The sequence below is a fragment of the Sphingobium sp. genome (assembly GCF_048594625.1).
Classification (GTDB): Bacteria; Pseudomonadota; Alphaproteobacteria; order Sphingomonadales; family Sphingomonadaceae; genus Sphingobium.
This window is the reverse complement of sequence record NZ_JBMDWL010000120.1, coordinates 1-56,133: the sequence shown is the minus strand read 5'-3', so window position 1 is coordinate 56,133 and position 56,133 is coordinate 1. Positions and strand designations below refer to the sequence as shown.

Annotated in this window: 50 protein-coding genes, 1 tRNA gene, 1 pseudogene and 2 riboswitches (1 of these 54 only partly in view); of the genes and pseudogenes, 21 read left to right on the top strand and 31 right to left on the bottom strand. The window is 63.8% G+C overall.

What is annotated here, in order from left to right; genetic code table 11:
- The 5 genes from ACOJSJ_RS15355 to ACOJSJ_RS15335 all read right to left on the bottom strand — a co-directional run.
- Positions 1-313: the start of a DUF1852 domain-containing protein gene (locus ACOJSJ_RS15355; protein ID WP_420145846.1), read on the bottom strand. Its footprint begins 671 nt before the window's first position; only the first 313 of its 984 coding nucleotides appear in the window; it begins with the start codon at positions 311-313; its stop codon lies off the left edge, out of view.
- Positions 314-662: 349 nt separating this feature from the next.
- Positions 663-888: riboswitch (cobalamin riboswitch) on the bottom strand.
- 278 nt (positions 889-1,166) lie between these two features.
- Positions 1,167-1,826 (bottom strand): epoxyqueuosine reductase QueH, encoded by a 660-nt coding sequence (locus ACOJSJ_RS15350; protein WP_420145845.1) that lies wholly within the window; start codon positions 1,824-1,826, stop codon positions 1,167-1,169.
- A 23-nt stretch (positions 1,827-1,849) separates the two neighbouring features.
- The gene (locus ACOJSJ_RS15345) at positions 1,850-2,758 is read right to left on the bottom strand and encodes an acyl-CoA thioesterase (RefSeq protein WP_420145844.1); all 909 of its coding nucleotides are present in this window, start codon (positions 2,756-2,758) and stop codon (positions 1,850-1,852) included.
- Positions 2,747-2,955: riboswitch (cobalamin riboswitch) on the bottom strand. Its footprint overlaps the gene before it by 12 nt.
- Before the next feature lie 168 nt (positions 2,956-3,123).
- Complete coding sequence (locus ACOJSJ_RS15340; protein WP_420145843.1) at positions 3,124-4,935, bottom strand: M14 family metallopeptidase; 1,812 nt, start codon at positions 4,933-4,935, stop codon at positions 3,124-3,126.
- 16 nt (positions 4,936-4,951) lie between these two features.
- Entirely contained in the window at positions 4,952-7,147 is a 2,196-nt protein-coding gene (locus ACOJSJ_RS15335) for a TonB-dependent siderophore receptor (RefSeq protein WP_420145842.1), read from the bottom strand.
- Between the two features lie 150 nt (positions 7,148-7,297).
- Here ACOJSJ_RS15335 and ACOJSJ_RS15330 point away from each other — a divergent pair, with 150 nt between their 5' ends.
- From ACOJSJ_RS15330 to ACOJSJ_RS15320, 3 genes are read left to right on the top strand one after another with little or no spacing between them, the layout of a single operon-like run.
- Positions 7,298-8,035 carry an ABC transporter ATP-binding protein gene (locus tag ACOJSJ_RS15330; protein WP_420145841.1) on the top strand — a complete coding sequence of 246 codons (738 nt, stop codon included), beginning with the start codon at positions 7,298-7,300 and terminating at the stop codon, positions 8,033-8,035.
- Positions 8,032-9,474: an ABC transporter permease gene (locus ACOJSJ_RS15325; RefSeq protein WP_420145840.1), complete on the top strand. Its 1,443-nt coding sequence runs from the start codon at positions 8,032-8,034 to the stop codon at positions 9,472-9,474. Before ACOJSJ_RS15330 ends, ACOJSJ_RS15325 begins: the two co-directional genes overlap by 4 nt.
- Positions 9,471-10,733 carry an ABC transporter permease gene (locus tag ACOJSJ_RS15320; protein WP_420145839.1) on the top strand — a complete coding sequence of 421 codons (1,263 nt, stop codon included), beginning with the start codon at positions 9,471-9,473 and terminating at the stop codon, positions 10,731-10,733. The genes ACOJSJ_RS15325 and ACOJSJ_RS15320 overlap by 4 nt, the downstream gene beginning before the upstream one ends.
- 82 nt (positions 10,734-10,815) lie before the next feature.
- Here ACOJSJ_RS15320 and ACOJSJ_RS15315 read toward each other — a convergent pair whose 3' ends face one another.
- The 3 genes from ACOJSJ_RS15315 to recJ all read right to left on the bottom strand — a co-directional run bounded on the left by ACOJSJ_RS15315 (position 10,816) and on the right by recJ (position 13,276).
- A complete protein-coding gene (locus ACOJSJ_RS15315) occupies positions 10,816-11,046 on the bottom strand; it encodes a hypothetical protein (RefSeq protein WP_420145838.1) in 231 nt (76 codons plus the stop codon).
- 287 nt (positions 11,047-11,333) lie between these two features.
- Positions 11,334-11,408: transfer RNA gene (locus ACOJSJ_RS15310), tRNA-Glu, on the bottom strand.
- A gap of 101 nt (positions 11,409-11,509) precedes the next feature.
- A complete protein-coding gene (gene recJ / locus ACOJSJ_RS15305; protein ID WP_420145837.1) occupies positions 11,510-13,276 on the bottom strand; it encodes a single-stranded-DNA-specific exonuclease RecJ in 1,767 nt (588 codons plus the stop codon).
- Between the two features lie 139 nt (positions 13,277-13,415).
- Here recJ and ACOJSJ_RS15300 point away from each other — a divergent pair, with 139 nt between their 5' ends.
- The 3 genes from ACOJSJ_RS15300 to ACOJSJ_RS15290 all read left to right on the top strand — a co-directional run bounded on the left by ACOJSJ_RS15300 (position 13,416) and on the right by ACOJSJ_RS15290 (position 20,492).
- Positions 13,416-15,542, top strand: a complete 2,127-nt coding sequence (locus tag ACOJSJ_RS15300; protein WP_420145836.1) for a BamA/TamA family outer membrane protein — start codon at positions 13,416-13,418, stop codon at positions 15,540-15,542.
- Positions 15,542-19,753 carry a translocation/assembly module TamB domain-containing protein gene (locus ACOJSJ_RS15295; RefSeq protein WP_420145835.1) on the top strand — a complete coding sequence of 1,404 codons (4,212 nt, stop codon included), beginning with the start codon at positions 15,542-15,544 and terminating at the stop codon, positions 19,751-19,753. The genes ACOJSJ_RS15300 and ACOJSJ_RS15295 overlap by 1 nt, the downstream gene beginning before the upstream one ends.
- Before the next feature lie 70 nt (positions 19,754-19,823).
- Complete coding sequence (locus ACOJSJ_RS15290) at positions 19,824-20,492, top strand: peptidylprolyl isomerase (protein WP_420145834.1); 669 nt, start codon at positions 19,824-19,826, stop codon at positions 20,490-20,492.
- A gap of 175 nt (positions 20,493-20,667) precedes the next feature.
- On the opposite strand, the gene ACOJSJ_RS15285 is transcribed toward ACOJSJ_RS15290, so the two are convergent.
- The gene (locus ACOJSJ_RS15285) at positions 20,668-20,910 is read right to left on the bottom strand and encodes a DUF2061 domain-containing protein (protein ID WP_420145833.1); all 243 of its coding nucleotides are present in this window, start codon (positions 20,908-20,910) and stop codon (positions 20,668-20,670) included.
- A 113-nt stretch (positions 20,911-21,023) separates the two neighbouring features.
- On the opposite strand from ACOJSJ_RS15285, the gene ACOJSJ_RS15280 reads away from it, so the two are divergent.
- Complete coding sequence (locus ACOJSJ_RS15280) at positions 21,024-21,764, top strand: DUF72 domain-containing protein (protein WP_420145832.1); 741 nt, start codon at positions 21,024-21,026, stop codon at positions 21,762-21,764.
- Between the two features lie 333 nt (positions 21,765-22,097).
- Here the strand turns inward: ACOJSJ_RS15280 and ACOJSJ_RS15275 are convergent, their stop codons facing one another.
- Positions 22,098-22,283: a PspC domain-containing protein gene (locus ACOJSJ_RS15275; RefSeq protein ID WP_420145831.1), complete on the bottom strand. Its 186-nt coding sequence runs from the start codon at positions 22,281-22,283 to the stop codon at positions 22,098-22,100.
- A 351-nt stretch (positions 22,284-22,634) separates the two neighbouring features.
- Between ACOJSJ_RS15275 and ACOJSJ_RS15270 the strand changes: the two genes are divergently transcribed.
- Together ACOJSJ_RS15270 and ACOJSJ_RS15265 are read left to right on the top strand one after the other, a co-directional pair.
- Positions 22,635-23,048 carry a gamma-glutamylcyclotransferase family protein gene (locus tag ACOJSJ_RS15270; RefSeq protein ID WP_420145830.1) on the top strand — a complete coding sequence of 138 codons (414 nt, stop codon included), beginning with the start codon at positions 22,635-22,637 and terminating at the stop codon, positions 23,046-23,048.
- Positions 23,049-23,080: 32 nt separating this feature from the next.
- Positions 23,081-23,995: a dienelactone hydrolase family protein gene (locus ACOJSJ_RS15265; RefSeq protein WP_420145829.1), complete on the top strand. Its 915-nt coding sequence runs from the start codon at positions 23,081-23,083 to the stop codon at positions 23,993-23,995.
- Between the two features lie 6 nt (positions 23,996-24,001).
- Here ACOJSJ_RS15265 and ACOJSJ_RS15260 read toward each other — a convergent pair whose 3' ends face one another.
- Both ACOJSJ_RS15260 and ACOJSJ_RS15255 read right to left on the bottom strand, forming a co-directional pair.
- Positions 24,002-24,535: a peroxiredoxin gene (locus ACOJSJ_RS15260; RefSeq protein ID WP_420145828.1), complete on the bottom strand. Its 534-nt coding sequence runs from the start codon at positions 24,533-24,535 to the stop codon at positions 24,002-24,004.
- Complete coding sequence (locus tag ACOJSJ_RS15255) at positions 24,532-24,942, bottom strand: VOC family protein (protein ID WP_420145827.1); 411 nt, start codon at positions 24,940-24,942, stop codon at positions 24,532-24,534. The genes ACOJSJ_RS15260 and ACOJSJ_RS15255 overlap by 4 nt, the downstream gene beginning before the upstream one ends.
- An 83-nt stretch (positions 24,943-25,025) precedes the next feature.
- Here ACOJSJ_RS15255 and ACOJSJ_RS15250 point away from each other — a divergent pair, with 83 nt between their 5' ends.
- Complete coding sequence (locus ACOJSJ_RS15250) at positions 25,026-25,550, top strand: hypothetical protein (RefSeq protein WP_420145826.1); 525 nt, start codon at positions 25,026-25,028, stop codon at positions 25,548-25,550.
- Positions 25,551-25,665: 115 nt separating this feature from the next.
- On the opposite strand, the gene ACOJSJ_RS15245 is transcribed toward ACOJSJ_RS15250, so the two are convergent.
- Positions 25,666-26,061, bottom strand: a complete 396-nt coding sequence (locus tag ACOJSJ_RS15245) for a hypothetical protein (protein ID WP_420145825.1) — start codon at positions 26,059-26,061, stop codon at positions 25,666-25,668.
- 168 nt (positions 26,062-26,229) lie between these two features.
- Here ACOJSJ_RS15245 and recF point away from each other — a divergent pair, with 168 nt between their 5' ends.
- The 3 genes from recF (at position 26,230) to ACOJSJ_RS15230 (ending at position 28,777) form a co-directional block, all read left to right on the top strand.
- Positions 26,230-27,330 (top strand): DNA replication/repair protein RecF, encoded by a 1,101-nt coding sequence (gene recF / locus ACOJSJ_RS15240; RefSeq protein ID WP_420145824.1) that lies wholly within the window; start codon positions 26,230-26,232, stop codon positions 27,328-27,330.
- Between the two features lie 107 nt (positions 27,331-27,437).
- Complete coding sequence (locus tag ACOJSJ_RS15235) at positions 27,438-27,965, top strand: CHAP domain-containing protein (RefSeq protein ID WP_420145823.1); 528 nt, start codon at positions 27,438-27,440, stop codon at positions 27,963-27,965.
- Positions 27,966-28,042: 77 nt separating this feature from the next.
- On the top strand, positions 28,043-28,777 hold the full coding sequence (locus ACOJSJ_RS15230) for a CHAP domain-containing protein (RefSeq protein ID WP_420145822.1): 735 nt from the start codon (positions 28,043-28,045) through the stop codon (positions 28,775-28,777).
- A gap of 38 nt (positions 28,778-28,815) precedes the next feature.
- Here ACOJSJ_RS15230 and ACOJSJ_RS15225 read toward each other — a convergent pair whose 3' ends face one another.
- The 7 genes from ACOJSJ_RS15225 to ACOJSJ_RS15195 form a co-directional block, all read right to left on the bottom strand.
- Entirely contained in the window at positions 28,816-29,088 is a 273-nt protein-coding gene (locus ACOJSJ_RS15225) for a DUF3297 family protein (protein ID WP_420145821.1), read from the bottom strand.
- Between the two features lie 113 nt (positions 29,089-29,201).
- Complete coding sequence (locus ACOJSJ_RS15220; RefSeq protein ID WP_420145820.1) at positions 29,202-30,035, bottom strand: S1 family peptidase; 834 nt, start codon at positions 30,033-30,035, stop codon at positions 29,202-29,204.
- Between the two features lie 5 nt (positions 30,036-30,040).
- Positions 30,041-30,463, bottom strand: a complete 423-nt coding sequence (locus ACOJSJ_RS15215) for a DUF350 domain-containing protein (protein WP_420145819.1) — start codon at positions 30,461-30,463, stop codon at positions 30,041-30,043.
- A 109-nt stretch (positions 30,464-30,572) separates the two neighbouring features.
- Entirely contained in the window at positions 30,573-30,875 is a 303-nt protein-coding gene (locus tag ACOJSJ_RS15210) for a hypothetical protein (protein WP_420145818.1), read from the bottom strand.
- Between the two features lie 148 nt (positions 30,876-31,023).
- A complete protein-coding gene (locus tag ACOJSJ_RS15205) occupies positions 31,024-32,265 on the bottom strand; it encodes a class I SAM-dependent methyltransferase (RefSeq protein ID WP_420145817.1) in 1,242 nt (413 codons plus the stop codon).
- 31 nt (positions 32,266-32,296) lie between these two features.
- Positions 32,297-33,043 (bottom strand): molybdopterin-binding protein, encoded by a 747-nt coding sequence (locus ACOJSJ_RS15200; RefSeq protein ID WP_420145816.1) that lies wholly within the window; start codon positions 33,041-33,043, stop codon positions 32,297-32,299.
- Positions 33,040-33,759 carry a cytochrome b/b6 domain-containing protein gene (locus ACOJSJ_RS15195; protein WP_420145815.1) on the bottom strand — a complete coding sequence of 240 codons (720 nt, stop codon included), beginning with the start codon at positions 33,757-33,759 and terminating at the stop codon, positions 33,040-33,042. Before ACOJSJ_RS15195 ends, ACOJSJ_RS15200 begins: the two co-directional genes overlap by 4 nt.
- A 302-nt stretch (positions 33,760-34,061) precedes the next feature.
- Between ACOJSJ_RS15195 and ACOJSJ_RS15190 the strand changes: the two genes are divergently transcribed.
- Positions 34,062-34,574 (top strand): porin family protein, encoded by a 513-nt coding sequence (locus ACOJSJ_RS15190; protein ID WP_420145814.1) that lies wholly within the window; start codon positions 34,062-34,064, stop codon positions 34,572-34,574.
- 123 nt (positions 34,575-34,697) lie between these two features.
- Here the strand turns inward: ACOJSJ_RS15190 and ACOJSJ_RS15185 are convergent, their stop codons facing one another.
- From ACOJSJ_RS15185 to ACOJSJ_RS15170, 4 genes are all read right to left on the bottom strand, one after another.
- Positions 34,698-35,120 carry a hypothetical protein gene (locus ACOJSJ_RS15185; protein ID WP_420145813.1) on the bottom strand — a complete coding sequence of 141 codons (423 nt, stop codon included), beginning with the start codon at positions 35,118-35,120 and terminating at the stop codon, positions 34,698-34,700.
- A gap of 24 nt (positions 35,121-35,144) precedes the next feature.
- The gene (locus tag ACOJSJ_RS15180; protein ID WP_420145812.1) at positions 35,145-35,936 is read right to left on the bottom strand and encodes a YkgJ family cysteine cluster protein; all 792 of its coding nucleotides are present in this window, start codon (positions 35,934-35,936) and stop codon (positions 35,145-35,147) included.
- Positions 35,937-36,044: 108 nt separating this feature from the next.
- Positions 36,045-37,304, bottom strand: a complete 1,260-nt coding sequence (rlmN, locus tag ACOJSJ_RS15175) for a 23S rRNA (adenine(2503)-C(2))-methyltransferase RlmN (protein ID WP_420145811.1) — start codon at positions 37,302-37,304, stop codon at positions 36,045-36,047.
- Positions 37,305-37,453: 149 nt separating this feature from the next.
- Complete coding sequence (locus ACOJSJ_RS15170) at positions 37,454-37,966, bottom strand: hypothetical protein (protein ID WP_420145810.1); 513 nt, start codon at positions 37,964-37,966, stop codon at positions 37,454-37,456.
- A 170-nt stretch (positions 37,967-38,136) separates the two neighbouring features.
- On the opposite strand from ACOJSJ_RS15170, the gene dnaN reads away from it, so the two are divergent.
- From dnaN to pip, 3 genes are all read left to right on the top strand, one after another.
- Entirely contained in the window at positions 38,137-39,249 is a 1,113-nt protein-coding gene (dnaN, locus tag ACOJSJ_RS15165; RefSeq protein WP_420145809.1) for a DNA polymerase III subunit beta, read from the top strand.
- 85 nt (positions 39,250-39,334) lie between these two features.
- Positions 39,335-41,947 carry an EAL domain-containing protein gene (locus ACOJSJ_RS15160; RefSeq protein ID WP_420145808.1) on the top strand — a complete coding sequence of 871 codons (2,613 nt, stop codon included), beginning with the start codon at positions 39,335-39,337 and terminating at the stop codon, positions 41,945-41,947.
- A 226-nt stretch (positions 41,948-42,173) separates the two neighbouring features.
- Entirely contained in the window at positions 42,174-43,115 is a 942-nt protein-coding gene (pip, locus tag ACOJSJ_RS15155; protein WP_420145807.1) for a prolyl aminopeptidase, read from the top strand.
- Positions 43,116-43,318: 203 nt separating this feature from the next.
- Here pip and ACOJSJ_RS15150 read toward each other — a convergent pair whose 3' ends face one another.
- The 3 genes from ACOJSJ_RS15150 to ACOJSJ_RS15140 form a co-directional block, all read right to left on the bottom strand.
- Positions 43,319-43,861, bottom strand: coding sequence for a SixA phosphatase family protein (locus tag ACOJSJ_RS15150; protein WP_420145806.1), 543 nt, complete (start codon positions 43,859-43,861; stop codon positions 43,319-43,321).
- A complete protein-coding gene (locus tag ACOJSJ_RS15145; RefSeq protein ID WP_420145805.1) occupies positions 43,858-46,626 on the bottom strand; it encodes an ATP-dependent DNA helicase in 2,769 nt (922 codons plus the stop codon). Before ACOJSJ_RS15145 ends, ACOJSJ_RS15150 begins: the two co-directional genes overlap by 4 nt.
- Before the next feature lie 71 nt (positions 46,627-46,697).
- Positions 46,698-47,090: a PilZ domain-containing protein gene (locus tag ACOJSJ_RS15140; RefSeq protein ID WP_420145804.1), complete on the bottom strand. Its 393-nt coding sequence runs from the start codon at positions 47,088-47,090 to the stop codon at positions 46,698-46,700.
- A 129-nt stretch (positions 47,091-47,219) separates the two neighbouring features.
- Between ACOJSJ_RS15140 and ACOJSJ_RS15135 the strand changes: the two genes are divergently transcribed.
- Positions 47,220-48,812 (top strand): lysine--tRNA ligase, encoded by a 1,593-nt coding sequence (locus tag ACOJSJ_RS15135; protein WP_420145803.1) that lies wholly within the window; start codon positions 47,220-47,222, stop codon positions 48,810-48,812.
- Positions 48,813-49,124: 312 nt separating this feature from the next.
- On the opposite strand, the gene ACOJSJ_RS15130 is transcribed toward ACOJSJ_RS15135, so the two are convergent.
- From ACOJSJ_RS15130 to ACOJSJ_RS15120, 3 genes are all read right to left on the bottom strand, one after another.
- Positions 49,125-49,595, bottom strand: a complete 471-nt coding sequence (locus ACOJSJ_RS15130) for an RcnB family protein (protein ID WP_420145802.1) — start codon at positions 49,593-49,595, stop codon at positions 49,125-49,127.
- Between the two features lie 167 nt (positions 49,596-49,762).
- Positions 49,763-50,437, bottom strand: coding sequence for a prolyl hydroxylase family protein (locus tag ACOJSJ_RS15125; RefSeq protein ID WP_420145801.1), 675 nt, complete (start codon positions 50,435-50,437; stop codon positions 49,763-49,765).
- 99 nt (positions 50,438-50,536) lie between these two features.
- Positions 50,537-51,466, bottom strand: a complete 930-nt coding sequence (locus tag ACOJSJ_RS15120; protein ID WP_420145800.1) for an RcnB family protein — start codon at positions 51,464-51,466, stop codon at positions 50,537-50,539.
- 262 nt (positions 51,467-51,728) lie between these two features.
- Here ACOJSJ_RS15120 and ACOJSJ_RS15115 point away from each other — a divergent pair, with 262 nt between their 5' ends.
- The 3 genes from ACOJSJ_RS15115 (at position 51,729) to ACOJSJ_RS15105 (ending at position 55,858) form a co-directional block, all read left to right on the top strand.
- Entirely contained in the window at positions 51,729-52,268 is a 540-nt protein-coding gene (locus ACOJSJ_RS15115) for a biliverdin-producing heme oxygenase (RefSeq protein WP_420145799.1), read from the top strand.
- Complete coding sequence (locus ACOJSJ_RS15110) at positions 52,261-54,825, top strand: HWE histidine kinase domain-containing protein (RefSeq protein ID WP_420145798.1); 2,565 nt, start codon at positions 52,261-52,263, stop codon at positions 54,823-54,825. The genes ACOJSJ_RS15115 and ACOJSJ_RS15110 overlap by 8 nt, the downstream gene beginning before the upstream one ends.
- A gap of 223 nt (positions 54,826-55,048) precedes the next feature.
- Positions 55,049-55,858, top strand: coding sequence for a DODA-type extradiol aromatic ring-opening family dioxygenase (locus ACOJSJ_RS15105; protein WP_420145797.1), 810 nt, complete (start codon positions 55,049-55,051; stop codon positions 55,856-55,858).
- 113 nt (positions 55,859-55,971) lie between these two features.
- Here ACOJSJ_RS15105 and ACOJSJ_RS15100 read toward each other — a convergent pair.
- Positions 55,972-56,133, bottom strand: a pseudogene (locus tag ACOJSJ_RS15100) ((2Fe-2S)-binding protein); the annotation flags it as partial.

The window sequence follows — 56,133 nt, the reverse complement described above, 5'->3', positions numbered from 1 at the left end:
TCTTGTCAACGATGGTCGTCTGCAGAATTTCGATCAGCGGGAAGGCGTCGTTGTTGCTGCCTGATGTGATATTCATCTCGGCAGAGATAATCTTGAGTTCCAGCGCATAGCGATCGCCATTGGGATTGTCCCAGCATGCCAGCGCATTGAAGCGGTTGTCGATCATCCGCAGCGTGTTGCGCAGATTTTCCTGACGGCTCGCACCTCGCGCCAGATTGGCGAAGTTTGTGGTGATGCGCGTATTGTCGGCGGGATGATAATCCTCGTCGAAGGCGATGCTCTTTATCGAGAATGTGAATGCGCTGTCGGTCATGATCGAATGTCCTAATATATGGCGTTAAACCTGATCTTTTCCTGTTTTTTTTTCAGGCTTCTATTTGCGATTTCTTGCCGGTGGCCGCTCCATGGCGGCGCGCCGTCGTACAGGTTCGGGATGATATGTCGGCGGTGGCGCGCCCCGCGTCAGCGGCAGATCATGCCCGCTGGCACGGCGCGCGGGCGCATTCGCCGGTGCGGGCTGGAACGGGACAGGATTGCATTCATCGACCGATCACCTGCTTTTGCCGGACGGCGGGACCGAAGAACGCGCAGACGGACCCTAAGGGCGTTCAAGCCACGGGCCTTGCTTCTGACGCGATCCACCGGAGGTACCCCTGTCCGAGGAAAGTTATGGCGTCGAAGGCAGGTTTCCTGGCTTGCGGTGCGTCGCGGTGGTTCCGGCCGGTCCGAACCCTTTTGCAAAGGCCCGGTGGCACGAAATGCAACCGCCATTCACCGCTCACAGTTGCGGGGGCAGCGCCGGACTTTGCCTGTTAAAAGACATCACCGACTTCCCGTCTTAGCCCCGCCACATGCCTGCGCCGGGGAACCTTGACAGGCTGCTTCAACACCATCGGCGGTCGACTGTCAAGTTCTACATAAAGAAATCTTTATATGGCATATGCCGGGCGAGGTTGCGGGCCGTCGCATCGGCAGGAAAATGGCGAAATTCGACCGATGGATGTTGCGCATTCGGACAGGCGGCCGGGTCATCCGCCCCATGCGGGCGGACGATCCGGTCGGTGCTGACGCTGTGCTGACATTCGATCTGCGCCCTGCGGATTCCTCTACGCGGGCAGAAAGTCGGGCGCGCATCGACCGTCCTGACAGTCGATGCGCTTCCTTGCCTAGTCTGGTTCGTCCACGCCGTAATAGAGCTTGCCGATCTCGATTTCGGACCGGCCCTGCGACACGCGATGGGCGTTGGTGTCGCGCAGGGAATAGACGCAGCCGCAATATTCCTGCTGATAGAAGCGTTCGCGCTTGGAGATGTCGATCATCCGTGCCGCCCCGCCGCCCTTGCGCCAGTTGAAGGTCCAGTATTTGATGTCGGGATAATGGGCGGCGGCACGTTCGCCGCAGCCATTGATCTGGTTCATGTCCTTCCAGCGCGAAATGCCCAGCGAACTGGTGATGACGGGAAAGCCGTTTTCATGCGCGTACAGCGCCGTCCGTTCGAACCGCATGTCGAAACACATGGTGCAGCGTTCGCCGCGTTCGGGCGCCCATTCCATGCCCTTGGCGCGCTTGAACCAGTTGACGGTGTCATAATCGGCATCGACGAAGGGCACGCCATGTTCTTGGGCAAAGCGGATATTCTCATCCTTGCGCAGGAGATATTCCTCCTTGGGATGGATATTCGGGTTGTAGAAGAAGATCGTATAGTCGATCCCGCTGGCGGTCATCGCCTCCATCACCTCGCCGGAGCAGGGCGCGCAACAGCTGTGCAGCAGCACCTTCTTCTGCCCGTCGGGCGGGGTCAGCACGGGCCGTTCAATCGCAGTCATTCGTCTGTCCTCTGCAGAAAAATTCATTCCCGGCCCGCAAATCGCAACGGGCGGCCATTATCATCGACCGATACCATGGTGAAGGTCGCGGTGGCAGCATGATGTCGCCTGCCCGTCAACAATTCCTCCGCCCACAATTCGACCCCCACCATGACCGATGCGCGCCCGGTCATCCGCACTTCGCACACCAGTTCGACCATCTCGCCCTCTTTGATCGCGGTCTGGAAATCGACGCGGTCGGACGATGCCATGACCATCGTCGCGCGGGCATGGCGCGTGGCGGTGATGAAAGCGGCTTTGCCCATCATCTTGAGGGCGTCGCCACCGAAAAGATTGCCGAAATGATTGGTCGATTGGGGAAACACCATTTCCACCATCCGCAAACGACCGTCGCCATCATCTGAGGTTTCTGCGGTCATGGGCGGCAAAGGCAGTCTGGTTTCCGGCCCCTTGACCGCGACCAGCGTGAAGCGGCCGCGGGTGCAGAGCCGGCGCTCGCCGCTGACCAGCGCTTCGGCGATCAGTTCGACTTCTACGTCCAGCGAGCTGTTGCCTACCCGCACGATGCGGCCCGTCGCTTCTATGATCTCACCGATGCGGCCGGGGGCTTCGAAATCGATCTTCTGGGATGACGCGGTGACGAAGGGCGCCCGCCCATGCCGGGTCGCCGCCAGAAAGGCGATCTTGTCCATATGGGCGAGCGCGACGCCACCGAACAGCGTCCCGTGATGATTGGCATCGCCCGGAAAGATCATGTCGATCAACTGCGCGCTGTTGCCAGCGGGCGCATAGTCGAAAGGGAAATAATCAGAAACCACGCGCCGATCCAGTTGTACGGCAGGCGTTGTCGGGCGCAGACATCGGGCAAGGGCGCGTTGCACCTGTCCATTGTCATGGCCCGGCCGTGCGACCTGCCGGAAAGTCATTCTCATGTCGCTGGCAGGTGTCCTGGCTTGCGGGGCGTCATATCGATCGGCCTTGCCGCGTCAGGCGCGGTGGCATGCCCATCGAAAGAGAGTTTGCCGCTTACAGTTGCTGGGGCAGCGCCGGTCTTCCACCGGCTTCCCATCTTAGCCTCATTCCCGCTTGATTGCGCCGAAAATGAGGAACCTCGACGCTGATGCTAGAAGCGATTTCATCGGCGGAGTCAAGTAAGCCGGGCTGTAATGGGGCCGTGGCGGCTTCGATGCAAAGGCTGAAGCGTAACGGATCGCGGGACCATGGCAGGGAATGAAATCCCATGGTCCCCGGAAATTCGGCGACCATGCTATTATGTTTTGCACCGTCGTCGGAAATATTACGGCTTTTCCCGCCTTACCGGGTAGAGGTGATGATAAGGGCTGCCCCCCGGCAGCCGCTTCCACAACCAATCGAGCCGCGCGTCGCCATCCGCCGCGAATGCGGGGTCAGCTGCAATTTCCGCCTCAAATTCGGCCTTTATCTGTGGATCGGCAGTCAGCAGAGCATCGGCGATCGGCGCGCGCACGAAATCCTCTGCGCCCGATGGCGCGGCCAGGATTTCGGGGAAAAAGCCCCATGTAAGGAAACTGTCCTGACTTTCGGGTTCCAGCAACGCTGCGGCCAGCAGGCCCAGAGGCTGGTCGGCGGGGATATGGACCGTGCCAGCGGGCAGCGTTTCGCTGACGCTCTCATGCACCAATTGCGTGTCCAGCGGGATGCGGGCATCGCGCACCGGCAAAGATTGGGGGTCGACCAGCCGCACCCGATCGAGCGTCAGGGTGCGGGGTGTATCCAGCACATCATGGCGGATGCCATGCAGGGTCAGCCGGTCGATCACATCGGTCTGCGCGGCGGGCACCCACCATGCCTTTGGCAGGCGGACCGTCTCCACCGGAACCTGACCGATGATCGGCATCCGCCAATTTTCAGGGCGTCCCAGCCATTTCTGTTCCTTGCGCCCGCTTGCGGGGGAGACATAGGAAGCGAAGGCGATGCCCTTGAACTGTTCCACCCAGCCGACCGGCTGTTCGGCTGGTTTCCAGCGGGTCAGCATCTGGGCCGGGCGTGACTCGCGATCCTTCACCTTCGCGCTGGCGATTGCCCCGGCATCCTGACCCGCCAGTTTCAGCGCCGCTTCCAGCAGGACATAGGTGCCCAGCACACGCTGACGATAGGGTTTCATCATGTGATTTTCGACCAGCACGGTCGGCACGCCGACGAAATCGCCATAGCCGGTCGAATAACGCGGCCCTTCGGGTGCCTGCCGGATACCCCTGGTCGGTTCGCGCGTGTCGATCGGGCTGGGATAGATGGTGGGGACATGCCCTGCCTTTTCCAGCGCCGTCATCACGGTCGGCCCGAACCGTTTCATCAGCCAGTCGGCGGTCGCACGATGATAGGCATATCGGCCCCACCCCGCATAGGTGAAAGTGATGTCATATTGCATGTCGAAGCCGTCGCTGACATGGCAATCGATATAGAGAATGGGATCCAGCCGACGCAGCAGGCCGATCATCGCCCGGCTTTCGGGCGCATCCGCCTTCGCATAATCACGGTTGAGGTTGATGTTGCGGCCGTTGCCGACATAGCCCTTTTCCGCCGGACCGCGCAGCGCCGGGAAGTTCCAGCGGCTCATCTTTTCATGCCCGTCAATATTATATACCGGCACGAACACCAGATCGACCTTGTCGAGCAGTCCGTCCTTGCCGCGCAGGGCGATGTCGCGCAGCAGCATCAGACCGGCATCCTTGCCGTCTATCTCACCGGCGTGAATGCCCGCCTGTATCAGCACGACCGGCTTTCCAGCCCCGCCCTTGCTTGTGCGAACCAGCAGCATGTCGCGCCCTTCGCCAGTACGACCGAATGTTTCCAGACGGATGAGGGGAGAGGCCGCGTCCAGCCGCTTCAGCCATGCCTCTACCTCCGCATAGCGGGGCGTGGTGGCAAACCCTGCCTGTTCGGCCGGGGTGATCCACGGATCGTCCTCGCCAACGATCAGCGTCTCGCTCGCTCCAGACCAGGGCAAGGCCGGTGGAAGCACCGACGCCGGCAGGCCCGGCAGAGGCGCATGGGTCGGCTGCTGCGCTATGGCGGTGCCAGCGATACACAGGGCGGCGGCGACCAGCAGGCGCGACATTATCTTGCTCATATCTCTTTCCTCCCGATCAGAAGCGGGCGCGCAGGCCGACGGTCCCGGTACGTGGCGTACCGGGCTGGACCCAGACGGAGCTATAGCTGCTGGCGTACCATTGCGTGTCGAACAGGTTGCTGATGGTGCCGAACAGTTCGACGCCGTCGATCATGTCGATGCTGCCGAACAGGCGGAACAGGCTGTGCGATGGCAAAGTGAAATCCGTTCCCGTTTCACCCAATCGTTCGCCGACATATTGCATCCCGCCGCCCAGCTGCGCGGCGCGCCCGGCGACCTTGAAATGCTTCGCCAGCTGAATGTTGAGAACATGGTCGGGAATGTTGATCAGCCTGTCGCCCGGCAGAATCCGGGTGGAAAAATTGGGATCGTTCACCGCTTCCCGCGCCTCCGCATCGGTGTAGGCGTAGCTGAGCAGCAGGTCTATGTCGCCGGGCAGGTGACCGTTCACGTCCAGCTCCACGCCGCGGCTGCGCGCTTTACCGATGGCGACCGAAAATCCGGGATTATTGTTATCGCTGGCCAGAACATTGTCCTTGGTCAGTTGATAGACGGACAGGGTGCCCGTCAGCGCGCCGCCCAGTGCGGTCAGCTTCGCACCGGCCTCGATGGATTCGCTCGTTTCCGGGTCGAAGATATTGTTGAAGAAATCGGCGCCGACATTGGCGCGATAGCCCTGGCCATAAGCGGCATAGAGGGTGATCGGATCGCTGATTTCATAGACGATGCCAGCCTGAGGGCTGAATCGTTCATATTTGCGCCGGTTATGGCGATTGGGCACGGCAAGGACACGATTGTCGACCTTCAACGTCAGATTGTCGTAGCGGCCGCCGATCCGAATCTGGAGCCGATCGGTCAGTTCGATCTGGTCCTGCACATAAAATCCAAAGCTGCGCTGCGTGTCGATGCGATTGGTCAGCACCGACGTCGCGGGCAGCGGGTATCGGCCATAGACCGGATTGTCGATGTCGATGACATAGCCAGCCTGATCGCCGGGGTTCGTGCTCAGCGCTGGCGGACGATAGCGGGTGAAATAATTATCATATTCGAACTGGTCGAAATCACCGCCGATCAGCATGCGATGGCGCAAGGATCCGGTTTCGAAGTTCCCGGCGATTTCGGCGCGTACCACGCTATGTTCCGCATCATAGCGACGCGATCGGCGCTGGCGCGACAGGGATCGACCGTCGACATGGATTTTCTGGCGCGATGCGGTCTGCTCCGCGTCGGATGAAAATCCGGTCAGCAGCGTGTCGCGATGGCTGGCGCCGATCAACAGGCTCCAGTCGTCATTGAATTGATGGTCGATCCGCAACTGGTGACCGGTGGCGCGGGCGACCGTGTCGCCATCGCCCGGTTCGCCCAGAAAGCGGGAACGCGGCACGGTGTTGAAATCATTGTTCAGGACGATGATGCCGCGATCGAAGGGCACCTCCACGCGGGTCCATTCGAAATCATAGGTGATGCGCGTGCGATCGCCCAGCGCCATACCGATCGATGGCAGGAACCCCCAGCGTTTCTGCGACACATGGTCGCGGAACATATCCCCCTTTTCATAATAGCCGATCAGCCGCGCGGTGATGCCGCCGGTCAGCGCCAGATTGGCGTCGGCATCGGCCCGGACACGGTCATAGCTGCCATATTGCAACGTGCCCGTGCCAAAGGTCCGGCCGATTTCCGCCTGTTTGGTGACCAGATTGATCGTACCGCCCGGCTCGCCCCGGCCGATCAGCGCGGCCGCCGGACCCTTCAGCACCTCCACCCGTTCGATGCCCGCTACATCGCGCTGGCCGCCAAAGCCGCGCCCGGCGTTGAAGCCGTTCACCAAATAGCCGCTCGGCAGATTTTCATCGCCCGCAAAGCCGCGAATGGCAAAACTGTCCCACAGGCCACCCAGCGTATTCTGGCGCACGACCGATGCATTCATGTCCAGCGCATCGGTCAGACGCAGAATGTTGTTCTGCTGCAAGGTTTCGGCATCGATTTCTGCAATCGCCTGAGGAATTTCGCGCATCGCAAAATCGCCGCGATAGGCCTGGCGGACACCGGTTACGGTGATCGCATCTTCTGCCGCTTGGGCATGATGGATCGCATCGTCGGTCTGGGCGGCGGCCGGGGCCCAGGCCATCACGCCCATGGCAGACAGCGTCAGCGCCGTGCGGCGGAGGCGGTCGGATTGGGCAGCACTGGCCTGCCTGAACTGGATCGACATATATTCCCCCAATAGAGATGAGACATAATCTCATCCGTGGACGCCCTATGAGAGCCGTCCGACAGGGTCAATAGAAATGTTATATTATTTCATTGACAAATGGCGGTGCCACCGAAATGCTTTGTGCCAATAGCCAAGGAGCCAACATTCATGTCACTGACCGCGACCGGCCAGCGCATCGTCCTTTCCGACGTCAACCTGTCCTATGGCAGCCACCATGTGCTGCGCGGCCTGACTCTGCACGTCGATGCGGGGGAGATTTACGCGCTGCTGGGCGGGAATGGCGCAGGCAAATCGACCACCATGTCGACGCTGCTGGGCTTTGCCCGGCCCGATAGCGGCATCGTGCAGATTGCGGGGCATGATCCGGCGGCAGACCCGGACAAGGCACGCGAACAGATTGCCTATGTGCCGGAAAATGTCGCGCTGTACGAACATCTGACGGCGCGTGAAAACGCCGCCTATCTGCTGGCGCTGGCGGGGCGCCACCCGGCGGCGGACGCGATCGACGGTGCGTTCGAGGCGACGGGATTGCAGGCCATGGCATGGGACAAGAGGCTGGGCGGCTTTTCCAAGGGGATGCGGCAGAAAGTGGCGATCGCCATTGCCCTGTTGCGCGAAGTGCCGGTGCTGTTGCTGGACGAACCGTCTTCGGGGCTCGACCCGCGCGCAACGGCCGATTTCAACCGGCTGGTCCATGATGTCGCGCGCAAGGGCGCGGCGGTGCTGATGGTGACGCACGACCTGCTGTCGGCGGCCGACATCGCCGATCGCATCGGTTTTCTGGAATCCGGCCGCATTGTTGACGAGGCATCGGCGCAAGGGGAAGAACGGTTCGACGTGCGCGAACTCCACCGCAAATTCGCACACGACGTTGCCGCTATATGAGCGCCGTTACGCTGATCGCGCGCGACGAGCTGCGCCTGATGCGGCGCAACCGCGTTGCCGTCGTCGCCTTTGCGCTGCTGGTGTTGCTGACATTGGCTGCCGCGATCATCAGCTGGTCGCACCAGCGCAATATTGCCGAAACCCGCGCCCGTTTTCAGGCGCAGGCGGCGAAAGAATTTGAGGCGCAGCCCGACCGGCATCCGCACCGCATGGTGCATTTCGGCAATTTCATCTTTCGCCCGCTGGGTCCGCTGGCTGCTTTCGATCCGGGCGTCGACGCCTTTACCGGCAACAGCATGTTTCTGGAGGGGCACCGACAGAATAGCGCGAATTTCGGTGATGTGCGCCAATCGTCGCTGCTGGTCCGTTTCGGCCAGCTGACGCCCGCCTTCGTGTTGCAGGTGATCGCGCCGCTGCTGCTGATCTTCCTTGGCTATGGCGCGGTTGCGCGGGAACGGGAAAGGGGGACGCTGCGCCAGATGCTGGTCCAGGGCGTGCCAGCCCGTGCGCTCGTCATGGGCAAATTGCTGGCGCTGGGCCTGGTCGCTGCGCTGGTCGGACTGCCCGCCATGATCGCCTTTCTGGCTGTTGCCGGACAACCCGGTGCGCTGGCCGGGCCGATGCTGGTGATCGCGCTGGGATATGCCGCCTATCTGACGCTGTGGGCGATCATCGTGATCCTTATGTCTGCGCTGGTGCGGCGCGGGCGTGACGCATTGCTGGCCCTGCTGGCGCTCTGGGCCGTGCTGGTCATTCTGCTGCCGCGTGTCGCGCCGGATTTCGCGGTGCAGGCCCATGCGCTGCCCACCCGTCTGGAAACCGACATCGCCATCGCGCACGACCTGCACAGGCTGGGCGACAGCCACAATCCCGACGATCCTTTCTTCAGGGCGTTCAGGGAAAAGACGCTGCGCCACTATGGCGCCACGCGTGTCGAGGATTTGCCGGTCAATTATAACGGCCTGCTCGCGGTCGAGGGCGAAAAGCTGACATCCGGACTATTCGACGATTATGCCGACCGCAGCTTTGCCATTCAGGAAAGGCAAAGCCGCCTGACCGACGGCTTCGGCATCGTCAGCCCGGCCATTTCGCTGCGGCAATTGTCGATGGCGGCGGCCGGGACCGATCTGGCCGGGCATCGCCGTTTCATGACACAGGCTGAGGCCTATCGGTACGATATGGTGCAGCGGCTGAACCGGCTTCAGGCAGACGCGGTCAGTTACGCCAATGACAAGGCGAAGGATGCCGGGGCGGATCAGCGCAAGCGTATTTCCGCCGACCATTGGCATGCCATCCCGCAATTCCGCTATCAACCACCCAGCGCCGCCGATCTGGTAAGGGCCAGCCTGCCGGGCCTTGGGCTGCTGCTGAGCTGGCTCGTCCTTGCGGCGCTGGCGCTGTTTCCCGTTGTCCGCCATCTTCAGAAAGCCCGTTCATGACCCTGATCGCCCACGAACTGCGCCTCCTGCTGCGCTCGCGCATGGTGGTGCTGACTCTGCTGCTGGTCGCGTCGCTCTCCGTCGCGGCGGTGATGGCGGGCATGGCCGAAGTCGCCCGCCAACGCGATGTGATCGCCCGCATCCAGCCGAAACAGGCGCAGGACATCGCCAGCATCGCCCAATGGGTGGACAAGACGAAGGATGCGGGAAGTGCAGCCTATTACAGCTTCCACGCGACATGGGATGCGCCCGCGCCGCTGGCCTTCGCCGCACTCGGCCTGCGTGATGTCGCGCCCTATATATTGCGGGTCCGGGCGCTGGGGCTGGAAGCGCAGCTTTATGATGGGGAGGCGTTCAATCCCGAACTGGCCTTGCCCGGTCGTTTCGATTTCTCCTTCGTGCTGGTCTATCTGATACCCTTGTTCGTCATCGCCCTGTTCCACGATCTGGTGTCGGGTGAGCGGGAGGCCGGGCGTCTGCGTATGCTGGATGCGATCGCCGGATCTGCGCGGCATCTGTGGTCGCGCCGGGTGCTGTTGCGCGGCGGGCTGCTGTTCGTGATGCTGGCCGTGCCGCTGACGATCGGCGCCATTCTATCGCATGTGCCGGGCGTCACGCTGGTAACGGTGCTGGGCCTCATGGCCCTGTATCTTGCGTTCTGGATCGGCGTGACGCTGCTGATCGGGCGGTTGCGCTGGTCTTCGGTCGCCAATGCGGCGACGCTGGCTGGCCTTTGGCTGGTGCTGACGCTGATCCTGCCGACGATTGCTCACATCGCCATCAATCAGGCCATTCCGGTCGGGCAGGGCGTGGAACTGACACTGGCCCAGCGTGATGCGGTCAACCGCGCATGGGACATTCCGCGCGAAGACACGATGCGCGCCTTTTACGCAAATCATCCCGAATGGAAGGACAGTCCGCCGCTGACCGACGCCTTCCATTATAAATGGTATCTCGCTTTCCACCAGGTCGGGGACGAGAGCGTCGCGCCAAAGGTTGCGACCTATCGCCGTGGCATAGAAGCGCGCAACGCGGCTGCCGGTCATATCGGCTGGCTCCTGCCATCCGTCGGCGTTCAGTCGATCCTCGCGCGTCTCGCCGAAACGGACATGCAGGCACAACTGGCTTATCAGGACCGCATCCGTGCCTTTCACAAGCGTCTGCGCACCTTCTATTATGGCTATCTTTTCACCGACAAGCCTTTTGGCAAGGCGGATTTCGACAAGGCACCCAGGTTTGATGCCAGGTTCGATGGATGATGATGGGCGCTGATCCGGTTCATGCGCCTTTTCTGATCATCGCCCGGAAATCGCGCGATCGATCCTGATGTGGACGATATTTTTAATGCGGTAATGAAATGTCCAGCCCAATTGTCCTGGCAAGCATGAAGGTGACGGAAAGCAGCGTCACGAGCGATAAGATCAGGATTGCGGCAATCTTGCCGACCGCGCTCAGCACTTCGCCCTTTTGTGCCTTTTTGTCCTGATCATAATGCCATTTTACGGCGAAGAACATGCCAAGGCCCAGAACGACAACCTTAAATATTATGAAGATAACCGGAACCCAATCCATTATATTCAGTCATTCCATATAATATCGAAGTTCCTATCGCCATATGGGGCGGGGGCGTTGGCGAACATTGGACATAATGCCCGCCCTCTGAACGGAGGCTGTGACTAAATCTTTTGCCAGCTTTTGAGCATGAAGTGCGAATGCGCCCATTCGAAACATTGCAATAGGATGTCGCCTTGCGATGTGCATGCGTCAACATCCACAGCGCATCGTGCAATTCCGCCGATCGGCAAAAGATCATCGATTTCAGAAAGTCTACCGCACAATTTCGCCGTCAAAGGCAGAAATGGTGACCCCTACGGGAATCGAACCCGTGTTTCAGCCGTGAAAGGGCCGCGTCCTAACCGCTAGACGAAGGGGCCGTTCGTTGTCGCCGCCGTGGCAGCGCTGCGAAGCGAGGGCGCAATTAGGCGGGACCGGGAAAAGGGTCAAGCCCCAAAAGACAATAAAATTACAATCTTCTTCAGTCGGCCCAGGCGGCATCCTCCAGATGCAGTTCCACCGCCGGGCGGCTCCCCCAATCGTCGATCTTCGCCTTGCCCGCGACCCACAGCCGCCGGTCGCGCGGCGCGCCCAGGATCGCCTGTCCCAGATCGGTTTCGGCCTGACGAAAAGCGATGGTCTTGATCGACCGGCCATCGTCTCCACCCATGATGGCGCGCAGATGGCCGTTGCCGACCACGTCCGCCTTGATGACGCGCATCGGCCCGGCGGCGATCAGCGGAGCAGGCCAGCCGGCGCCATAGGGGCCGCCCTGTTCGATCGCAGCGACGAAGTCCGGGTTCACCCCAGTCGGCGCCAGCACCGCGTCGATCAGCAGCGCCCGGTCGTCACGCGCCTTCGCCACGGCTGCCGACAGGCGGTCGTCCAGATAATCGGCCAGCGCGTCGATCCGGTCCGCCGCCACGGTCAGTCCCGCCGCCATGGCATGGCCGCCGCCCGCCACGAGAAAGCCGCTATCCTTGGCCGCCAGCACCGCAGCGCCCAGGTCGACGCCGGCAATGGACCGACCCGACCCCTTGCCAACGCCTGCTTCATCGATGGCGATGACGATGGCCGGGCGTCCGGCCTTTTCCTTGATCCGCCCCGCGACGATGCCGATGACGCCGGGATGCCAGCCTTCGCCCGCGATCACGGCGACGGCGCGATTGCCCTGCGCCGCCAGCAGGGCTTCGGCCTGTTCCTGCACTGTGGCTTCGATGGCGCGGCGCTCTTCATTATACTGGTCCAGTTCCGCCGCGATCCGTGCCGCTTCGGCCGGGTCCTGCGTCGTCAGCAGCCGTACGCCCAGATCCGCCTGCCCCACGCGCCCGCCCGCATTGATCCGCGGCCCCAGCGCAAAGCCCAGATCATGGCACAGCGGCGCACGGGTCAGGCGACTGGCGTCGATCAGCGCGGCCAAGCCGATATTGCGCCGCTTCGCCATCACCTTCAGCCCCTGCGCCACGAAAGCGCGGTTGAGGCCCCTGAGCTGCGCCACATCCGCCACCGTGCCCAGCGCCACGATGTCGAGCAGGTCGAGGATGTTGGGTTTTTCCCGCCGTGCGAACCATCCCCGGCCGTCCAGCAGCTTGATCAGGCGGGCGCCCAGCAGGAATGCGACGCCGACGGCGGCCAGATGCCCGTGGACGGCGGCGTCGGGATGTTCGTCCAGCCGGTTGGGGTTCACCAGGGCGAAGGCCTCCGGCAATTGGGTCGCGCATTTATGATGATCGACCACCACGACATCGACGCCGGTCGCCTTGGCCATCGACAGCGCCTCGAACGCCTGCGCGCCGCAATCGACGGTGACGATCAGGGTCGCGCCTTCGCCCGCCAGCCGCACCAGCGCCTCGCCCGACGGGCCATATCCTTCCATCAGGCGGTCGGGGATATAGGGTCTGGCGTCCAGCCCCAGATCGCGCAGCAGGCGGATCAGCAACGCCGCGCTGGTTGCGCCGTCGACGTCATAATCGCCGAATATGCGCACATCCTCACCGCGCTGCACGGCGTCGGCCAGCCGCTCCGCTGCGGCGTCCATGTCGCGAAACAGGCTGGGGTCGGGCATGAAATGACGGATGGTGGGGTTGCGATGCGCTTCCACCGCGTCGCGCGGGCAACCGCGCGCCAGCAGCAATTGCGTCACCAGATCGTCGGGCAGATAGCACGGATCGCGACCGTCGGCAGCACCCCCGCGCCAGCGCCATGGCTGGCCGGACAGAGAGCGGGAGATATTCAGCGCAAATGTCATGAAACGGCTTTAGCGGCCCCGGAGTCGTCAGGAAACCACGGAAATCATGTCGCAAACGGAACCGTCGCAACCCATTGGGCGTATTGCTTACTTGCCGGGCCTGTGAAATGCGCGGCGCGAAAGGGGCAGCGCGATTTTCATGAGCAGACGGCAGGCCATTTATGTCCGGCGTGTATTGGCCGTGGCGCTGATGACGGCCTCTCCCTTGCCCCTGATGGCGCAGCAGGCCCCGCCACCCCAACCTTCAGTCGCCCAGCCTCAACAGGATGGGGGCGACGGCGAAGAGCCGATCCTGCCCGATGATCAGTTCGACGCGCGCATGCCAAAGATCGACGGCGCGGACGCCAACGCCCCGCTGCCTTCCATCGACAGCTGGATCGACCAGCAGATGCCGCAGCAATCCACGGCGCCTGCCGAACTGCCGCCGGCAACCGATCCGGCCGAGGAACAGGAACTGGCGCAGCCCCTGCCGCCGCTGGACAGCGTGACGGTGCCGGCCAATGTCGCCCATGATGCGGACCCCAATGCAAAGCTGCCCGATGTCCGCTATGCGACCAGCATCGAAGGGTTCGGGAAGACCGGGCTGGAGGATCAGTTCAGGGAAGCATCCGCGCTGATCGATGGCGATGGGAAGGCGGAAACCGCTGCCATGGTGCAGGCGCGCGCGCAAGAGGATGAAAAGCTCGCCACCCGCCTGCTCTATTCCGAGGGCTATTATGATGCGACCGCGCTCGCCAGTCTGGATCAGGCGGGCGATGGCATGCTGAAGGCCGTCATATCGGTGACGCCGGGCAAGCGGTACAGGATCGGCGCCATCGTCATCACCGCCGATCCCACCGTGCCGCCGACGCTGGTGCGCGACAGCCTGCCACTTAAGACCGGCGACTATATCGTCGCCGCCAATGTCGAGGGGGCGGAGGCGAATGTGGCGCTCAAACTCCCCGAAAATGGCTATCCCTTCGCCAAGGTCGGGCAGCGCGATATTCTGCTCGATCCGGCGACGGTGACGGGCGACTATACGCTGCCCGTCGAAACCGGCCCGCGCGGCACCTTCCGCAAGATCACGACCAGCGGCGATCATCAGGCGTTCGGCGCGGATCATATGGAGGTGATCCGCAGCTACAAGCCGGGCCAGTTGTATGACAGCCGCCAGGTGGACGATCTGCGCAAGGCGCTGGTGGCGACGGGCCTGTTTTCCAGCGTCGCGGTCGACCCCGTGCGCACCAATGAAACGGCGCCGGACGGCACCGAATATGTGGATCTGCATGTGGAGCAGGAGGCCGGGCCGCCGCGCACCATCGCGGGCGAAGGCGGCTATGGCACCGGGCAGGGCTTTCGGGCGGAGGGCAGCTGGACCCACCGCAACATGTTCCCGCCCGAAGGCGCACTGATTCTGGGCGCGATCGCGGGGACGCAGGAACAGGGTGTGTCGGCGACCTTCCGCCGCGCCAATGCGGGCAAGCGGGACAAGACGTTCCAGACCGGCATCATGCTCAACCACCAGAATTACGATGCCTATGAAGCCTATACGGCGGGTCTCAATGTCGGCTGGTCGCGGCAATCGACGCCGATCTTCCAGAAACGCTGGACCTACAGCTATGGCGGGGAAATCCTGCTGACCAACGAACAGGTGGTGGTCGATCCGACGACGGCGGAAAAGACCCGCCGCACCTATTTCATCGGCGCGCTGCCGGTGCAGATCGGCTATGACCGGTCCAACGATCTGCTCAATCCGACAAAGGGGTTCCGCGCCAATCTGCGCGTGTCGCCCGAAGGATCGTTGCAGGGCAATTTCTCGCCCTATGTGCGCTCGACCTTCGATCTGACGGGCTATTATCCGGTGTCCGATGCGCTGGTCATCGCCGCGCGCACCCGCCTTGGCACCATCAATGGCGTCAGCCGCAACGATGTCGCGCCATCGCGGCGCATCTATGCGGGCGGCGGGGGATCGGTACGTGGCTTTGGCTATCAGGAACTGGGGCCAAAGGACGCCAATAACGATCCGATCGGCGGTCGGTCCGTCAATGAATTTGCGGTCGAAAGCCGCTATCGCTTCGGCAATTATGGCGTGGTCGCCTTTGTCGATGCGGGTCAGGTCTATGAAAGCCAGATGCCCAAATTTACCGACATGCGTTATGGCGTCGGCCTTGGTGGCCGTTTCTACACCAATTTCGGACCCTTCCGTGCCGACATCGCCATGCCGCTCAACCGGCAACCGGGCGAATCCAAATTCGCCATCTATATCGGCATAGGGCAGGCCTTCTGATGGCGCAGGACGACACGATCCCCGCCGCCGAAACCGTCGTGGTGAAAAACCGGCATCCCCTGTGGCAAAAGATCGCCATCGGCGCGGCTGGTCTGGTCGTGGGCCTGATATTGCTCGTCGGCGCTTTGTTGCTGGGCCTCAACACCCAGTCGGGCAAGGCATTTCTGATCAAGCAGATCGCCGCGCTCCAGATGGAATCGGGCATGCAGATCGAGGTCGGCGCGATCGAGGGATCGATCTACAGCGATATGACGATCCACGACCTGATCCTGCGCGATCCCAAGGGCGTGTTCGCGGTCAGCCCGAAAGTGCATGTGATCTGGCGGCCGTTCCGCTACATCAACAATCATATTTCGGTCAGCCTGCTGGAAACCCCATTGGTCGTGCTGGCGCGCAGCCCACAGTTCAATGTGACGCAGAGCGATCCCAACGCCCCGATCCTGCCGGACCTCGACATCGACGTCGACCGGATGAAGATCGGCACGTTCGTGCTGGCCAGGCCCGTCATCGGGCAAAAGCGCGAAATCGCCATCGACGGCGTCACCCATATCTCCGATGGGCGCGCCATCCTGTCGGCTGACGCCGTGGTCGACAGCGGCGACCGTTTGCAGGCGAAGCTGGACGCGGTGCCCGAACAGAATCGTCTGGCCATGAGCGGCACGCTCACCGCGCCCAAGGGCGGCGTGATCGCCGCCATGTCGGGCCTCACCGATGGCATGACCGCGACGCTGGACGGCAAGGGCACATGGCAGGCATGGGACGGCCGGATCGTCGCCACATCGCCGAAGGGTGAACTGGCCAACATCATGCTCGCCGCACGTGACGGCAATTTTACGGCAAAAGGCCCGGTCCGCCCCGGTCTGGTCTTCGCCGGGCCGGTCGATCGCCTGACCGCGCCGCAACTGGATGTCGATCTGTTCGCGGGCCTCAACGAACGGCGCGTGAACCTGAAGGGCACGTTGCGCTCCCCCGCGATGACCGCCGATGCGCAGGGGCTGGTCGATCTGGGCAAGAGCCAGTTCAGCGCCCTGAAAATCAACGCCGCGCTGCTGACGCCGGGCGCGATCATGGACAAGGTGAAGGGCAATGACGTGCGCGCCTCCATCACCCTTGACGGGCCGATGGCGACGCCCTTCATCGATTATGACATCAGCGCCAAGAGCATCGCTTTCGACGCGACCGGCATCGAAAATCTGAAAGCCAGTGGCCGGGCGGTGATCGACGCCGACCGCATCCGTATTCCCGTCAACGCCACCGCGACACGCGTGACCGGCCTGAATGTAGCGGCAGGCGGTCTGCTTCAGAATCTGCGCGTGAAGGGCGACTTCGCCTATGCCGCGGGCAAGCTGATCAGCGACAACCTCAAGATTGACAGCAACAAGATCGACGCCACCGCCATCGTGCTGGCCGACATCGACAACGCCATCTATCGCGGCGCGCTGAAAGGGCGGGTCAACGATTACAAGATCGATGGCGTCGGCATCGTCAACCTCAACACCGATGTCGAACTGATCCCCGGACCCAAAGGCGGCTTTGGACTTGGCGGCCGTTTCGGCGTGCGCACGGCGCGCTGGGAAAATGCCTCCGTTCGCGACTTTCTGGGCGGCAATGCCGTCATGTCTGGCCGCATCGGCATGACGCCGGAGGGCAGGTTCACGCTGGCGGGCCTCAAGGGCGCGGCCCCCAATTTCACGATTCTCAGCGGTTCGGGCAGTTACGACACCAACGGGCAGGTCGCCTTCGACGCGGCTGCCTCTTCGAAACAATATGGCCCGCTGGCGCTGACCGTGCGCGGAACGATGGAACGGCCGCAGGCGGTACTGCGCGCGGCGCGCCCCAATGTCGGCGTGCAACTGACCGATGTCGTCGCCCGGCTGAATGGCGAGGCGGCGGGCTACAGGCTCGAAGCGACGGGGGAATCGCCCTATGGTCCCTTCTTCGCCAATGTCCTGATCCGCACCGCGCAGGGGCCACTGACCATCGACGTGACCAAAGCGCGCTTTGCCGGCGTCGACATGAACGGTCGCATCCAGCAGACCGCCGCCGGCCCCTTCACCGGGCAGCTGGCGCTGAACGGATCGGGCATCAACGGCGCGGTCAAACTGGCCGCCGTGGGCAAGGTGCAGAGCGTCGACGTCAACGTCACCGCCAATAATGCGAAATTGCCGGGAGAGGCAGATGTCGTCATCGGCCGGGCGGTCGTCACCGCTTCCATGCTGCTCACCGATCAGCCGCAGCTGAAGGCCGATGCGCAGATCGCCAATGCCGCCTATGGCACCTATGTCGTGCGCAAGGCGCGGGCGCGTCTGGATTATCAGGGCGGGCGCGGCCGGGCGCAGATGGTCGCCGACGGTTCAAGCGGCGTGCCATTTTCCGTAGCCGTCAATGCGGCGTTGCGTTCCGACCTCTATGCCGTGGCGTTGCAGGGCAAGGCCGCCAATATCGATTTCCGTCTCGCCAATCCTGCTATCATTCGCAAGGAAAAGGGCGGTTATCGTCTCGAACCGGCAACGCTGGTGCTGCCGCAGGGCAAGGTGGATCTGGCGGGGCGCTTTGGCGACACCATCAGCGCGCAGGCCCGGTTCAAGGATTTCGATCTTGCCATCGTCAACATGGCGGCGCCCGGCATGGGCGTGGGCGGACGGATGACGGGCACGCTGGACTATAGCCAGCAGGGCAATGCCTTCCCCACGGCCACCACCCGCCTTGCCATCAATGATTTCCGCCGTTCAAGTCTGACCGCCGTGTCGGACCCGGTGTCGATGAATGTGGAAGGAAAACTGTCCTCGGCCGGTGGCGACTTGCGCGGGCTGATCCGCGCGGGCAGCAATACGCTGGGCCGCTTTACCGTCACGCTGGCGCCGCCCGGACCGGGGACGGGCTGGGTCGAACAGTTGCAGCATGCGCCGCTGGGCGGGGGCATCCGCTACGCGGGGCCGGCCGATGTGCTCTTCTCCTTCGCGGGCCTTGCGGATCAGCAGCTGACCGGCGGGCTTGCCGTCGCGGCGGATTTTAGTGGGCAGTTGACCAATCCGCGCCTCAATGGCGTAGTGCGGGCCAATGCGCTGACCTATGAAAATGAGACGTTCGGCACCCGCGTCACCCAGATGAAGCTGGACGGGCGATTCACCAGTGATCACCTTGAAATCCGCGACTTTTCCGGCCGGGCCGGGGATGGCACGGTGCAGGCATCGGGCAATGTCGGGCTAGCGGCGGACAGCGGTTTCCCGATGGACATCGCCGTCAAACTGAACCGCGCGCGCCTAGCCCGCAGCGAAGCGATCACCAGTGTCGTCAGCGGCACGCTCAACATTACCAACAGCGCGGCCAATGGCGGCCTGATCAAAGGCGACCTGTCGCTGCCCGAAACCCGTTATCGCGTCGCGTGGCAGGGGGGCACCGAAATCCGCCAGCTGACCGGCGTCCATCGCAAGGGCGAGGGTGGGGATTCGCTCGATCAGCGGATCGCCGCGCGCAAGGCCGCCGCCGCAAAGCCCGCCGACTGGAAACTCGACATCCGGGTGCGGGCGGACAATGAAATCTATGTGACCGGCATGGGCCTCGATTCCGAATGGAAGACGAACATGCGCGTCACCGGCACGACCGCCAATCCGCGCGTCGTGGGCAAGATCGAGTCGATCCGGGGCCGCTACAGCTTCTCCGGCCATCAGTTCGATCTGGAACAGGGCGTCATCACCTTCAACGGGCCGATGATGAACCCGACGCTGTCGATCCGCGCACAGACCCGGATCGACACGGTGACGGCGGGGATACAGGTATCGGGTTCCGCGCAGCAGCCGGACATCGCCTTCATTTCCACGCCCACATTGCCGCAGGACGAAATCCTGTCGCGCATCCTGTTCGGGGAAAATGTCGCCAACCTGTCACCTGTGCAGGCGGTGCAGCTGGCCGCGGCGCTGAACGGGCTTCGCGGCGGTAGCGGCGGCCTCAACCCAATGGGCAAGTTGCAGGGGGCGTCGGGTCTCGACCGTATCGGCATCGTCGGCGGGGATGATGCAACCGGGCGCGGCACCAGCCTGGCGGTCGGCCAGCATATCTCCAACAATATTTATGTGGAGGTCATCACCGATTCGAAGGGCTTTACCGCGACCCAGCTGGAAATCGCCCTGTCAAAAGCGCTCAGCCTGCTGTCGCGCACCGGCACCAATGCCGGGTCGTCGGCCAACCTGCGCTATTCGAAGGATTATTGACGGGCAGGGCGAAGGCTTGCGCTCGCCCGCGCGGTTGCGCACCTTATGCACGGGCTTTAGGGCTGGGGGGATGTTTCGTTTCTTTCGCCCATGGCTGTTGCTGATCGCGCTGTTCGCGACGCCGGCCTTCGCCCTGCCTACCAACAGGCCCATGGCCGGCTATGCCCGCGTGTCTATCGAAACGTCCGTCGGCACCATCATCGTGTCGGTGGATCAGAAGCGGGCGCCGCGCACATCGGCCAATTTCCTGACTTATGTCGACGATGGCCGCTTTGACGGCGTGACCTTCTACCGCGCGGCCCGGCGCAAGAGCGATCCGCATTATGGCCTGATACAGGGCGGCATCGACACCGATGCGCGCCGGTCGCTGCCGCCGATCCCGCATGAACCGACCAGCAGGACCGGCATCCTGCATCTGGACGCGACCCTGTCCATGGCGCGGCCCAACCGGGCCGATTCGGCGATGGGCAATTTCTTCATCACCATCGGCGCCACTCCCAACATGAACGCGCGGGGCGACTATATCGGCTATGCCGCCTTTGGCCATGTCGTGGCGGGAATGGACGTCGTGCGGAAAATCCTGTCCGTGCCGACATGCTGCGGGTCCGGGCCGATGCGTGGGCAGATGATCATCAAACCGATCACGATCCTGCGCGCCCGGCGCCTCGACGGCACACCGCATCCGACGCGCGGGGTGAAGCCATGGCTGATCGGCATCAACAGGCGACCGGCCCGCTAGACCATCTTGCAGTCATCTGGAACGGTTGACGGATCGCACAATGCGGCCGGCCGAAACATCCACAGCATGATCCGATTGAGGCTGATCGGATCATGCCCCATGCCGGTTCCGGCGGATGGCGCGGATTAAGGAGGGTGCCCATCAGGCGGCCCATTGGACAGCGAAGGAGACAGTCCTACGCCAGTCCCGCCTGATGCCGCGCCGGGTTGGCCCTGTCGCTCCCCGCTTCCGCCCGGCGCGCCAGATAGTGTTTCCACGCTTTTTCATGAAAGAAGAATGCGACGGCATTGATCACGGGTTCGATCAGCGCGATCCCGCCCGCCAAGGCGACGGAACCGGTCATGACATAGGCGACGGTAAAACCGACCGTCAGGTGGATGCTGAGATAGGTAGCGGTCTTGATAAGGTCGAGCGGCATGGGCGTCTCCTTCCTGCGATCAAGATAATAATGATTTGCAATAACGGCTAATGACTTTTTCCGCTGGCTGAAATCGGCTGCGGCGATCATCATGGTTGCACAGGAGAAGCGATATGAGCGGACGGATCAGGGTGGGCATCGGCGGCTGGGTCTATGACGATTGGCGCAGCAATTTCTATCCTGCGGGCCTGCGCCAGAAGGATGAGCTGGCCTATGTGGGGCAGCATCTGACCGCAACCGAAATCAACGCAACCTATTATAGCAGTCAGAAGCCCGCGACCTTCGCATCCTGGGCAAAGGCGGTGCCGGACGGCTTTCAGTTCGCGGTCAAGGCGTCACGCTATGCCACCAATCGCCGTATATTGGCCGAAGCGGGCGAATCGATCGCCAAATTCACCGGGCAGGGGATTGCCGAACTGGGTGACCGGCTCGGCCCGATCCTGTGGCAATTCATGGCGACGAAGACATTCGATCCCGACGATTTTGGTGCATTTCTGCAAATGCTGCCTGCCCGTGTCGATGGCGTGCCGCTGCGCCATGCCGTGGAAGTGCGGCATGACAGTTTCGACGATCCCGCTTTCCTTGCAATGGCGCGCGATGCCGGGGCAGCGGTGGTTTTTGCCGATCATGAAACTTATCCCGCCATCATGGGGCATGATGTGGGCTTCACCTATCAGCGGCTGATGCGCACGCAGGAAGATGAGCCGACAGGCTATCGGGCGGCGGCGATCGCGGACTGGGCGACGCGGGCGAGCAGCGCCGTAAAACAGGGTGACGTCTTCAGTTTCTTCATCGGCGGGGCGAAGGCGCGCAATCCTGCGGCGGCGCTCGCGATGATGGCGGCGCTGCGGTAACGTCTCTGTTGCGTTTGATGCAATCGGAATGTCGTGCTTTGCGATTGTTACAATAGTATGACGGGCGTAATGGCCCGCCCTCGCCCCGATGGGTGATAATTATCGTAATGATGGAGCATAATATGCGACAGGCTTTTCAGGGCGCTGTGCTGGCCGCAGCGGTCGGTATCCAGATGCTGACTTTCTATTCGGTGCTATATGCCTGATGTCGCGGTGAACGCGACATCGAATCCCGCCATGCGGGATATGAAAAGGCCGTCTCCGCTCTGAAGCGGGACGGCCTTTTATTTTATCCTTATTGCCGATCATGGCGGAACGTCCTTCCGCCCGTCATCAACCCTCCGCCAGCCACCCGGCCAGCAGATAGGCCACGACGCCGATCGGTCCCAGCGCGCAGAGCGTCAGCAGGACGGTGGCGACGCGGATCAGCGTGACGTCCACGCCGGTGCGGGTGGCGATCCCCGCGCACACGCCCATGATCTTTCCGTTGCGACGGTCGAGGGTGAAGCTGTTGGTCATGAAACTGGCCTTTCGATGATGGATGAAGACGGAAAATCGCGCGATCAGGCGATCGGCGTGACCGGCACGGCTGCGGCGATGAACAGGCTGGCGACGGTGAAGGCGCCGACGAGGGCAAAGGCGACATTCTGGAACCTGGCGATGGACATGGCGGATACTCCCTGATGTTATGATCGGGCCTGTGATCCGTCGGGATCGTTCAGCCTTGATGCCCACAGGGATCGCAGATGCCGTGCCAGTTTGAATTTTCGGCGGAAAAGCGGGGTTTTTGGCCTGACGACGAAAAATGCAGGTCGCCCCTTTTGCATGCTAATGGTGAAAATGCCCGCATATTGGGGAAATGTTCCTGACATGTCGTCCGACTGCTTCCATCTTTTCGTCTATGGTACGCTGCGCCCCGCATTTGGCGGCCCGATGGCACTCTGGCTCAGTCGTTCTGCCCGGCTGGTCGGTCCGGCCATGATCGCGGGTCGGCTGTACCGGGTGGCGGATTATCCGGGGCTGGTGCCCGGTCCCACGGGGCAGGTGCATGGCGACCTGTTTGCGCTGGCGGACGCAGCGGCGGTGCTTGCGATGCTTGACGATTATGAGGAATGCGCCGCCCATCACCCCCATCCGCAGGAATATCGGCGTGAGGCTGTGATCGTACCTACGGCCGCCGGACCGGCAAGGGCATGGGTCTATATCTATAATCATGATGTGGCGGGACTGCCCTTGATCGCCGATGGCGACTTCCTCCCTTGCGCGGGTGATGGCGGCCGCTAGTTTGATGGCCCGACCGACAGCAGGAGGACCCGATGACGACCGACCGCAGCGATGATCAGCAGCCCGAAACCCAGCGCCTGCCGGAGGATCGCAACTGGATCGGCACCACCGGGCTTGGCCGTCGGCAGCTGCTGGCCGGTGGCGCTTTCGCCGCGGGTTTCGCGGCCGCATGCCGCCCCGTCGCCAGCAGCGCGGTGCAGACGCCGGGCGATGGCCTGACCGAAGAACAGGTGTCCATCCCCGCCAGCGACGGCTTCGCCATGCCTGCCTTCGTCGCGCGGCCCGCAGGGAAGAAGGCCGCGCCGGTTATCGTCGTCGTGCATGAAATTTTCGGCGTGCATGAATGGATTCGCGACATGTGCCGCCGCTTTGCGAAAGCGGGCTATTATGCCATCGCGCCGGATCTGTTCGCGCGCCATGGCGACGCGACGAAGGTCGCCGATTTCAAGCAACTGGTCGGGACGATCGTGTCGAAGGCGCCCGACGCGCAGGTGCTGGCCGACATCGACACCAGCTATGCCTGGGCGGGAAAACATGGCGGCGACGCGAAACGGCGCGGCGTCACCGGTTTCTGCTGGGGCGGGCGGATCGTGTGGCTTTATGCCGCGCACAGCGCCGAACTGGACGCCGGCGTCGCCTTTTACGGCCGACTGGTCACGGACAAGACGCCGTTGCAGACACTGAGCGCGATCGAGGAAGTAGGCAGGCTCAAGGCCCCGGTGCTGGGCCAATATGGTGAGCGGGACAAGGGCATTCCCGTCACCGATGTCGAAGCGATGCGCGCCGCCCTTGTCAAGGCAGGCAAGTCCCCGCCCGACAGCATCACCGTGCATGCCGGGGCGGACCATGGCTTCATGGCCGATTATCGCCCCAGCTATAACGAAGCCGCCGCCAAGGCCGCATGGGATGCGACGCTTGGCTGGTTCGGCAGATATGTGAAGGGATGAGGGGGCTTATTTCCCCTTCATCGCCTCCACCGCGGCCAGCGTGCTCTTCACATGACCGGCATAGTTCATTTCGCTGTGGACGAAGGCGACGCGGCCCGACGGCGCGATGACATAGGATGTCCGGTCGGTCATGCCCGGCCGCATCTTGAGCGCCACGTCATAGCCCGAAACGATATTGGGCCCGGCGGAAGCCACCGCGAACTTGCCCGCGCATTCCTTGGTCGAAAAAGCGACCAGATCGTCCACAGGGTCGGCCGACATGCCGATGACGGTGGCGCCCGCCGCCTTGAACTTGTCGATATTCTCGGCAAATTCGCGCGCTTCGGCCGAACAGCCGGGCGTGAAGGCCTTGGGGAAGAAATAAAGCACCACCGGCCCGCGCTTCAGTTGATGCGACAGGGTCAGTGTGAAGGTCTTCCCGGCCAGCGCGCCGCGCGTGGTGAAATCGGGCGCCTTGGTCCCGATGGCGAGCGAGGCCACGGCGCCGCCAGATCCCAGCAGGGCGGCGGCGGCGGCGATGATGACGGGCAGGCGCTTCATAGATCATGTCCTTGTATAGGGCGGCGATGTTCGGGCTGTTCCCATAATTCGATCGCATTGCCCTCCGGATCGTGGATGCGGGCAAAGCGGCCGAGGACGGGATCGTCCCATTCCGGCTTGGTGATGATCGCGATGTCGTCGGCGCGCAAGTGGTCCAGCAGGGAATCGAGGTCCGACACCCGAAAATTCAGCATGAACGCCTTGTCGGCGGCAAAATAATCGCTGTCCGCCCTGAACGGGGCAAAGACCATCGGGCCACCCTGCGGTTGCCAGATCGATGCATTGGGCTGGTCGGCGGGATCGACAACGCATCCGCCCCCGACATTGAGATGCGTGCGATACCAGCTGGCCAGCGCATCGGGATCACGCGCGCGAAAGAACAGGCCGCCCATTCCCAGCACCGGCATGGCATCGACTCCCCATTGAAACTGCCGTTCCCGTCTATCACCGGATCTTGGGGGCATAAAGGGGCGGGGAACCGCTGGCCGGGGTGGCCGGTTCATCCCATATGCGCACCTATTGGCCCATCCTGTCCTTGCCCCTGCTGCTGATCGCCGGATGCGACCGCAAACCGGAAAAGAGCACGGATCAGCCCGGTGTCGTCACCAACATCCTTGACCAGTCCCCGCCCGAAGCGGGGGATGTGGCCGCTCCATCCAACGCGATCGCACCTGTCGACACGCACGGCTCCGTCGATGCGCCGTCGCCTGCCGCTGCGGCCGACGGACTGGTCCCGGCCGCGATGCAGGGGCGCTGGGTAGGGGAGGCGGAACGGTGCGGCGACCGGAGCGCCGCGCTGGAACTGACTGTCGCGCCGGACCAGCTGCTGTTCCACGAAAGCGTCGGCGATGTGAAGCGCGTCACGATCGACCGGGATGGTCGTGCCAGCGTGCAGGCCGAATTTACCGGAGAAGGGGAAAGCTGGACGCGGACGCTCGCCCTGCGCCTGATGCCGGACGGCCGGTCGCTGACCATCACCAATGACGGGACGGCGGTCACACGCAAGCGGTGCTAGAGCCTTTTCGAGGCAGACGGCATTGTCCACTGGCCGGGAAAATACAGAAAAGAAAAGGGAAATGCCGCATTTCCGGGTCATGCTGGACGGATGACGCCCCTCGATATGCCGCGATCTAATGAACCGCTACATTCAGCCATAAATGGGCGGCGCGTTCGGAAATGAAGAATTCCATCAGTTCCTTGGCATTGAACATCCGTCGCATCTGCATCTTGAGCAGCGAAGATGACACCAGAACGGCGATCTTGTCGCCTGGCTGGTAAATGGATGCATTGGCGGTGTCGACATAACGCTGCCCTTCCGGTGAATGGGGCATCAGGTCGATAGCGTGGACGAGGACGCGGATGGCGCGATGCTGCGATCGCCATCGTGAAACGACCATGCGCATTTCGCGGAAATGGCTTTCCAGCGAGGGAATGTCCATGAAGCCGCTGACATCGACGCGGATTGCACCGACCGGTGCGTCCTCGCAAATGGAGTGGCTTGGTGTCAGGTTCGCCAGATCAAACATCAAACATAATTTGCGCGGACTCTCTTAATTTATTGTTGCGCCATCTGGCGACTTGACGCTCTGATTAGACTAAAGTCTGACCATCGCCCCGATTGCCGTCGATGGTCATTCCGGTTCTTTGGAAATGCCCCGCTTCCCCCATCCTCAACTCCCCGCTACAGCCGCGCGATGATCGGCCGTCTGACCCTGAGCGATTTCCGCAATCATGCGGATGCGCTGATCCTGCCCGATCATGCCTTCATCCTGCTGACGGGCGATAATGGCGCGGGCAAGACCAATATATTGGAAGCGGTGTCGATGCTGGCCCCTGGACGCGGGCTGCGCGGCGCACCGCTCAGCGCCATGGCGCGGCAGGACGGGACAGGTGGCTTCGGCATCGCGGCGGAGGTCGACGGGGTCATGCTGGGCACCGGCGTCACCGCCGCCAGTCCCGACCGGCGTCAGGTGCGGATCGGCGGGGTCGCATCATCGGCCAATGCGCTGGCCGACCATCTGTCCATCGTCTGGCTGACCCCGGCGATGGACCGGCTGTTCCTCGACAGTCCCGGCGGGCGTCGGCGCTTTCTCGATCGGCTGACGCTGGCGCTGCATCCGGCCCATGCCGCGCACAGCGCCCGCTATGACGCGGCGATGCGTGCGCGCAACCGGCTGCTGGCGGATATGCGCCGCGCCGATCCGGCATGGCTGTCGGCGCTGGAGGCGCAGATGGGCGAACATGGGGCCCCGCTGGCGGCAGCGCGGGCCGATCTGGTCGCGCGTCTCAATGTCATACTCGCCGATCAGCCCGACGAACCCTTTGCCCGGCCGCTGATCGCGATCGATGGGCAGGGGCATGATGGGCCAAGGCCTGACAAGAGCATGCATGGCGACGAGCCGCTGACGCAGCAGCTCGCGCGGGGGCGGCGACGCGATGCGGCGGCGGGACGCACATTGGCCGGTCCGCATCGGCACGACCTGTCCGTCACCCATGTTGCAAAGGGCCAGCCCGCCGCCTTGTGTTCGACGGGCGAGCAAAAGGCGCTGCTGCTCTCCATCCTCCTCGCCCATGCCGCGCTGGTTGCCGCCGACCGGGGGCAACCGCCCGTCCTGTTGCTCGACGAAGTGGCGGCGCATCTTGACCCGCTGCGGCGGGCCGCATTGTTCAATCGTTTGCGGCAAACCGGGGGGCAAGTATGGATGACCGGTACGGAATCCAGTCTTTTCAGTGAATTACCCGATGCAACCCGGCTGACTGTAACGAGCGGCCACCTTTTCCGTTCCGCAACATAACGCATCGACAAAACGACTCGTCGCCCGGCGCTTGTCGATTTGTCCGCGCTCTGCCCTAAAGCGGACATCGGGGTTCAAGCCTACATAAAGTCGGGGTCGCAATCGCAATGATCGGTGGTTTTCGCGCGTTTTTCGCGGCGTCTGTTCTTGCGCTTTCGACCCTGTTCGCTGTTCCTGCGGCCGCCGGCACGCTCCAGTGCGCGCCCTTCGCCCGTCAGGTTTCCGGCATCGACATTCACGGCAACGCCAACACCTGGTGGGGTCAGGCGGAAGGTCGCTACGACCGTGGCCATGAACCGCGTGTCGGTGCCGTCCTCGCCTTCTCGGCCAGCCGTTCCATGCCCGTCGGCCATGTCGCCATGGTCAGCAAGGTGGTGAACGACCGCGAAGTCCTTCTGACCCACGCCAACTGGTCCTATCGTGGCGGCATCGAACGCAATGTCCGCGCGATCGACGTATCGGCGAACAATGACTGGACGGATGTGCGGGTGTGGTATGGCCCGACCGGCGGCCTTGGCCTGCGGTCGAACCCGGCTCGCGGCTTCATCTATGCCGACGCGCCCAGGGGCGTCGATCAGCCGGTGCAGATCGCGTCGGCCGACATGGGCGGTGCGGCCGTCCGCTCTGCTTTCTGATCCTTTAACCTTTCCAAAAGACTCCGGCGTCTAGGGTCGCTCCCGGTGGGGCGATTTCTGACGTTTCGGGATCGCATATGATAAAAAGAGCAAGCTGGATGGCGGTGCTGCTGCTGTCCGGTCTGGCAACCGCGCCTGCATGGGGTTCTGCGGTGCTGCAATGCGTGCCCTATGCGCGCATCGTGTCGGGCGTGGCAATTCGCGGTGATGCGCTGACCTGGTGGGATCAGGCGGACGGACAATATAAGCGCGGCGACCGGCCGAAAAAGGGTGCGGTGCTGGCGTTCAGGGCCAATGGGCCGATGGCGCTCGGCCATGTCGCGGTGGTCAGCAAGGTGCTGGACGACCGGCGCGTTCTGATCCGCCATGCCAACTGGTCGGCACCCGGCGCGATCGAGGAAGATGTGCTGACCATCGACGTGTCGGCGGCGGGCGACTGGAGCCAGGTGCGCGTATGGCACAGCCCGACCAATCAGATGGGCGCGCGGACCAATCCGACATTCGGGTTCATCTATCCGGTCAAGGCGAAGCTGCACGATTTCACGCCCGACCCTGCTCTGGGCACGAGCATGCGCTTCGCAAAGGTCGATTCGAATCTATGGGATCAGCCATCCACCCGCGCGATCCCCCGCGCGTCGCATGAAGCGCGCGCTGTTCAGGTCGCGCAGGCAAAGGCGCTGCCGGCCGCCCGTAAATCGCCGCCCCGGCTGGAGGCCGATCCCTTCGTGACAGAATATGCCGATGCTGCGCCGTCGGAACGGACATTGAGCGCGATCATCGCCGATGTCCGGCGCGACGCCGCCATGAACTGATAAAAAAAGGGCGCCCGACCGGCGCCCTTTTTCTTCGCTTATCCCGCGTCGCCGGTGTCCCCGGCATCTTCTGCCGGGTTTTCGAACCAGGCTTCGACCTCGCCCTTCAGCTTGATGGTCAGCGGATTGCCATGGCGGTCGCGGCTCTTGCCCGCAGCAACGCGAATCCAGCCCTCGGAAATATTATATTCTTCCACGTCCTTGCGTTCGCGGCCCTTGAAACGGATGCCGATGCCACGCTGAAGCACCTCCATATCGAAATGGGCGCTTTTGGGATTGGTGGACAGATGGTTGGGGGGCGTGTCGCTCATGGTCATATTCCCTGAAAATTTGCGCACCGCCTAAAGCATTTTGGCCGCAAGTGGAATCACCTGCCGTCGTGAAAAATGCGAAAAGCGGCAGGGATGGGCGATGGCCGCCACCCTCAACCGCCCGGCCGATCATCGACGTCGCAGAATATCCGGCGGATCACGCCTTCGTCCAGCCAGGCGGTAAAACGGCTTTCCGCGTCAGCCAGTCCCGCAAAGGGATAGGCGACCGGCCGGTCGTCCACCGCGCCGCTGGCCCGTGTCAGGCGCATCATGGCATCGGGCGCGGTGGTCAATATGCGTCCGCGCCGGTCGGTCGACGCGCTGTTGACGCCCACGACATGGCCGTCCTCGGCAAAGACGGGGCCGCCGCTGATCCCGGACAATGTGCCGTCGCCCGGCGGGATGCGGCCCTTCTCCGCCCATGCCAATATCGGCTGGGTCACTTCGCTGCGGCCGCGCCGGGCGCTCGCTTCGCCGATCAGTTCGGACAGGACCAGCTTTGGCTGTCCGGCCGGGAAGCCCATATGATAGCCCGGCGTGCCGGGTTGGGGCGCGCGCGCCGACAGGGGCAGGGCGGCGTCGCTGGTCAGGCCATCGCGTACCAGCGCGGCGTCGGCCTCCCGGCTTTCGACGATGCGCGACACCGGCCGGGCGAACCGCCCATCCTCCAGCCCGACGCGGGTGCAGCCATGGGTGACATGCTGGGCGGTCAGCCAGGCGCCGTCGCGGTCCACGGCAAAGGCCGTACCCATCGAATCGGCCCGCTTGCCGTCATCCTCGATCACGAACTGCTCATTGCTCCATCCGGGCAGGGGGCGGCGCGGCGATCGGGGGTCGAACTGTTCCACTTTCAGCGGGGGCACCCGCATATCCTGCCCCAACCATGCGATCAGCAGCATCCCAGCCAGTGCAAAGGGCAGGCACCCGCAACCCTTGCCACCCGCCATGAGGCCTATCCCGCCACCGCTGCGGCGGTCAGGCAGGCAATGGCCGCCTTCATCATCGCCAGAAATATCGCGGCCGACCGCTCATTCGCCTCGATCCGGGCAGACAGGTTGCCCAGCAGGAAATCGACCAGCCGAAACGCGACCAGTTGCAGGATCAGCGTAACGCTGCCCCAGATCACGATGTCCCAGACATTGACCGACCCGGCCAGGCAAAAGCCCAGCGGTACCGCCAGTCCGATCGCCGCCCCGCCCAGCGATATGGCGGCGGCGTCATTGCCCGCGCGGATCAGCGTAAATTCGTCATGCGGCGTGATCCACAAATATATAGCCAGCGCGATCAGCCAGACCGCCGTCGCGCTGCCAAGGTGGAGTAGAAGGATGGGCAGGCCCGACAACAGGCTCTGGATGACGGGCATGGGATCGCTCATACCCTCTGAAATGCCGCAACCCGCCCTTCGGTTCAATCGGGGCGGGTTGCGATCATGGGATTACTGCATGGCGCGCGCCTTTGGCTGTCTCAGCCGGCTAGGCAATGCATCAGCGACAGATGCGCGCGCGCACGCGGCGGTCGCGATACCGGTCGTAACGCCATTCGGTCCAGCAACGGGCGCGATAGCCGCGATGGCCGCGCCAGTCCCGCCGGTCGCCGCGCCAATGGCGACGGTCGTCCCAGCGCCGGTTGTCCCATCGCCGATGGTCGCCCCGCCTGTCCCAATGCCGGTCGCGGTCGCCGCGCCAGCCTGATCCGCCATAATGTTGCGCCTGCGCCGGAACGGCCGAAGCGCCGATCCCGGCAATGGCAAGGCTCAGAACGGCAACGCCTTTCCACAAGATATTCATCACGTCTCTCCTCACAAATCCCGCCCGTGAAGAGGGTGGGAGCATGAGGGCGACAATGGCGCCGCACGACTGAACGGCCGGGGAATGACGCTGTTATCGTCCGTTCAGCCAAGGGCGATGAGCGGACGGACTACAGCGCCGAACCGCCTTACCGCCCGCGCAGGGCGATTTCAGCTTCCTGCATATAATCGCGGGTGATGGGCAATGCGCGGCGGTCGCGGGCATATTGCACCTGAAAATTGACCATGCCGCCATGTTCGAAAACCGTCGCCGCGCCCGCCAGATAAAATGTCCACAGGCGGAAGAATTTTTCGTCATACAGGGCGACGATCTCCGCCTTGTGCGCCATCGTCCGCTTGTACCATTCGCGAATGGTAAGGCCGTAATGAACGCGCAGCACCTCGACATCGGTGACCATCAGGCGCGTGCCTTCGCTGCCCGCGATCATTTCCGACAGGGCGGGGATATAGCCGCCGGGGAAGATATATTTGGTGGTAAAGGCGTCGGTCGTTCCCGGCCCGCCCATGCGGCCGATCGTGTGCACCAGCATGACTCCGTCCGGGGACAGCAACTGGCGGCATTTGTCGAAAAATGTGCGATAATCGGGCGTGCCGACATGTTCGAACATGCCGACCGACACGATGCGGTCGAACGGCCCGGTCATGTCGCGATAATCGATCAGTTCGAACCGGACATGATCGGCGACGCCCGCATCGGCCGCCCGCTGCCGCGCGACCTTCAGCTGTTCTTCCGACAGGGTGATGCCGGTGACGTCCACGCCGCAGGTGCGGTGCAGATACAGCGCCATCCCGCCCCATCCGCAACCGATGTCCAGCACCTTCATGCCCGGCTTCAGGTGCAGCTTGGCGGCAATATGCGCCTTCTTGTCTTCCTGCGCCTGTTCCAGGCTGATCCCGGCATCATTGTCGACGTCGGGATAATAGGCGCAGCTATATTGACGGTCGCGGTCGAGGAACAGGGCGTAGAGCGCGCCCGACAGGTCGTAATGATGGGCGACGTTCGCCTTGGACCGGGCACGGTGATTGGCGCGCCACAGCTTCTGGCGCATTTCGCCGATGCTGCGCTTGAACAGGCTCTTGTCCTCGATGGACTTCCCCTGTTCCCACGGGTTGTTGGCGCGAATCATGGACAGGAATTCCATGATGCCGCCGCCCTCTATCCCGATTCGGCCTTCGATCCAGGCTTCGGCCATGCCCAGACGCGGGTCTTTCACGATGTCGAACGGCACCCGGCCATCCTTGAAACGCAGGGCCATGTCGGGGAAATCGGGGTCGGGCTGGCCGACGGTGACGGTTTTTCCATTGGCATAGTGGACGGTCAGTCGGCCGCGTGTGACCAACCGCTTGAGAACCAGTTCAAACAGTTTCATGTAGCTACCTTGTCATGTCGTTACGCAGGCGTCAAATCCCCGCATACCAGTCATAATCGGCATGGTCTTCCCAAAAACCGCCCTTGCCCCTGCCGATGGCGCGCAGACTGTCGGTTACCTCTATCTCCATGAGATATTTGGCATGTTTGTAACCCAGCTGCCGTTCCACGCGCAGCCGCAGCGGCGCGCCATTCGCCACCGACAATGGTCGGTCGTTCAGCGCAAAGGCAAGGATGGTCTGGGGGTGAAAGGCGTCGGTCAGGTCGATGCTTTCATAATAAAGCCGCCCGCCGCCCATATCGTCGGCGCAGCGAAAAACGATGTAGCGCGCCCGGCTGCTCATGCCCGCGCCGTCCAATATCGTCCGCAGCGGCACGCCGCCCCATTTGCCGATCGCGCTCCATCCTTCGACGCAGTCATGGCGGGTGATCTGTTCGCGATGCGGCATCGCGCGCAACTGCGACAGCGAAAGTGACAATGGCCGCGCCACCAGCCCGCCGACCTTCAGCCGCCAGTCGGCAAAGCCATTGCGCCAATAGGCCTTATAGGCGGGCGTGTTGGGATTGGCGGTGCCATTGGCGCGAAAGATGGGTGAAATCTGGTCGGCCCTGAATTCCTGTGCCAGCGCGTCGCGCGCCATCAGGCTGCGTTGCGCCCATTTGTGAAAATTTTCCGCGGAAAACAGTGCCTCGCGAAAGGACGGGTTGCGTGCCAGCCGGTCGCATCCCGCCAGCGTCGCGGTCGCGCCCAGCATCAATGTGCGGCGGGTCAGGATCATGGCCGCGCCTCCGGCAGGCGGTATCGGCCCGTCACCATCCCGCGTATCTGATTGACGGGGCCGCTCAGCAGCACCATCGCCAGATGCACGATGACGAAACCGACCAGCGCGAAGGCCGCGATGAAGTGGAGCGATCGCGCGGATTGCCGCCCGCCGAACATCTCCACCAGCCATGGCCATGCCGCATTCATGCCCGGCGACATGGTCAGCCCGGTCAGGATCAGCAGGGGCAACAGGATGAAGATCACGCCGATATAGCTCGCCTTTTGCAGCGGCCCATAACGCAGCGCGGCCTGCCCCGTCGGAAAGCGCAGCCGGGCATGGTCGACAATATCGCGCCAGACATGACGGGGGCGGATGTCGTCATGGCGAAAGCCAAGGTCGCGGGCGACATGCCGGTTGGCAAGGCTCCAGATCATATAGGCCATCAGCGCGAAGGCGAAGATCGGCGCGGCGGCCAGATGCCAGTGCCGCGACAGCGCCAGACTGTAATGACCGGGCAGGGTGATCCAGCCGGGGAAGCGGTCCAGTTGCAGCCATGGCGCGTCGAAATTCGCGCCATATTGTCCCCAGTAAAGCCGGGGGTGCGCGTTGAATATGCCCAGCCCGCTGGAAAACAGCGTGTAGAGCAACAACGCGTTCAGCCAGTGCCACAGGCGCGTGGAGGCGCGATGGCGGCGCACCACCCCCGTTGCATGATCGGCCCCGCTGTCCATGGCGCCGATCCTATCCGATTTGCCGGTCCCGTCCATATCGGCTGGCCTTCCGTATGATGTAACAAAAATGCAACGCATGCCTTGAAATTGATTGAAATAAATTTCCAGCCCCTTTGCAACTCATTCTGGCGATCCTAGATGGCGGTTGCGTGATCGTGATGCAGATCATGTTCTTGATCTCCCAAAAGGGAGAGAAGAGTCGCAGGAGTCATTATGAGAATAAGTTCATAATAACTTTGCATCAAACCTGAACGCCGGATGAATGTCTAAATCGCGGCGAATAGATAAATATCGAGGACTTTATGAAGACTGTGATTTTCGCAGCGATTGCTGCTGCCACCGTTGTTTCGGCTCCTGCTTTTGCTCAGGACGCTGCGCCCTTCACCGGGCCGCGCGCGGGCATCATCATGGGTTATGACAAGGTCGCAGGCCGCGACGGCTTCACCTATGGCGTGAACGCCGGCTACGATCTGGCCGTCACCAACGGCGTGACCTTCGGTCCGGAAGTGTCGTTCAGCGACAGCACCACCAGCGCTGGCGCCGGTGCGGAAGTCAGCCGCGATCTGGCCGCTTCGGTCCGCCTCGGCTACACCCTGACCCCGCAGGTTCTGGCCTTCGGCAAGGTCGGCTATGCCAACACCCGCATCGACGCCGGTGGCGCCGGCGCCTCGTTCGAAGGCGTGCGCTATGGCGGCGGTCTGGAATATGCCGTCACGCCGAACACCTACATCTCGGCCGAATATCAGCGCAGCGAATATGAAGCCGGCATCGGCGGTCGCGACGCTGGCCTGGTCGGCATCGGCTTCCGTTTCTGATCCCTCTCAACCGATCAGGATCTGCCGCAGCATAGGGAAAGGCGGAAACCGGTTTTCCGATATTATGATGCGCGGAAAGGAAAGGGCGGCCTTGCGAAGGGCTGCCCTTTTTCTATCCGGATTTCATGCGGGCAGGGGCGCGATGTCCGGTTCCACCCATGCGCGCCGCGCCTGCGCCGACATCAGCCGGTCGCGCGACCAGTAGGTGAAGGGCCAGTCCTTTTCCCCCAGCGGCGACGCCATCAATGCGGCATGGGCATCGGCCGGGCCGGTATCGGCGGGCAGGCTCGCCAGCATCGCCCGCGCCATGCGCAACGACGCCTGCGTGATCGTTTCATGATAGCCGCTATCGTCGCTGTTCACTCCGCCGACGCTTTCATTATAGCGCCGGATCAGGTCGGGCATGTCGCGTTCGGGTACGATGTCGGGGCTTTTGAGGATCAGCCACAGGGCGGTCGCGAAATGCGCGCCATGGGTCCATCGCGCCTTGGGCAGGGTGCAGGCGCGAAAATCCGCCGCCAGCATCGCCATCTCCTCGTCCGTCACCGTTTCTCCTCCCGTCCGCGCCGCTCAGGCAAAGAGCGGCAGATAGTCATAACCCCGCGCCGGATCGGGCGCCGCATCGGCGCCCTCCGCCTCGACGATCATCTGCCGGGTTTGCGCGCGCGGCGATATGATCTGTACATGGATGGGGCGTGGATCGATCGGCGCGCTGTCGACCACGCTGCGCAACGCGCTCAGCAACGCATCGGACGCAGGCTTCCACACGGCATAGCCTTCATTGGCGAGCGCCACCTGATCGATGCCCAGCAGGTCCATCAGCATCGCCTTGCCCGCCACATCCTCGACACCGGCCGTGCGCGCGCCGGTGATGGCGACGGCGGTGACGGGGTCGGCCATGCCGCTGGCCGGATCGACAAAGACGGGCTGCGTTCCGCCCCATGCGCCAGCCGGGCATAATTTCTCCTCGGGCACGATCCGGCGATCGGGACGGATTTCGGCGGGATAGATGCGGCACGCATTGGGCCGCCGGTCATAGGCGCCGCACAGCATGTCGGGGCCAAGATTGGGGCAGGGGCCATCGAACACCGCGGTCAGCAGCACCGCGACCGTCACCGGCAATGCCTGACTGGTGGCGGGCACCGCCCGTGCCGCGCGATAGGCTTCGCCCGATCCTTCGGCAAAGGGCATGTCGGGCGCGGCGTCGCATAACAGTTCGACCCGCCCGCCATGCTCCAGCCAGCCGACCGCCTCCGACAGGCTCAGCAGCAGGCGCAGCCCATGGCAGCATCGCCCGCAGGCGGTGCAGGAAAAACGCAGGGCGGATTCGAAATCCGGCTCTTGGCGCGACGGCATGTTCATGGGTGCGACCCCGGCTATGCGCACGCGCCTTTTCCGGAGCGTCAGGCGGGCTTTGCATACCGATAGGCCGCTTTTTCCGCTTAAGGTCAAGGGCGCGGCAGACCGGGATCAGCCGATCGCGGCCTGCTTTTCCTCGGCCAGCCGCTTCATTTCGGCCTTGCTCTTCTTTTCGCTCGCCGATTTCAGCTGGCCGCAGGCCGCCATGATGTCGCGCCCGCGCGGGGTGCGCACCGGCGCGCTGATGCCGCCTTCGAACACGATGTCGGAAAAACGGCGGATGCGTTCGGGCGTCGAACATTCATAGTCCGTGCCCGGCCAGGGGTTGAACGGGATCAGGTTGACCTTGGCAGGCAGATTATACTGACGCAGCAGGCGCACCAGTTCGCGCGCGTCATCGTCGCTGTCATTCTTGTCCTTGATCATCACATATTCGAACGTGATGCGCCGGGCATTGTTGGCGCCGGGATAGTCGGCGCAGGCCTGCAACAGCTGGTCGATGCCATATTTGCGGTTGAGCGGCACCAGCTCGTCGCGCACGTCCTTGGTCACCGCATGCAGCGACACGGCAAGGTTCACGCCGATTTCCGCGCCCGCGCGCGCCATGGTGGGCACGACGCCGCTGGTCGACAGGGTGATGCGCCGCTTCGACAGGGCAAGGCCGTCGCCATCCATCACGACCTTCAGCGCGTCGCGCACATGGTCGAAATTATAGAGCGGTTCGCCCATGCCCATCATCACGATGTTGGTCAGCATGCGGCCGTCGGGCGTATATTGCGACGAATCGTCGCTTTCATCTTCCGTCGCCGACGCCATGCTGCCCTTGGGCCATTCGCCCAGCGCGTCGCGCGCCAGCATCACCTGACCCACGATTTCGCCCGGCGTCAGGTTGCGCACCAGCCGCATCGTGCCGGTGTGGCAGAAACTGCAATTGAGCGTGCAGCCGACCTGACTGGACACGCATAAAGTACCCCGGTCCGCATCGGGGATGAAGACCATTTCATAATCCTGCCCGTCGTCGGACCGCAGCAGCCATTTGCGCGTGCCGTCGCTCGACACCTGCGCCTCCACGACCTGCGGGCGACCGACGACGAAGCGTTCGGCCAGCCAGCCGCGCATCGGCTTGGCAAGGTCGGTCATCGCCTCGAAATCGGTTTCGCCGCGATGATAGAGCCAGTGGAACAGTTGCTTGGACCGCAGCTTCGCGGCCTTGAGGTCCAGCCCCGCTTCCTCCAGCGCACCCTTGATCTGCGGGCGCGACAGGCCCATCAGGTCGATGCGGCCGTCCTCACGCGGGGTTACGGCGCGCGGCACGGGCACAGGATCGATGGGGCCGGGAATCGGCATGAGCGGGCTGGCGGCTGATTGCATGGGCGCGCACATAGTCGATTTCGCCGGAATTTTAAAGATGGGTTGGTGGGCCGGTCGGCGCACGCGATCGCATATCCGCCGGGCGGCCTTCGATCACGCTATTTCCGCATGATGAGAGCCATAGGCGTTCCGGCCCACGTCATCATGCCCTAACGCAATTTCGCGCATCCCAATGCCGCCGCGTCGATCGCCGTCGCCGCGCCGCGCAGGGCATAGCTGTCGGCAAAGCCGCGCCCGTCCGCGCCCACGCCCGCCACGCTCATGCTGCTGGCCGATCGCATGGCGGCGACGATCTGCGCGTCGCCGCGTCCGTCCGCCGCCCATGCATCCATCTGTCCGGCGACCAGCGTGAAGCGCCGTTCGCCCACGGTCAGGATCAGGGGGGATCTGGCGGCCAGCGCGCGGCTCATGCGGATATGCAGCTGCCCGCGCACCTTCTGCCGGGGCCATGTGCCGACCGATACGAATCCCTTCGCCGCCCGTCCGCTGCGCATTACCGGCTGGGCGATGGCGTAGCAGCGCGGCCCGCCCTGCGCCGTAGCAGAATCGCGGAACGCGCCCCAATTTTCGAAAATACCCAATGAATCGCGCGCCATGACGGGGCTGGCCACAAGCAGAGCCACCGTCAGCAGGGCAAGGGCGCTAGGGGTTGTGGGGCGCATGGCAGAGGCAAAGCCCAAGCCGTGCCCTTTTGCAACCCCGGCGCTGCAAAAGCGCGAATGCGACGCTTGCAGGAGGCGCGCCAGCGGTTATGAAGGACCATCCATCATTGTCGCCGGGATTCGACCGAAGGCCCGGCAATCGGCTTAAAAAGAACGGACAGAACAGGGACATGAAGGCCACCATCGAACGCGCAACGCTCCTCAAGAGCCTGAGCCACGTCCAGTCGGTGGTTGAGCGCAGGAATACCATTCCGATCCTGTCCAACGTCCTGATCGAAGCATCGGCCGACGGCGCGATCAAGCTGATGGCGACCGACCTTGACCTTCAGGTCGTGGAAAGCGTGGCGGCGCAGGTGGAACAGCCCGGAGCGACCACCATTTCGGCCCACACCCTGTTCGACATCGCCCGCAAACTGCCCGAAGGTAGCCAGGTGTCGCTGCACGCGGCGGAAGGCAAGATGCTGATTCAGGCCGGTCGCGCCCGCTTCAACCTGTCGACCCTGCCGCGTGACGATTTCCCGGTGATCGCCGAAGGCGACCTGCCCACGACGTTCGAACTGCCCGCCGAAACGCTCAAGCAGATCATCGACAAGACCCGCTTCGCCATTTCGACCGAAGAAACCCGCTATTATCTGAACGGCATCTATTTCCATGTGTCGGATGAAGACGCGCCGGTGCTGAAGGCGGCGGCGACCGACGGCCACCGTCTCGCTCGCGGCACCGTGACGCGGCCCGACGGCGCCGAAGGCATGCCGGGCATCATCGTGCCGCGCAAATGCATCGGCGAACTGCGCAAGCTGCTGGACGAAGTCGAAGGATCGGTCGCCATCGCCCTGTCGGCCAGCAAGATCCGCTTCGGCCTTGGCAGCGCGATCCTGACCAGCAAGCTGATCGACGGCACCTTCCCCGATTACAGCCGCGTCATCCCGACCGCGAACGACAAGCTGCTCAAGATCGATCCGCGCAGCTTCGAGGACGGCGTCGATCGCGTCGCCACCATCGCCACGGAAAAGACCCGCGCGGTCAAGATGAGCCTGGACAAGGACAAGATCACCCTGTCCGTCACCAGCCCGGAAAATGGCACGGCGGCCGAAGAAGTGCCCGGCGCGTTTCAGGGCGAAGGGTTCGACATCGGCTTCAACGCCCGTTACCTGCTCGACATTCTGGGCCAGATCGACAGCGACCTTGTCGAACTGCATCTGGCCGACGCCGCGGCCCCCACGCTGATCCGCGAAAATGACGACAGCCCCGCGCTCTACGTCCTGATGCCGATGCGCGTCTGACCTGCCCTTTGGTGCAGGCATTTTGCCTGCACCAATACGGACCGGAAGTAATTCTCTGGCAAGGAGTTTGCGTTAGGAACGGGCCATGTCCCTGCTCCGCGCATCCCTTTCCGATAATCCGTCCCGTTCCATGACCCTGATGGTCGCTCTTGGCCTGTCTGAAAGCGGGACCGAAGTGTCGGCTTCATGGATTTCCGGGGCGTTCACCCATATTTCGCGCCTCTGGCCGCTGATGCTGCTGGCCAAGATCTGCGTCGTCTGCCTGCTGCGCCTGCCATTCTATTCGGGCGACATGGCCCAGATCGGCCTGCTGGTCGCGATGCTCGTCATCGACGGCGCACTGATGCTGGTGCCGCGCCGCGACTGGTTCCTGCGCCAGATGCCGCATGTCCAGAACTGGATGATGCTGCCGATGGTGTTCCTGTCGGGCCTGACCTTCAGCCTGTGGCTGGGTTATGAGGCGAAGGCGGCGACCGACGCGCTGTTCCTGGCGGCCGTGCCCGAACTCGCCATCGCGCTGCTGGCAGTCTGCATTTTCGGTGACCGCCGCATTCTGGGGATCAGCTATTTCCTCGGCGCGCTGATGGTGTCGGTGGTGGAAAAGGCTGGCCTTGCCCAGATCGGCCTGCTGCTCAGCTGCGTTCTGGTGATGCTGGTGGCGACGCTGCGTCAGGCGACGGCCGACCGCGATCAGGCGATCGAACGACATCGGCAGGATCTGCGCGCGCAACGGTCCGACCGGCTGCTTCAGGAACATGAACGCACCGGGCGCGGCTGGTTCTGGGAAACCGACCGTCAGGGTTGCCTCACCTATATTTCCGATACGCTGGCCCGGTCGCTGGGCGTGGCCGACGACACGCTGATCGGCCGTCAGATCACCGACATCGTCAAGCCCGGTGACAAGAAACAGGGCGATGGCGAACGGACGCTGGGCTTTCACCTGTCCGCCCGCACCGGCTTTGCCGACATCGCGGTCTGCGCTGCGCTGGCGAAGGAAGAACGCTGGTGGTCGATTTCGGGCCAGCCGGTCTTCAACGAATATGGCCAGTTCCATGGTTTTCGCGGGTCGGGCACCGACCTTACCGAAATGCGCCGCAGTCAGGCGGAGGTCACCCGCCTTGCCCAGTTCGATTCGCTGACGGGCCTCGCCAACCGCATCCAGATGCTCAGTTCGCTGGAACAGGCCGTCGCCGACCGCCATGGCAAGCCCGGCGAATGCACGCTGATGATGCTGGACCTCGATCGGTTCAAGATCGTCAACGACACGCTGGGCCATCCCGCCGGCGACGCGCTGTTGCGGCAGGTCAGCCAGCGACTGCAACGCGTGGTCGGTGAAAAGGGGCTGGTCGGGCGTCAGGGCGGCGACGAATTCAAGATATTGCTGCCCGGTCGTCAGGATCAGACCGTGCTCGCCCATCTGTCTCAGGCGATCATATCGGCCATATCGCAACCCTATTCGATCGAAGGCACCGCCGTCGTCATCGGCGTGTCCATCGGCATCAGCTGCTGCCCGCATGACGGCGTGACCGCCGACGCGATGATCCGCAACGCCGACCTTGCGCTCTACGCGGCAAAGGGTGACGGGCGCGGCGTGCATCGTTTCTATTCGTCGGAAATGCACGCCGATGCGGAGGATCGCCGCCAGCTGGAGGAAGATCTGCGCCGCGCGCTGGTCGCCGACGGCCTGCACCTCGTCTATCAGCCGGTCGTATCGTCCAAGACCGAACAGGTCACCGGTTACGAAGCGCTGCTGCGCTGGAACCATCCGATCCGCGGGCCGATTTCGCCCGCCCTGTTCATCCCCATTGCGGAGGATAGCGGCCTGATCGCCCAGATCGGCGAATGGGTGATGCGCACCGCCTGCCGCGACGCTGCCCAGTGGCAGGATGGCATCCGCGTCGCCGTCAACGTATCACCGACGCAGTTCGCCAATCCCGGCTTCCCCTCCACGGTCATGAGCGCGCTGGCCGCAGCGCAGCTGGCGCCCGAACGGCTGGAACTGGAAATCACCGAAAGCGTTTTCCTGAACGACGATGACGGCACCGACGCGATGTTCAGCCGGTTGAAGGCGATCGGCGTGCGCCTTGCCCTCGACGATTTCGGCACCGGCTATTCCTCGCTCGGCTATCTGAAGAAAGCGCCGTTCGACAAGATCAAGATCGACCAGAGCTTCGTGCGCGGCGCCGCCATTCGCGGAAACCGCAACAGCGCGATCATCAAGGCGATCGTCAGCCTGGCCGAAGCACTGGGCATGGACACCACGGCCGAAGGCGCGGAAACGCAGGACGAACTGGCGCTGATCCGTCAGCTGGGGTGCAGCCATATTCAGGGTTATATCTACGGCCGACCCATGCCCGCCGCCGACGTGCTGGCCAAACAGCGCAGCGTCGGCACCGCCGCCAGCGCCCATGGTTTCCAGTCCAGCCGCCCGGAACGCAAGACGATGCTGCGCACCATCGCGGTTCATCATGACGGCCATATCTACACCGGCCGCGTCCGTAACATTTCGGCGACCGGCGCCCTGATCGAAGGGCTGTGGAACGTGCCGGTCGGCACCCTGTTCGCCATAGAATTGTCTGAAAACCAGTTCGTCAATGCGACCAGCAGATGGGCGAAGGACGACCGTATGGGCGTGGAGTTCGCCGGGTCGATCGACATCGCCACCCTGCGCAACCCGCCCCGCTCCATGACGGGGTGACAGCGGGGCAGGCGCTGATCGCTCCCTCTGACTTTCGGAGGGGGGCGTGAGGGTGGACTGGACCCACCGCGTCGCGCTCCAAATGCGATAGCGGCTGATCCCGGCCCCGCTGGCCGCCCGCAATTATCTGGCCCGCGCGCCCGCGACCCGTTACACGCCCACAACCCCCATCATTGGCCCAGCCGCCATGCCATGCACGGCATGGCGCGATGAAAAGGACATCGCCTTGCGCACCCTCTATCCGCCGCTCGAACCCTATGCATCGGGCCATCTTGATGTCGGCGATGGCCATCGCGTCTATTGGGAACGCATCGGCACGCCGGGGGCCAAGCCCGCCGTGTTCCTGCATGGGGGGCCGGGCGGGGGCATATCGCCCGATCATCGCCGCCTGTTCGATCCGGCGCGCTACGACCTTCTGTTGTTCGATCAGCGCGGCTGCGGTCGTTCGACCCCGCATGCGGACCTGACCGCCAACACGACATGGGATCTGGTCGCCGATATAGAGCGGCTGCGCGCCATGGCGGGCGTCGAGAGATGGCTGGTCTTCGGCGGCAGCTGGGGATCAACGCTGGCGCTGGCCTATGCGCAGGCGCATGTGGACCGTGTCACCGAACTGGTGCTGCGCGGCATCTTCACCATCCGGAAATCGGAAATCGACTGGTATTATCAGGAAGGGGCCAGCCGCATCTATCCCGACAAATGGGAACGTTTCGTCGCGCCCATTCCGCAGGACGAACGGCACGACATGGTCGCCGCCTATCGCCGCATCCTGACCGGCGACGATGTGTCGGCGCGACAGGCGGCCGCGCGCGCATGGAGCGTATGGGAAGGCGAAACCATCCGTCTGCTGCCCGATCCGGCGCTATCGGCGACCCATGACGGCGATGACTTCGCGCTCGCCTTCGCCCGCATCGAAAATCATTATTTCGTCCATGGCGGCTGGATGGAGGATGGCCAGCTGATCCGCGACGCTGGCAGGCTGGCGGCCATTCCCGGCGTCATTGTGCAGGGCCGTTACGACATGGCCTGCCCGGCGGAAACCGCATGGGCGCTGCACCGCGCCTGGCCTCAGGCACGCTTCGAAATGATCGAGGGCGCGGGTCATGCCTATAATGAACCGGGCATATTGGACGCGCTGATCCGCGCGACGGACGGGTTTGCGCGTTAGGGCCTGCCCGACCCCGGTCGCTTCGGGGCTGAAGCGTCGCGCCTTGAACAAGATCCGTTCGGGCTGAGCCTGTCGAAGCCTTTTCCTGTCTTTGGGCAGAGCAGGTCGTTCGAAAGGCTCAGGAGCCGGGAAGGTGGACCCGCATCTCTCGCGTATGCGCGAACCGACGGGGCGGATTTACATCTGCCCCCGTGCAAACCGCGTCAGCGCGATCCCGGCCCCAGCGCCGGGTCAAGGTCGCGGGGGCGGGTGAAGCTGGCCAGCGTGGCGACATTGTCGCGCATGTCGCTCCAGCGGTCGATGGACAGGTCCATCACGGCGATGCTGGCGGTGGGGAATTTGATTTCCACATCCTCGCGCAGCGGGCTGGCGCCATCGTCGGGGACGAGGTCCAGGATCAGTTCCTCCAGCCCCGGATTATGCCCTGCCATCAAAATGCTGTCCGCACCGTCGGGCACGTCGCGCAGCACGTCGATCAGCGTCGGCACGGACGCCAGATAGATGCGCCGGTCCCAGCGCGCGTCCAGCGTTTCGCCATAGCCGGTGAAAAAAGTTTCCAGCGTCTGCACCACCCGCACCGCCGGGGACGCGACCAGCATGTCGAACCGCATCTTCCGCTGCGCCGCGAACTGACCCATCAACAGCGCAGCCTTTTCGCCGCGCCGGTTGAGCGGGCGGTCGAAATCACGCGCGACCGGATCGTCCCAATCCGATTTGGCATGGCGCAACAGGGTCAGGCGCTTCATTCTCTCTCCTGCTGGGGAGCACTGGATGGGTGCGGGCCGGTTTCGCGCCCCTGATGCCCTAATGCGGGGCTTTCGCCAAGCGTTTCGCGCCGTGTCGCGCCGCTCACCGCAATGATCGCCTCGTCCAGCGTCAGGCGGCGGATCGGCGTGCCGGGTGGAAAGGCGGTGAGCAGGCGGCTGGGCATGGCGGGGGACAGGATGACGAACCTGCCCCGGTCCTCCGCCCGGCGGATCAGCCGCCCGAACGCCTGCGCCAGCCGTGCGCGGATCAGCCGGTCGTCATAGGCGCTGCCCCCGCCGGCCAGCCGCCGCGCCGCGTGCAGCACCGTGGGCTTGGACCATGGCACGCCTTCCATCACCACCAGCCGCAGGGAATGGCCCGGCACGTCCACGCCATCGCGCAAGGCATCGGTGCCCAGCAGCGACGCGCGCGGATCGTCGCGGAAAATATCGACCAGCGTGCCGGTGTCCATCGGGTCCACATGCTGCGCGTAAAGCGGCAACCCCGCCCGCGCCAGCCGGTCGGCGATGCGCGCGTGCACGGCGCGCAGCCGGCGGATCGCGGTGAACAGGCCCAGCGTGCCGCCGCCCGCCGCCTCGATCAACCGGCCATAGGCGCCCGACAGCCCCGCAATGTCGCCGCGCTTGATGTCGGTCACGATCAGGACTTCGGCCCGGCCCGGATAGTCGAACGGACTGGCCGCCTCGAACCGGTCCGCACCATGGGGCAGGTGGATCGCCCCGCTGCGCGCCTCCGCATTGGACCAGTCGCCGCCGCCCTTCAGCGTCGCGGATGTCAGCAACACGCCCTGAGCGGGTTTCAGCACCGTTTCGGCGAGCGGGCGCGTGGGGTCCAGCCAGTGGCGATGGATGCCGATGTCGAATTCGCGCCCCTCGATCCGGTCGACCGTCATCCAGTCGACATAGTCCGGGTCGGCAGGCCCGCCGATCCGCGCCAGCAGCGCCAGCCATGCGGCGATCAGGTCGCGCCGCCAGCCCAGCGATGCGATCGCGCCTTCGACCCGCGCCCGCGCCGCACCGTCCAGCCAGTCTGGCGCATCCTCTATCACCGCTTCCAGCCGGCGCGCCAGCCGCACCAGCGGCTTGATCAGCGCGTCCAGCGCCAGCGCGGCCTCCTGCGCGACTTCGACCAGCGCGCCGTCCGGCTCGGCCAGTTCCGTTTCCAGCCCATAGCCAGCATCCGCTTCGCCGGCGGCCTCTGCGCGGGTATAGACGGTGCCCCGCACCGCCGCGAGCAGCGACTCCAGCGGGCCGAACGGTTCGCCCGCGACGATGCGCTTCAACCAGTCGTCGGCGGGCAGCGCCTGCGCCGCGTCCACCGCCGCGCGGATCGCCTGACCGCCTTCCTCATCATAGCTGGCAAGGTCGGACAGGCGCGCGGCCAATCCCCGCCTGCGCCCGCGCGATCCACCTTCCGGCCCCATGATCCACCGGCGCAGCTCGATCGCTTCCTGCCCCGACAGGGCGACGGAGAAGGTCGAATCCGCCGCGTCGAACAGATGATGGCCTTCGTCGAACACGATCCGCTGCGGCCGCTGCCCGGTTTCGCGCCCGCGCGCCGCATTGATCATTACCAGCGCATGGTTGGCGATCACGATGTCCGCGTCCGCGCTCGCGCGCGCCGACCGTTCGATGAAGCATTTGCGATAATGCGGACAGCCGGCATAAATGCACTCGCCGCGCCGGTCGGTCAGCGCGGTGGAGCCATTGCGGCGGAACAGGGTCGGCAACCATCCGGGCAGGTCGCCGCCCACCATGTCGCCATCCTTGGTAAAGGCGGCCCATCGCGCGACCAGCTGCGCCAATATCGCCGCGCGGCCCGAAAATCCGCCCTGCAACGCATCTTCCAGATTGAGCAGGCACAGGTAATTTTCCCGCCCCTTGCGCACCACCACCCGCCGCGCCGCGACCGCCGGGTCGGGGAACAGGCGCAATGTTTCGCGGTCCAGCTGCCGCTGCAGCGCCTTGGTATAGGTGGACACCCACACCGTGCCCTGCGCTTCGCCCGCCCATAGCGACGCTGGCGCCAGATAGCCCAGCGTCTTGCCGATGCCGGTGCCCGCTTCGGCCAGAAGCATGTTGGGCTGGTCGCGATGCCTGCGGGGGGTGAAGGCGACGCTGGCGGCGGCGGCATAGGCGCGCTGGCCGGGGCGCGGTTCGGCGCCCGCGCCGGTCAGCGCGTCCAGCCGCGCCAGCACCTGATCTTCGTTCAGGCTGATCGTGCGCGGGGCGGGGCGGGGCTGCGCCTCTTCCCATTCGGGCAGTTTGGAAAACAGCCAGCGTTCCGCCTCCCGCGGCCGGGCGATGCGCGGCGCGACCAGCGGCGACCATGGCCATCGCATCCGGTGCAGCGCCTGCGCCGCAGTCCATCCGCCCTCGCGTTCCTGCCAGTCGGGCGCGTCCATCCGCGCCAGCAGCATCGCCGCGCCCTGCTGCAACAGGGCGGGGATGTCGCCTTCATTGCCGGGCGCGGGCAGGCCCAGCGCCTCCGCCAGCCCTTTGGGCGTGGGCACCAGAAAGCGCGCGGGATGCAGGAACGCCCAAAGCTCCAGCAGGTCGAGGCCGTTGAGTTCGGGATAGCCCAGCCTTTGCCCGGTCAGCGGCGCGTTGAGCAGCAGCACCGGCGTTTCGGCGGTACGGGCGATCGCATGCCCCTTGGCCAGTGCCTGCGTGCGGTCGCCTTCGCGCAGCCATATGCCGCCATGGCTGGCGTGGAGCGCGGGCAGGGTTGCAGGATCGATCACTGGCTCGATCTAGTCGAGCAGGAACAAAAGGAAAACCTGAAAAGTGGGATGAAAGCGGAGACGGCGACTGTTCAGCCGGTGCGCCGTCCAAAACCGCCGCCACCCAAAGGACTGGGCGCATGGCTGCCGAAACCGCCCGGCTGCTGCGCCGGACGCGGTTGGAACGCGACGGGGACGCGCTGGGCCGCACGGGCCATTTCCAGCCGTTCGTACAGCGGCCCGTCGCTCAGTTCATAGGGGAAGCGGATGCCCATGCGATCCACTTCGGACCAGCGCACGGTGCCGAACACGACATAGCCGTCCAGATCGATCTGGCATTGCGAACGGGCGGGCAGGGTGCAACCCACCACCTGCGCGCCGCCTTCGCTCAGATCGACGATGACGCCTTCCAGACTGTCGAGCACAGTGGTCACGACAATGGGGATGTCTACGGCAATACGTTCACGGCTGCGCTGTATCTGCATATTGCCTCCTCCCGGCCATGTATCGTTGCTCAGAGTTAATGAAATATAAAATCGCAATTGGCTGTCGACACGCTTTTGCAACCAAATATCGTTTTCTTTCCTTGTAACCGGGTTTAGGGGGCGTGAATCATGACAATGTCCGACATCATCCGCACCGCCGCGCACGCTTCCAAGGCCTGGCCTTATGAAGAAGCCCGCAAGCTGCTCAAGCGCTACAATCTGTCCCCAGGTGGCGCCGCGCCGGAAAAAGGGCATATCCTGTTCGAAACCGGCTATGGCCCGTCGGGCCTGCCGCATATCGGCACCTTCAACGAAGTGCTGCGCACCACCATGGTCCGCAACGCCTTCCACGCCCTGTCGGACGTTCCCACCCGTCTCGTCGCGTTCAGCGACGATATGGACGGGTTCCGCAAGGTGCCCGACAATGTCCCCAATCAGGCGATGTTGAGCGAGCATCTGGGCAAGCCGCTGACGCAGGTGCCCGACCCGTTCGGAAAATATGAAAGTTTCGCCCATCACAATAATGCGATGCTGCGCGAATTTCTCGACCGGTTCGGCTTCGACTATGAATTTGTTTCGGCAACGGAACAATATCGCGCTGGCACCTTCGACGAAGCGCTGCGTCAGGTGCTGCGCCGCTATCAGGCGATCATGGACATCATGCTGCCCACCCTGCGCAAGGAACGGCAGGCCACCTCTTCCCCGATCCTGCCGGTGTCGCCAAAAAGCGGCATCGTGCTTCAGGTGCCGGTCGAAGTGATCGATGCGGAAGCAGGTATCGTCCGCTTCGTGGATGAAGGCGAAACCATCGAACAGTCGATTCTGGGCGGAGCGGCCAAGCTGCAATGGAAGGTCGACTGGGCGATGCGCTGGTATGCGCTGGGCGTCGACTATGAAATGGCGGGCAAGGATCTGATCGATTCGGTGACCCAGTCGTCTAAGATCTGCCGTGCGCTGGGCGGCCGCCCGCCCGAAGGCTTCAACTATGAAATGTTCCTGGACGAAAAGGGGGAGAAGATCTCCAAGTCCAAGGGCAATGGCCTCAGCCTCGAACAATGGCTGACCTATGGCCCGCAGGAAAGCCTCGCCTTCTACGCCTATCGCGAACCAAAAAAGGCCAAGCAGCTGCACATGGGCGTTATCCCCCGCGCCGTGGACGAATATTGGCAGTTCCGCGCCAATTATCCCAAACAGGCGGTGGAACAGCAGCTGGGCAATCCCGTCCACCATATCCATGATGGCGCGTTGCCGCAGGGCGAACTGCCGGTCACCTTCGGCCTGCTGCTCAACCTCGTCGGCGTGATGGGCGATGCCAGCCCGGCGCAGGTGTGGAGCTATCTGCAAAATTACGTGCCCGGCGCCAGCGCGGAAACCTATCCCGAACTCGACGCGCTGATCGGCCATGCGCTGGCCTATCATCGCGATTTCGTCGCGCCCACGCTTCAGCGTCGGCCACCGCACGCGAACGAAGCGGCCGCGTTGCGCCATCTGGACAGCGAACTTGCCGCCCTGCCCGAAGGCGCGTCGGCGGAGGACATCCAGAATATTGTCTATGCCATCGGCAAGGATGAGGCATTTGGTTTCGCCGAACTGCGCGACTGGTTCAAGGCGCTGTATCAGACGCTGCTGGGCGCCGATCAGGGGCCGCGCATGGGCAGCTTCATCGCGCTGTACGGCATCGACAACAGCCGCAAGCTGATTGCGGAGGCGCTTGCCGCCTGACATCGATCCTGCCGATGCGCGGGTACGGAAGCGCGCGGAACAATTTGCGTTGCGAGACGTTCGCGAAAACGGTCCACCCCCCTTTCGGACTGGTGATGGGCCTTGCGCACATCATCGGCCGCGTATGCCCGGAAACGGGCTGCGCGGCCACGTGTGGGTAATGAAAAACCGCCCCGGATCTTCGATCCGGAGCGGTTTTTTATGCCATTTTCAGATGCGGGCAGTATCGCCCGCCGGATCGGAAAATGCGCGGAACAGGGAAGCGTCGGGCATGATCCGGCCCACCATGGCCGGATCATGCCCTCATGCCGCTTACCAGCAGAAGCCGCGATGCACGGTCACGACACGGCCGGTGCGGACATTGACCAGCAGCACGTCGTTATAGTGGCGCACCCAGCGCTGGTTCACGCCCGGACGGGGCAGGCGATAACGGTTCACGTCATTGATGTAATAGCGCGAGTTGTAATAGGTGGGGCGCAGCTGCGCGCCGACATTCCACTGGCTGTAACGGAAGGGCGCACGCCAGTTACCCGCGCGATAGACATCGCGATGGCTGCGGCGATAATCGCGCCAGTCTTCGCGCACTTCCTGACGGGCGTCGCGTACGTCGCGGCGGGCATCGCGCACATCGCGGCGGTCGCCATAACGCTGCGCCTGGCGCAGGTCGCGCTGTTCTTCGCGCAGATTGCGTTCGCTGCGGCGCACTTCGCCATAGGATTGGGCCGACGCGACGCCGGGGACGACGGTGGCGGCCAGCAGGCCCAGAATGATGAACTTACGCATGGATCTGTCTCCCTTAAAATGCGTGGCGGCTGAACCGGCCTGTCGGGCTTTGGTTCCGCTGCCTACAAACAGAGATATGGGCCCCGCTGGCTGAACGATGCGGGAATGATCCAGTCAGATTCCAGTCATTTATGTCGCAAAGTGTAACGATCCGACATAATTCTGGATCACATCCATGGCCGTTCGCGAAACCATTTGGTGACGACATATTTGGTGCCCCGTTCCACCGGCCGCGCGGCATGCAGGCTGAACCGGTTGGGCGCGCCGTCGCGGGTCATGTTGTTCCAGATCAGGATCATCCCCTCGACCGGCGGCACCATGAATTCGCACTGGGGAAAATGCGTTTCCCCGCCTGCCTCCACCGGCGACAGATAGATCATCGTCGTCCATGTTCGCTGCCCCCCACTGTCGCGCATCCGGGGCCAGTAGCTGGCGGTAACGGGGAAATAATCGCAATGGACCTTATATTCCTGCCCCGGCGCATAGCGCTGCCCCTGCAATGTTTCGCCATGGCGCGATGGCAGGCCGGTCAGCGCGCAGATCCGGTCGCTGATCGCCATCACCTGCTCCTCCCAGGGGTTCAGGTTGCAGCTGTGGCTGGTGCGATAATCGGGGTCTGCGCTGCCCGAAAACAGTTTCGACGGTTTCGCGTCGGCATCGATCAGGTCGCGCAGCGCGGCGCATTCCTGCGCGCTCAGAAAATTCTGGCGACCATAGATTTCCAGATGTTCCGCGTCGATCCGCTGCACCATCGGATTGCGGTTCAGCCGGGCGCGGACATCCTCGCCAAATTGTGCGCGCAGCGGCGACGCGGTGCCGCCATCATCGGGTTGGTTGCTCATGGGGCAGCCTCCTGCCACAGGCGGCGGCGCCATGAAAAGACCCCGGCGCGTCTCCGTGCCGGGGTCAGTGGTTCCTGAAGGCCAGTTCAGGAAGGGAGATCACCAGAAGAAATCGTTGATCACATCGACGACATAGCCGTCGCGAATATCGACCAGTAACGCATCGTCATAATAGCGGATCCAGCGCAGCGACCCATAAGCGGGCGGCAGGCGATAGCTGTAGGGATCGTCCAGCCAGTAATTGTTCGCGTAGAGCATGTTGCTCAGGAAAATCCCGACCGAAAAGCGGCGATAGCCATAATCCCACCCGCGCGGCGCATAATAGCGGCCGACGCGATAACGGTCGCCATAACGGTTGCGATAGCTGTTCCAGTCGTACCGCCGATCGTTGCGCCAGCCATTGTCCCAGCGCCGCTGGTTCGCCCATCGCGTGCGGTCGTCATAGCGGCGACCCTGATTCCAGTTGTTCCCGTTCCAGCCGCGATTGTCGGTCCAGCCGCGATCGTCCCGGCGATCGTTTCGCCAGTCCTGCCTGTCGTCGCGACGATCGTCTCTGCGATCGCCCCGCCAATCCTGCCGGTCGTCCCGGCGATCCTGCCGCCAGTCGCCACGCTGGGACGCCGGCGATCCGACGCCGGGTCGCCCCTGACTGCCGCTCCATTGCGGATTGGGGCGTGGATCGGGCCGCGCCTGCTCAGGACGATCCTGTCCCGGACGGGCCTGATCCGGGCGGTTCCATTCCGGCCGTGCCTGCTGCGGACCGGCAGACCCTGCCTGCCCCATGGCGGGCGGCCGCTGCTGCCAGCGCTGCGGCGATCCGTCCGCGCGCGGCTGCCAACCACGTTCGCCGCGCTGTTGATTCATGCGTTCGCCACGCATCATGGCGCCCCCGCCGCCGCCTTCGAACCGGTCGGACCGTTCACCGCCGCGGTTGCCGCGCTGCTCCGCGCCAGCCTGCGCATGGGCAGGCGCGACACCGCTCAACAGCGTTGCGGCCATCAGCCCCGTCACCATCATTGTCCTGAACATCGTCATGTCTTTCATCGGGCCGGGGCACTATGCCCCGCATGGTCCCTGTCTAGGGCCTGCGCGATGTCGAAAGGCTGAACCCGTCAGACAGCATTTTGAAAGAATCAGGGGCTGAAATAAACGGGTCGTCGAGCATAGACAGTCCGGCAATTACCAGCCACTGTCCGTTGGTGCGTGTTGCATGGGCGACAAACCCCGAAAATGGGCCGAAAAGCTGATCCAGATCAGTGCGTCACGATGAAACTCACTATAGGACCGTTACGTGACGAAATCTCCCGATGCTGGCCATATTCGCCAGGCCCTGCGCGAAGCGACGATGGACAGCCATCGCCGGGTCGATGCCATCTATGCGGATTTCGCGCTCGATTCCCCCTCCGATTATCGCGCCTTCCTGACCGCCCACGCCCGCGCGCTTGGCGGACTGGAAGGCGCGGCCCGACCCGAAGAACCCCGCCTGCCGCTGCTGGCGCGGGATCTGGCCGCGCTGGACCTGCCGATGCCGGATGCTTTGCCGCTGGCCCGCAATGATGCGGACGGCTTCCATTGGGGCCTGCGCTATGCGCTGGAAGGGTCGCGCCTCGGCGGGCTGATGCTTTCGCGACAGGTCGCGCCGGATCTGCCGAAATCCTATCTGTCTGCCGCCCATGGCAAGGGCGAATGGATTGCCTTCCAGCATGCGCTCGACAGCGCTGCGATGGAAGGCGGCGAAGGCTGGCTGGACGACGCCGTGCAGGGCGCGCAGGCCGCCTTCGCCCTGTTTGCGCAGGCGGGGACCGACGCGCAGGCATCCGCCCATGGTTGATCGCAACGGCCAGCAGCCCGGCTTTGCCGTCGATCTGACCAATTGTGACCGCGAACCCATCCATGTGCTGGGCGCGGTCCAGCCCTTCGGCTTCCTGATCGCGCTGACCGCCGACTGGCTGGTGTCGCGCGTATCGGCCAACAGTGCGCAGTTCATCGGCCTGTCGCCCGACGACATGCTGGGCAGGCCGATCGCCGACCTGTTCGATGGCGAAGCGATCCATGCCCTGCGCAACCGCATCACCTTGCTGCGCGGTCCCGATTCGGTGGAACGGCTATTCTCGATTCCCCTGATGACGGGCGGCCCGTCCTTCGACGTCGCGGTGCATTTTTCCGGCCCGCTGGTCGTGGTGGAGGCCGAACCCGCCAGTCATGATGAGATGGAAGCGAGCAGCACCGTCCGGTCCATGGTGTCGCGTCTGGCGCAGGCGGACAATATGACCGCCTTCCTGCGCGATGGCGCCCGACAGGTGCGGGCGCTGACGGGCTTCGACCGGGTGATGGTCTATCGCTTTGCCGACGGAGGCGATGGCGAAGTGGTCGCCGAAGCGCTCAAGCCCGGCGTCGACAGCTTCTTCGGCCTCCATTACCCCGCGTCGGACATCCCGGCGCAGGCGCGCGCGCTTTATCTGCGCAACATCTTCCGCGTGATCGCCGATGTGCAGGCGCCGCCGGTGCCGGTCGTTCCGCAACTGGACCCCACCGGCGCGGCGCTGGACATGTCGCTCTGCCTCACCCGCGCGGTGTCGCCCATTCATATCGAATATCTGGGCAATATGGGCGTGGGCGCGTCGCTCTCCATCTCGATCATCGTGGAGGGTAAGCTGTGGGGCCTCTTCGCCTGCCACCATTATGCCCCGCGCCTGCCGACCTTTGCGCAGCGCAGCGCCGCCGAACTGTTCGGTCAGATTTTCTCGATGATGCTGGAAAGTCGGGAACGCGTCGAAACCGCCGCTTATGAAGGGAAAGCGCGACAGGTGGCCGACCGGCTGCTGTCCGCCGTGGCGCAGGATCATGATCTGCTGACCAACGCCCGCTGGCTGGGCGACATCATCTTCGACACCATCCCCGCCGACGGGGTGGGCGTCTATATCGACGGGCAGATGACCTTTTCGGGCCTCGCGCCCGATGCGCCCGCCTTTGCCGCGATCGTGTCGATGCTCAATCGCGTCGCCGCCGGTCAGGTCTATACGACCGACAGCCTGTCGTCGGTCATGCCCGAAGCCGCCGCCTATGCCGATCGCGTGTCGGGCGTGCTGGCGATCCCGCTGTCGCGCCGTCCGCGCGATTATGTCGTCCTGTTCCGCGCCGAACAGCTGCGCTCGGTCCGCTGGGCCGGGAATCCGGAAAAGGACATCGAATATGGTCCCAACGGCCCGCGCCTGACCCCGCGCAAGAGCTTCGAAAGCTGGTCGGAACTGGTGAAGGGCGTGGCTTTGCCCTTCACGCCTGCCGAACTGCGCGTGGCCGAAGCGCTGCGCACCGCCCTGCTCGAAGTCATCCTGCGCATGTCCGATTCTGCCGATGCGGAACGGCAGCGCGCCCATGAAAAGCAGGAATTGCTGATCGCGGAACTCAATCACCGCGTCCGCAACATCCTCTCGCTGATTCGTGCCCTCCTCTCGCAAACCCGCGACAGCGCCCGGTCGGTCGATGAATTTATCGGTACGCTGGAAAGCCGCGTCCATGCGCTGGCCCGCGCCCATGATCAGATTACCGCCGACCGCTGGTCGCCCGCGCGCCTCTATGACCTGATCGAAGTGGAATCGGGCGCTTATCTTGGCGAACGCAGCGACCGGGTGCGCCTGACCGGACCCAATGTGCTGCTGACCCCCGGCTGCTTCACCGTGCTGGCGCTGGTGATCCATGAAATGCTGACCAACGCCGCCAAATATGGCGCGCTCTCGGACAGTGGATCGGTCGCCATCGACTGGCGCGTGGATGAAGACGGCAGCCTGCTGATCGACTGGACCGAAAGCGGCGGCCCGCCCGTCGTCGCCCCCACCCGGCGTGGTTTCGGATCGACCGTGATCGAACGCTCCATCCCCTATGATCTGGGCGGTCAGGCCGAAATCAACTATCGCCTTGCCGGGATCGAGGCGCATTTCTGCATTCCGTCGGCCCATGTCGTGTCGGTTCTGCCCGACGCGGCCGGAACCGAACGGGGCAAGCCTGCTCCGGCGGTCGCTCCCGGCCTGCTGAAGGGGCGCAACGTCCTGCTGGTCGAAGATAATATGATCATCGCCATGGATGGAGAAGATGCGCTGCGCGACCTTGGCGCCGAAGTCATGACCGCCGCCAGCGTGGGCCGCGCGCATGAAGCCATCGCCATCAAACCGGTCGACATCGCCGTGCTGGACTTCAACCTTGGCGCGGAAACCAGCCTGCCGGTGGCGGATCTGCTGGCGGAACGGGGCATCCCCTTCCTTTTCGCCACGGGCTATGGCGACGGGCTGGAACTGCCCAGCCGCTTTGCCGACGTCACGCTGGTGAAAAAGCCATACAACGGCGCGACGCTGGCACAGGCGCTGGCCCCGGTGATCGCGGCGGGGCGCTGATCCACCCCCGAAACGGTCGGTTTCCACATGGCCGATTGCCCGAAACGCGCATCGTCCCGATGTAGGGGTTGGCCCCTGATCCTGTCCTACGCGCCCTGCGCCCGGCTATGCTTACCGGGCGCGCCATGGCACTTTGCGATAGGATCAGGGGCGCGCAACAAAATGTCTCATTCAGCGGGAAATGTGCGAAGTTAAGCGCCCTACGTCCCACCCTCGGACCATCATGACCCAGCCTACCCTGTTCATTCCCCATGGCGGCGGCCCCTGTTTCTTCATGGACCCGGCCGACCCGGACCGGCCGCACAGCGACCCGATGTGGCACCCGATGCAGGACTATCTGGCCGGGCTGATCGCCAGTCTGCCCGAACGGCCCCGCGCCATCCTGCTGGTGTCGGGTCATTGGGAGGAAGCGGCCTTCACCGTCCATAGCGGCGAACGGCCAGCGCTCCATTTCGACTATTATGGCTTTCCGCCGCATACCTACGAACTGCGCTGGGATGCGCCCGGCGCCCCCGACCTTGCCCGCCGCACCGCGCAACTGTTGCAGGCGGCCGGGTTCGAAACGGGGGACGATGCCACGCGCGGCTGGGACCATGGGGTCTTCATTCCGATGAAGGTTGCGCTGCCCGACGCGGACATTCCGCTTGCTCAGCTGTCGCTGCGCCATGACCTTGATCCCGCCGCCCATATCGCCGCCGGGCGCGCCCTTGCGCCCTTACGCGACGAAGGCGTGCTGATCGTCGGGTCGGGCATGAGCTTCCATAATCTGCGGGTGCGCGGGCCTCAGGCGATAGCGCCTTCGACCGCATGGGACTATGCGCTGACCGCCGCCGTGGTCGATCCCGATCCGCAACAACGCGCCGCCCGTGTCGCCGCGTGGCACCATCTGCCCCACGCCCGCTTCGCCCACCCGCGCGAGGAACATCTGTTGCCGCTGATGGTGGCGCTGGGGGCAGGGGGCGACGATCCGGCCAGCTGCGACCATCGCAGTTCCGTCATGGGCTGGACCGTATCTGGCTATCGGTTCGGCTGAGCCTTTTGAAGTCGGCTGGTACAGCCGACGGCTCGCAAAATGCGACCAAGGACAGCAAGCATTTTGAAGTCCGATGGCCACATGCGCGTCGAAGAACCGGCAACGCAGGCCCGTCAGTCGGCGGGTCTGTCGTTTCGGGCGGCGGGGCGTCCCAGCGCCGGCACCGTCCGCGCCGCATCCTCCGGCGTAATGCCGGGCGGCGGCGCCGCGCTGCCGCCCTGCTCCTCACCCCGCATGATCCGCCCCGCCCGCTTGATCGCCCCGCGCAGCCGGGG

Excerpts from the sequence above, each read along its gene's own strand:
- ACOJSJ_RS15245 (WP_420145825.1), bottom strand. The coding sequence starts at position 26,061 with ATGTTTGATCTGGCGAACCTGACACCAAGCCACTCCATTTGCGAGGAC.
- ACOJSJ_RS15335 (WP_420145842.1), bottom strand. The coding sequence starts at position 7,147 with ATGTCGATCCAGTTCAGGCAGGCCAGTGCTGCCCAATCCGACCGCCTC.
- ACOJSJ_RS15215 (WP_420145819.1), bottom strand. The coding sequence starts at position 30,463 with ATGAGCGATCCCATGCCCGTCATCCAGAGCCTGTTGTCGGGCCTGCCC.
- ACOJSJ_RS15340 (WP_420145843.1), bottom strand. The coding sequence starts at position 4,935 with ATGAGCAAGATAATGTCGCGCCTGCTGGTCGCCGCCGCCCTGTGTATC.
- ACOJSJ_RS15295 (WP_420145835.1), top strand. The coding sequence starts at position 15,542 with ATGGCGCAGGACGACACGATCCCCGCCGCCGAAACCGTCGTGGTGAAA.
- ACOJSJ_RS15190 (WP_420145814.1), top strand. The coding sequence starts at position 34,062 with ATGAAGACTGTGATTTTCGCAGCGATTGCTGCTGCCACCGTTGTTTCG.
- ACOJSJ_RS15255 (WP_420145827.1), bottom strand. The coding sequence starts at position 24,942 with ATGCCGGTGCTGGGAATGGGCGGCCTGTTCTTTCGCGCGCGTGATCCC.
- ACOJSJ_RS15180 (WP_420145812.1), bottom strand. The coding sequence starts at position 35,936 with ATGAACATGCCGTCGCGCCAAGAGCCGGATTTCGAATCCGCCCTGCGT.
- ACOJSJ_RS15120 (WP_420145800.1), bottom strand. The coding sequence starts at position 51,466 with ATGTTCAGGACAATGATGGTGACGGGGCTGATGGCCGCAACGCTGTTG.
- ACOJSJ_RS15320 (WP_420145839.1), top strand. The coding sequence starts at position 9,471 with ATGACCCTGATCGCCCACGAACTGCGCCTCCTGCTGCGCTCGCGCATG.
- ACOJSJ_RS15350 (WP_420145845.1), bottom strand. The coding sequence starts at position 1,826 with ATGACTGCGATTGAACGGCCCGTGCTGACCCCGCCCGACGGGCAGAAG.
- ACOJSJ_RS15280 (WP_420145832.1), top strand. The coding sequence starts at position 21,024 with ATGAGCGGACGGATCAGGGTGGGCATCGGCGGCTGGGTCTATGACGAT.
- ACOJSJ_RS15205 (WP_420145817.1), bottom strand. The coding sequence starts at position 32,265 with ATGAAACTGTTTGAACTGGTTCTCAAGCGGTTGGTCACACGCGGCCGA.
- ACOJSJ_RS15300 (WP_420145836.1), top strand. The coding sequence starts at position 13,416 with ATGAGCAGACGGCAGGCCATTTATGTCCGGCGTGTATTGGCCGTGGCG.
- dnaN (WP_420145809.1), top strand. The coding sequence starts at position 38,137 with ATGAAGGCCACCATCGAACGCGCAACGCTCCTCAAGAGCCTGAGCCAC.
- ACOJSJ_RS15200 (WP_420145816.1), bottom strand. The coding sequence starts at position 33,043 with ATGATCCTGACCCGCCGCACATTGATGCTGGGCGCGACCGCGACGCTG.
- ACOJSJ_RS15290 (WP_420145834.1), top strand. The coding sequence starts at position 19,824 with ATGTTTCGTTTCTTTCGCCCATGGCTGTTGCTGATCGCGCTGTTCGCG.
- ACOJSJ_RS15195 (WP_420145815.1), bottom strand. The coding sequence starts at position 33,759 with ATGGACAGCGGGGCCGATCATGCAACGGGGGTGGTGCGCCGCCATCGC.
- ACOJSJ_RS15170 (WP_420145810.1), bottom strand. The coding sequence starts at position 37,966 with ATGCGCCCCACAACCCCTAGCGCCCTTGCCCTGCTGACGGTGGCTCTG.
- ACOJSJ_RS15210 (WP_420145818.1), bottom strand. The coding sequence starts at position 30,875 with ATGAATATCTTGTGGAAAGGCGTTGCCGTTCTGAGCCTTGCCATTGCC.
- ACOJSJ_RS15220 (WP_420145820.1), bottom strand. The coding sequence starts at position 30,035 with ATGGCGGGTGGCAAGGGTTGCGGGTGCCTGCCCTTTGCACTGGCTGGG.
- ACOJSJ_RS15130 (WP_420145802.1), bottom strand. The coding sequence starts at position 49,595 with ATGCGTAAGTTCATCATTCTGGGCCTGCTGGCCGCCACCGTCGTCCCC.
- ACOJSJ_RS15110 (WP_420145798.1), top strand. The coding sequence starts at position 52,261 with ATGGTTGATCGCAACGGCCAGCAGCCCGGCTTTGCCGTCGATCTGACC.
- ACOJSJ_RS15235 (WP_420145823.1), top strand. The coding sequence starts at position 27,438 with ATGATCGGTGGTTTTCGCGCGTTTTTCGCGGCGTCTGTTCTTGCGCTT.
- ACOJSJ_RS15230 (WP_420145822.1), top strand. The coding sequence starts at position 28,043 with ATGATAAAAAGAGCAAGCTGGATGGCGGTGCTGCTGCTGTCCGGTCTG.
- rlmN (WP_420145811.1), bottom strand. The coding sequence starts at position 37,304 with ATGCAATCAGCCGCCAGCCCGCTCATGCCGATTCCCGGCCCCATCGAT.
- ACOJSJ_RS15315 (WP_420145838.1), bottom strand. The coding sequence starts at position 11,046 with ATGGATTGGGTTCCGGTTATCTTCATAATATTTAAGGTTGTCGTTCTG.
- ACOJSJ_RS15330 (WP_420145841.1), top strand. The coding sequence starts at position 7,298 with ATGTCACTGACCGCGACCGGCCAGCGCATCGTCCTTTCCGACGTCAAC.
- ACOJSJ_RS15270 (WP_420145830.1), top strand. The coding sequence starts at position 22,635 with ATGTCGTCCGACTGCTTCCATCTTTTCGTCTATGGTACGCTGCGCCCC.
- ACOJSJ_RS15345 (WP_420145844.1), bottom strand. The coding sequence starts at position 2,758 with ATGAGAATGACTTTCCGGCAGGTCGCACGGCCGGGCCATGACAATGGA.
- ACOJSJ_RS15225 (WP_420145821.1), bottom strand. The coding sequence starts at position 29,088 with ATGAGCGACACGCCCCCCAACCATCTGTCCACCAATCCCAAAAGCGCC.
- ACOJSJ_RS15265 (WP_420145829.1), top strand. The coding sequence starts at position 23,081 with ATGACGACCGACCGCAGCGATGATCAGCAGCCCGAAACCCAGCGCCTG.
- ACOJSJ_RS15150 (WP_420145806.1), bottom strand. The coding sequence starts at position 43,861 with ATGAAGCGCCTGACCCTGTTGCGCCATGCCAAATCGGATTGGGACGAT.
- ACOJSJ_RS15325 (WP_420145840.1), top strand. The coding sequence starts at position 8,032 with ATGAGCGCCGTTACGCTGATCGCGCGCGACGAGCTGCGCCTGATGCGG.
- ACOJSJ_RS15135 (WP_420145803.1), top strand. The coding sequence starts at position 47,220 with ATGACAATGTCCGACATCATCCGCACCGCCGCGCACGCTTCCAAGGCC.
- ACOJSJ_RS15285 (WP_420145833.1), bottom strand. The coding sequence starts at position 20,910 with ATGCCGCTCGACCTTATCAAGACCGCTACCTATCTCAGCATCCACCTG.
- ACOJSJ_RS15140 (WP_420145804.1), bottom strand. The coding sequence starts at position 47,090 with ATGCAGATACAGCGCAGCCGTGAACGTATTGCCGTAGACATCCCCATT.
- recJ (WP_420145837.1), bottom strand. The coding sequence starts at position 13,276 with ATGACATTTGCGCTGAATATCTCCCGCTCTCTGTCCGGCCAGCCATGG.
- ACOJSJ_RS15160 (WP_420145808.1), top strand. The coding sequence starts at position 39,335 with ATGTCCCTGCTCCGCGCATCCCTTTCCGATAATCCGTCCCGTTCCATG.
- ACOJSJ_RS15105 (WP_420145797.1), top strand. The coding sequence starts at position 55,049 with ATGACCCAGCCTACCCTGTTCATTCCCCATGGCGGCGGCCCCTGTTTC.
- ACOJSJ_RS15125 (WP_420145801.1), bottom strand. The coding sequence starts at position 50,437 with ATGAGCAACCAACCCGATGATGGCGGCACCGCGTCGCCGCTGCGCGCA.
- ACOJSJ_RS15260 (WP_420145828.1), bottom strand. The coding sequence starts at position 24,535 with ATGAAGCGCCTGCCCGTCATCATCGCCGCCGCCGCCGCCCTGCTGGGA.
- recF (WP_420145824.1), top strand. The coding sequence starts at position 26,230 with ATGATCGGCCGTCTGACCCTGAGCGATTTCCGCAATCATGCGGATGCG.
- ACOJSJ_RS15275 (WP_420145831.1), bottom strand. The coding sequence starts at position 22,283 with ATGACCAACAGCTTCACCCTCGACCGTCGCAACGGAAAGATCATGGGC.